Annotated in this window: 55 protein-coding genes, 1 tRNA gene and 3 pseudogenes; 30 read left to right on the forward strand and 29 right to left on the reverse strand. The window is 56.2% G+C overall.

From position 1 onward, the window contains the following. Positions 1–3: 3 nt before the first annotated feature. Positions 4–88 (forward strand) — tRNA-Leu (locus U4E84_RS03775). Positions 89–295: 207 nt separating this feature from the next. Here the strand turns inward: U4E84_RS03775 and U4E84_RS03780 are convergent. Continuing rightward, a complete protein-coding gene (locus U4E84_RS03780) occupies positions 296–1027 on the reverse strand; it encodes a winged helix-turn-helix domain-containing protein (RefSeq protein ID WP_322530767.1) in 732 nt (243 codons plus the stop codon). Between the two features lie 35 nt (positions 1028–1062). On the opposite strand from U4E84_RS03780, the gene U4E84_RS03785 reads away from it, so the two are divergent. The 6 genes from U4E84_RS03785 to U4E84_RS03815 all read left to right on the forward strand — a co-directional run bounded on the left by U4E84_RS03785 (position 1063) and on the right by U4E84_RS03815 (position 5789). Continuing rightward, positions 1063–2442 (forward strand): response regulator, encoded by a 1380-nt coding sequence (locus U4E84_RS03785; RefSeq protein WP_322530768.1) that lies wholly within the window; start codon positions 1063–1065, stop codon positions 2440–2442. Beyond that, the gene (locus U4E84_RS03790) at positions 2439–2654 is read left to right on the forward strand and encodes a HalOD1 output domain-containing protein (protein WP_322530769.1); all 216 of its coding nucleotides are present in this window, start codon (positions 2439–2441) and stop codon (positions 2652–2654) included. The genes U4E84_RS03785 and U4E84_RS03790 overlap by 4 nt, the downstream gene beginning before the upstream one ends. Before the next feature lie 615 nt (positions 2655–3269). Further along, positions 3270–4418, forward strand: coding sequence for a dimethylsulfone monooxygenase SfnG (gene sfnG, locus U4E84_RS03800; RefSeq protein ID WP_322530771.1), 1149 nt, complete (start codon positions 3270–3272; stop codon positions 4416–4418). Continuing rightward, a complete protein-coding gene (locus U4E84_RS03805) occupies positions 4419–5015 on the forward strand; it encodes an NAD(P)H-dependent oxidoreductase (RefSeq protein ID WP_322530772.1) in 597 nt (198 codons plus the stop codon). Between the two features lie 94 nt (positions 5016–5109). Continuing rightward, positions 5110–5358 carry an AbrB/MazE/SpoVT family DNA-binding domain-containing protein gene (locus U4E84_RS03810; RefSeq protein ID WP_322530773.1) on the forward strand — a complete coding sequence of 83 codons (249 nt, stop codon included), beginning with the start codon at positions 5110–5112 and terminating at the stop codon, positions 5356–5358. Further along, positions 5358–5789 (forward strand): PIN domain-containing protein, encoded by a 432-nt coding sequence (locus U4E84_RS03815; protein WP_322530774.1) that lies wholly within the window; start codon positions 5358–5360, stop codon positions 5787–5789. The genes U4E84_RS03810 and U4E84_RS03815 overlap by 1 nt, the downstream gene beginning before the upstream one ends. A gap of 12 nt (positions 5790–5801) precedes the next feature. On the opposite strand, the gene U4E84_RS03820 is transcribed toward U4E84_RS03815, so the two are convergent. Beyond that, positions 5802–6821: an NADP-dependent oxidoreductase gene (locus tag U4E84_RS03820; RefSeq protein ID WP_322530775.1), complete on the reverse strand. Its 1020-nt coding sequence runs from the start codon at positions 6819–6821 to the stop codon at positions 5802–5804. Positions 6822–7013: 192 nt separating this feature from the next. On the opposite strand from U4E84_RS03820, the gene U4E84_RS03825 reads away from it, so the two are divergent. Further along, positions 7014–7931, forward strand: coding sequence for an acyltransferase (locus U4E84_RS03825; protein ID WP_322530776.1), 918 nt, complete (start codon positions 7014–7016; stop codon positions 7929–7931). 108 nt (positions 7932–8039) lie between these two features. On the opposite strand, the gene U4E84_RS03830 is transcribed toward U4E84_RS03825, so the two are convergent. The 3 genes from U4E84_RS03830 to U4E84_RS03840 form a co-directional block, all read right to left on the reverse strand. Next, positions 8040–9161: a CapA family protein gene (locus U4E84_RS03830; RefSeq protein WP_322530777.1), complete on the reverse strand. Its 1122-nt coding sequence runs from the start codon at positions 9159–9161 to the stop codon at positions 8040–8042. Between the two features lie 66 nt (positions 9162–9227). Further along, on the reverse strand, positions 9228–10172 hold the full coding sequence (locus U4E84_RS03835) for a DUF368 domain-containing protein (RefSeq protein ID WP_322530778.1): 945 nt from the start codon (positions 10170–10172) through the stop codon (positions 9228–9230). Positions 10173–10177: 5 nt separating this feature from the next. Further along, positions 10178–13321, reverse strand: a complete 3144-nt coding sequence (locus U4E84_RS03840; protein WP_322530779.1) for an oligosaccharyl transferase, archaeosortase A system-associated — start codon at positions 13319–13321, stop codon at positions 10178–10180. A gap of 94 nt (positions 13322–13415) precedes the next feature. Between U4E84_RS03840 and U4E84_RS03845 the strand changes: the two genes are divergently transcribed. Further along, complete coding sequence (locus tag U4E84_RS03845; protein WP_322530829.1) at positions 13416–14552, forward strand: glycosyltransferase family 2 protein; 1137 nt, start codon at positions 13416–13418, stop codon at positions 14550–14552. Positions 14553–14637: 85 nt separating this feature from the next. Further along, a complete protein-coding gene (locus U4E84_RS03850; protein ID WP_322530780.1) occupies positions 14638–15624 on the forward strand; it encodes an SDR family oxidoreductase in 987 nt (328 codons plus the stop codon). A 147-nt stretch (positions 15625–15771) separates the two neighbouring features. Here the strand turns inward: U4E84_RS03850 and U4E84_RS03855 are convergent, their stop codons facing one another. Together U4E84_RS03855 and U4E84_RS03860 are read right to left on the reverse strand one after the other, a co-directional pair. Beyond that, entirely contained in the window at positions 15772–15990 is a 219-nt protein-coding gene (locus U4E84_RS03855; protein ID WP_322530781.1) for a sugar phosphate nucleotidyltransferase, read from the reverse strand. A 258-nt stretch (positions 15991–16248) separates the two neighbouring features. Beyond that, on the reverse strand, positions 16249–16425 hold the full coding sequence (locus U4E84_RS03860; RefSeq protein ID WP_322530782.1) for a sugar phosphate nucleotidyltransferase: 177 nt from the start codon (positions 16423–16425) through the stop codon (positions 16249–16251). A gap of 487 nt (positions 16426–16912) precedes the next feature. On the opposite strand from U4E84_RS03860, the gene U4E84_RS03865 reads away from it, so the two are divergent. Then, entirely contained in the window at positions 16913–17215 is a 303-nt protein-coding gene (locus U4E84_RS03865) for a hypothetical protein (RefSeq protein WP_322530783.1), read from the forward strand. Here U4E84_RS03865 and U4E84_RS03870 read toward each other — a convergent pair. Both U4E84_RS03870 and U4E84_RS03875 read right to left on the reverse strand, forming a co-directional pair. Continuing rightward, complete coding sequence (locus U4E84_RS03870) at positions 17167–17958, reverse strand: class I SAM-dependent methyltransferase (RefSeq protein ID WP_322530784.1); 792 nt, start codon at positions 17956–17958, stop codon at positions 17167–17169. The genes U4E84_RS03865 and U4E84_RS03870 overlap by 49 nt on opposite strands. A gap of 508 nt (positions 17959–18466) precedes the next feature. Beyond that, positions 18467–18787, reverse strand: a complete 321-nt coding sequence (locus U4E84_RS03875; RefSeq protein ID WP_322530785.1) for a hypothetical protein — start codon at positions 18785–18787, stop codon at positions 18467–18469. Positions 18788–19509: 722 nt separating this feature from the next. On the opposite strand from U4E84_RS03875, the gene U4E84_RS03880 reads away from it, so the two are divergent. Continuing rightward, a complete protein-coding gene (locus U4E84_RS03880) occupies positions 19510–20460 on the forward strand; it encodes a glycosyltransferase (RefSeq protein WP_322530786.1) in 951 nt (316 codons plus the stop codon). A gap of 16 nt (positions 20461–20476) precedes the next feature. On the opposite strand, the gene U4E84_RS03885 is transcribed toward U4E84_RS03880, so the two are convergent. Further along, positions 20477–21604, reverse strand: a complete 1128-nt coding sequence (locus tag U4E84_RS03885; RefSeq protein ID WP_322530787.1) for a glycosyltransferase family 4 protein — start codon at positions 21602–21604, stop codon at positions 20477–20479. Between the two features lie 594 nt (positions 21605–22198). On the opposite strand from U4E84_RS03885, the gene U4E84_RS03890 reads away from it, so the two are divergent. Both U4E84_RS03890 and U4E84_RS03895 read left to right on the forward strand, forming a co-directional pair. Then, the gene (locus U4E84_RS03890; protein ID WP_322530788.1) at positions 22199–23131 is read left to right on the forward strand and encodes a hypothetical protein; all 933 of its coding nucleotides are present in this window, start codon (positions 22199–22201) and stop codon (positions 23129–23131) included. A 78-nt stretch (positions 23132–23209) separates the two neighbouring features. Then, complete coding sequence (locus U4E84_RS03895; protein ID WP_322530789.1) at positions 23210–23878, forward strand: FkbM family methyltransferase; 669 nt, start codon at positions 23210–23212, stop codon at positions 23876–23878. A gap of 24 nt (positions 23879–23902) precedes the next feature. Here the strand turns inward: U4E84_RS03895 and U4E84_RS03900 are convergent, their stop codons facing one another. Further along, on the reverse strand, positions 23903–24499 hold the full coding sequence (locus tag U4E84_RS03900; protein WP_322530790.1) for a hypothetical protein: 597 nt from the start codon (positions 24497–24499) through the stop codon (positions 23903–23905). A 372-nt stretch (positions 24500–24871) separates the two neighbouring features. On the opposite strand from U4E84_RS03900, the gene U4E84_RS03905 reads away from it, so the two are divergent. The 3 genes from U4E84_RS03905 to U4E84_RS03915 all read left to right on the forward strand — a co-directional run bounded on the left by U4E84_RS03905 (position 24872) and on the right by U4E84_RS03915 (position 27148). Continuing rightward, a complete protein-coding gene (locus U4E84_RS03905) occupies positions 24872–25426 on the forward strand; it encodes a hypothetical protein (protein WP_322530791.1) in 555 nt (184 codons plus the stop codon). After that, positions 25423–25773: a hypothetical protein gene (locus U4E84_RS03910; RefSeq protein ID WP_322530792.1), complete on the forward strand. Its 351-nt coding sequence runs from the start codon at positions 25423–25425 to the stop codon at positions 25771–25773. The genes U4E84_RS03905 and U4E84_RS03910 overlap by 4 nt, the downstream gene beginning before the upstream one ends. Positions 25774–25927: 154 nt before the next feature. After that, on the forward strand, positions 25928–27148 hold the full coding sequence (locus tag U4E84_RS03915; RefSeq protein ID WP_322530793.1) for a glycosyltransferase family 61 protein: 1221 nt from the start codon (positions 25928–25930) through the stop codon (positions 27146–27148). Between the two features lie 79 nt (positions 27149–27227). Here U4E84_RS03915 and U4E84_RS03920 read toward each other — a convergent pair. Then, a pseudogene (locus U4E84_RS03920) lies at positions 27228–27550 on the reverse strand (IS6 family transposase); the annotation flags it as partial. Positions 27551–27700: 150 nt separating this feature from the next. Here U4E84_RS03920 and U4E84_RS03925 point away from each other — a divergent pair. The 3 genes and pseudogenes from U4E84_RS03925 to aglF all read left to right on the forward strand — a co-directional run bounded on the left by U4E84_RS03925 (position 27701) and on the right by aglF (position 30654). Then, complete coding sequence (locus U4E84_RS03925) at positions 27701–29140, forward strand: flippase (protein WP_322530794.1); 1440 nt, start codon at positions 27701–27703, stop codon at positions 29138–29140. A gap of 53 nt (positions 29141–29193) precedes the next feature. Beyond that, positions 29194–29794: pseudogene (locus tag U4E84_RS03930) on the forward strand (IS6 family transposase). 89 nt (positions 29795–29883) lie between these two features. After that, positions 29884–30654 carry a UTP--glucose-1-phosphate uridylyltransferase AglF gene (gene aglF / locus U4E84_RS03935; RefSeq protein WP_322530795.1) on the forward strand — a complete coding sequence of 257 codons (771 nt, stop codon included), beginning with the start codon at positions 29884–29886 and terminating at the stop codon, positions 30652–30654. Positions 30655–30771: 117 nt separating this feature from the next. Here aglF and U4E84_RS03940 read toward each other — a convergent pair whose 3' ends face one another. The 3 genes from U4E84_RS03940 to U4E84_RS03950 all read right to left on the reverse strand — a co-directional run bounded on the left by U4E84_RS03940 (position 30772) and on the right by U4E84_RS03950 (position 34912). Further along, on the reverse strand, positions 30772–31599 hold the full coding sequence (locus tag U4E84_RS03940) for an undecaprenyl-diphosphate phosphatase (protein ID WP_322530796.1): 828 nt from the start codon (positions 31597–31599) through the stop codon (positions 30772–30774). Between the two features lie 111 nt (positions 31600–31710). Beyond that, entirely contained in the window at positions 31711–32889 is a 1179-nt protein-coding gene (locus U4E84_RS03945) for a tubulin/FtsZ family protein (RefSeq protein ID WP_322530797.1), read from the reverse strand. A gap of 922 nt (positions 32890–33811) precedes the next feature. After that, positions 33812–34912 (reverse strand): DUF4330 domain-containing protein, encoded by a 1101-nt coding sequence (locus U4E84_RS03950; protein WP_322530798.1) that lies wholly within the window; start codon positions 34910–34912, stop codon positions 33812–33814. A gap of 326 nt (positions 34913–35238) precedes the next feature. On the opposite strand from U4E84_RS03950, the gene U4E84_RS03955 reads away from it, so the two are divergent. Then, positions 35239–35550, forward strand: coding sequence for a VanZ family protein (locus U4E84_RS03955; protein ID WP_322530830.1), 312 nt, complete (start codon positions 35239–35241; stop codon positions 35548–35550). Between the two features lie 65 nt (positions 35551–35615). Beyond that, positions 35616–36320: a nucleotidyltransferase family protein gene (locus U4E84_RS03960; protein ID WP_322530799.1), complete on the forward strand. Its 705-nt coding sequence runs from the start codon at positions 35616–35618 to the stop codon at positions 36318–36320. Positions 36321–36450: 130 nt separating this feature from the next. Here U4E84_RS03960 and U4E84_RS03965 read toward each other — a convergent pair whose 3' ends face one another. Beyond that, on the reverse strand, positions 36451–36912 hold the full coding sequence (locus U4E84_RS03965) for an ArsR family transcriptional regulator (RefSeq protein ID WP_322530800.1): 462 nt from the start codon (positions 36910–36912) through the stop codon (positions 36451–36453). Between the two features lie 115 nt (positions 36913–37027). Here U4E84_RS03965 and U4E84_RS03970 point away from each other — a divergent pair, with 115 nt between their 5' ends. Together U4E84_RS03970 and U4E84_RS03975 are read left to right on the forward strand one after the other, a co-directional pair. Continuing rightward, positions 37028–37669: an aminopeptidase gene (locus U4E84_RS03970; RefSeq protein WP_322530801.1), complete on the forward strand. Its 642-nt coding sequence runs from the start codon at positions 37028–37030 to the stop codon at positions 37667–37669. A 426-nt stretch (positions 37670–38095) separates the two neighbouring features. Continuing rightward, a complete protein-coding gene (locus U4E84_RS03975) occupies positions 38096–39082 on the forward strand; it encodes an SDR family oxidoreductase (protein WP_322530802.1) in 987 nt (328 codons plus the stop codon). A 33-nt stretch (positions 39083–39115) separates the two neighbouring features. On the opposite strand, the gene U4E84_RS03980 is transcribed toward U4E84_RS03975, so the two are convergent. The 5 genes from U4E84_RS03980 to U4E84_RS04000 form a co-directional block, all read right to left on the reverse strand. Next, on the reverse strand, positions 39116–39724 hold the full coding sequence (locus U4E84_RS03980) for a hypothetical protein (protein WP_322530803.1): 609 nt from the start codon (positions 39722–39724) through the stop codon (positions 39116–39118). 2 nt (positions 39725–39726) lie between these two features. Continuing rightward, positions 39727–40035, reverse strand: coding sequence for a hypothetical protein (locus U4E84_RS03985; RefSeq protein ID WP_322530804.1), 309 nt, complete (start codon positions 40033–40035; stop codon positions 39727–39729). A 195-nt stretch (positions 40036–40230) separates the two neighbouring features. After that, the gene (locus U4E84_RS03990) at positions 40231–40641 is read right to left on the reverse strand and encodes a hypothetical protein (RefSeq protein ID WP_322530805.1); all 411 of its coding nucleotides are present in this window, start codon (positions 40639–40641) and stop codon (positions 40231–40233) included. Between the two features lie 231 nt (positions 40642–40872). After that, positions 40873–41286, reverse strand: coding sequence for a type II toxin-antitoxin system VapC family toxin (locus U4E84_RS03995; protein ID WP_322530806.1), 414 nt, complete (start codon positions 41284–41286; stop codon positions 40873–40875). Continuing rightward, on the reverse strand, positions 41273–41500 hold the full coding sequence (locus U4E84_RS04000) for an antitoxin VapB family protein (RefSeq protein WP_322530807.1): 228 nt from the start codon (positions 41498–41500) through the stop codon (positions 41273–41275). Before U4E84_RS04000 ends, U4E84_RS03995 begins: the two co-directional genes overlap by 14 nt. Positions 41501–42018: 518 nt before the next feature. On the opposite strand from U4E84_RS04000, the pseudogene U4E84_RS04005 reads away from it, so the two are divergent. The 4 genes and pseudogenes from U4E84_RS04005 to U4E84_RS04020 all read left to right on the forward strand — a co-directional run. Beyond that, positions 42019–42429, forward strand: a pseudogene (locus U4E84_RS04005) (cell division control protein Cdc6); the annotation flags it as partial. A 328-nt stretch (positions 42430–42757) separates the two neighbouring features. Next, positions 42758–44179 carry a sulfatase-like hydrolase/transferase gene (locus U4E84_RS04010; RefSeq protein ID WP_322530809.1) on the forward strand — a complete coding sequence of 474 codons (1422 nt, stop codon included), beginning with the start codon at positions 42758–42760 and terminating at the stop codon, positions 44177–44179. Positions 44180–44192: 13 nt separating this feature from the next. Beyond that, complete coding sequence (locus U4E84_RS04015; RefSeq protein ID WP_322530810.1) at positions 44193–45695, forward strand: flippase; 1503 nt, start codon at positions 44193–44195, stop codon at positions 45693–45695. Between the two features lie 536 nt (positions 45696–46231). Next, positions 46232–46444: a hypothetical protein gene (locus tag U4E84_RS04020; RefSeq protein WP_322530811.1), complete on the forward strand. Its 213-nt coding sequence runs from the start codon at positions 46232–46234 to the stop codon at positions 46442–46444. Between the two features lie 248 nt (positions 46445–46692). Here the strand turns inward: U4E84_RS04020 and rfbB are convergent, their stop codons facing one another. Next, entirely contained in the window at positions 46693–47619 is a 927-nt protein-coding gene (gene rfbB, locus U4E84_RS04025) for a dTDP-glucose 4,6-dehydratase (RefSeq protein WP_322530812.1), read from the reverse strand. Positions 47620–47670: 51 nt separating this feature from the next. On the opposite strand from rfbB, the gene U4E84_RS04030 reads away from it, so the two are divergent. Continuing rightward, positions 47671–48561, forward strand: a complete 891-nt coding sequence (locus tag U4E84_RS04030; RefSeq protein ID WP_322530813.1) for an NAD(P)-dependent oxidoreductase — start codon at positions 47671–47673, stop codon at positions 48559–48561. A gap of 1 nt (position 48562) precedes the next feature. Here U4E84_RS04030 and U4E84_RS18950 read toward each other — a convergent pair whose 3' ends face one another. The 3 genes from U4E84_RS18950 to U4E84_RS04040 are packed head-to-tail and all read right to left on the reverse strand — an operon-like array spanning position 48563 to position 50279. Continuing rightward, the gene (locus U4E84_RS18950) at positions 48563–48742 is read right to left on the reverse strand and encodes a hypothetical protein (protein WP_345785493.1); all 180 of its coding nucleotides are present in this window, start codon (positions 48740–48742) and stop codon (positions 48563–48565) included. A gap of 2 nt (positions 48743–48744) precedes the next feature. After that, positions 48745–49818, reverse strand: coding sequence for a glucose-1-phosphate thymidylyltransferase (locus U4E84_RS04035; RefSeq protein WP_322530814.1), 1074 nt, complete (start codon positions 49816–49818; stop codon positions 48745–48747). Continuing rightward, a complete protein-coding gene (locus U4E84_RS04040) occupies positions 49815–50279 on the reverse strand; it encodes a dTDP-4-dehydrorhamnose 3,5-epimerase family protein (RefSeq protein WP_322530815.1) in 465 nt (154 codons plus the stop codon). The genes U4E84_RS04035 and U4E84_RS04040 overlap by 4 nt, the downstream gene beginning before the upstream one ends. A 583-nt stretch (positions 50280–50862) precedes the next feature. Here U4E84_RS04040 and U4E84_RS04045 point away from each other — a divergent pair. Beyond that, a complete protein-coding gene (locus tag U4E84_RS04045; RefSeq protein WP_322530816.1) occupies positions 50863–52149 on the forward strand; it encodes a hypothetical protein in 1287 nt (428 codons plus the stop codon). Between the two features lie 272 nt (positions 52150–52421). On the opposite strand, the gene U4E84_RS04050 is transcribed toward U4E84_RS04045, so the two are convergent. The 4 genes from U4E84_RS04050 to U4E84_RS04065 form a co-directional block, all read right to left on the reverse strand. Continuing rightward, the gene (locus U4E84_RS04050; RefSeq protein ID WP_322530817.1) at positions 52422–53528 is read right to left on the reverse strand and encodes an O-antigen ligase family protein; all 1107 of its coding nucleotides are present in this window, start codon (positions 53526–53528) and stop codon (positions 52422–52424) included. Positions 53529–53662: 134 nt separating this feature from the next. Further along, on the reverse strand, positions 53663–54568 hold the full coding sequence (locus tag U4E84_RS04055; RefSeq protein ID WP_322530818.1) for a glycosyltransferase family 2 protein: 906 nt from the start codon (positions 54566–54568) through the stop codon (positions 53663–53665). 141 nt (positions 54569–54709) lie between these two features. Further along, complete coding sequence (locus U4E84_RS04060; protein WP_322530819.1) at positions 54710–55846, reverse strand: glycosyltransferase; 1137 nt, start codon at positions 55844–55846, stop codon at positions 54710–54712. After that, on the reverse strand, positions 55836–56615 hold the full coding sequence (locus tag U4E84_RS04065; RefSeq protein ID WP_322530820.1) for a hypothetical protein: 780 nt from the start codon (positions 56613–56615) through the stop codon (positions 55836–55838). The genes U4E84_RS04060 and U4E84_RS04065 overlap by 11 nt, the downstream gene beginning before the upstream one ends. Between the last annotated feature and the right edge of the window lie 1056 nt (positions 56616–57671).

A 57671-nucleotide genomic window follows, 5' to 3' on the forward strand; every position in this document is an offset into this window, starting at 1 on the left:
CGCGCGCGGGTTGCCGAGCCAGGCCAAAGGCGTAGCGCTTAGGACGCTATCCCGTAGGGGTCCGCCGGTTCGAATCCGGTCCCGCGCATGAGCGAACGAAGTGAGCGAAGAACAGGAGCGGATTTGCAGCCCAGAGGACGAGCGAAGCGAGTCCTCGCGGTTCGAATCCGGTCCCGCGCATACCGCGACGAACACGTCGTGAGCCGCAGCGTCGCGTTGCGGATGAACCCTGCAAGACGCAGCGCGAACGAAGTGAGTGACCGTCTTGCTCCGGTTCGAATCCGGTCCCGCGCACTTACGATTCAAAGATCGACACAACGGACTCTGCGAATTCCGGAACGCTGACGTTTTCCCCCCTATCGAATGAGACTGACACTCTGGAACCGTCCGAAATCCGAACCCTGAAAACGGAGAACTCGGTGAAATGCAGTACTTCTGACCAGCACTCATCGCTTTGAATATTGATCTCGTCGAGAGAATGGTCGAAAACGAGGGTGCGTAAAGCCTCCTCGAACTGTTCGTCGGTGTAATTTGATAGAACCTCTGGATCAGCATACAAAATGGACACCGTGCCCTCGTCGTACACCCCGACGAACCGCAACCGGTCATCGAATTCGCCCCTCGCTAACTCTACTAGCGAGCGTTCCGTTGGTGTTGAGGGCTCCGCGAGAGTCCAATCGACACGCTGAATCTCCCTTTTTATCTCGGGCCATACCTCTTTACCCCTGTCAGTGAGACCGTAGTAGCGACCGACGGTTCGACCCTCCGGCACCCGGAGTTCTACCACGTCGTGCTCCCGTAACTCCGACAGCGCACGGGAGACGTGTGGACGGCGAATATCCACGCTATCTGCAATCTCTTTCGGGGTGGCTCGGACCGTTTCAGCAAGATGTTCGAGCACGTGCGATCGGTACGTAGAACTAAGGATGTAGGATTCCACGTCCTCGATATCACTGTGGTCCGCCATCTCGTAGAATACGTGGTAGAACCGAATTGAAAGTGATGCTCCGTACCAATCTTGTACCAAATTTATAACTGGGATGGACAAAGACATATCCGTGTATGGCGACGACGGCCCAAACCGACTCCATCCACGTCCTCCACGTGGACGATGACCAGAGGTTCGGCGATCTGGTGAAAACATACTTAGAGACAATCGATGGGGAACTCACCGTTCACACGGAACCGAACCCCCAGAACGGAGTCGAATACATTGAGGCCGAGATGATCGACTGCGTTGTCAGTGACTATCAAATGTCTGATATGGATGGTCTCGAATTTCTCGAAGTCGTCCGAGACGAGTACCCGAATCTACCGTTCATCCTGTTCACCGGAAAGGGGAGCGAAGAAATCGCTTCCGAGGCCATTCAAGCCGGTGTCACTGATTACCTACAGAAAGGTGGGCCCGAAGAGTACGAACTCCTGGCGAACCGTGTCCAGAACGCGGTCACTCAGTACCGCACCAAACGATGGTCGAAAGTGACCCAGGAGCGCCTCCTCCAGCTATACGAGCTGACTGACGGGTTTTACAGCCTTGACGCGGACTGGACGATCACATATTGGAACCGGCAAATGGAGAACCGGACGGGCCTCACATCGGACGACGTCGTTGGCGAGAACTACTGGGAGGTCTTTCCCGAAGCCGTCGATACGGACGTTAGCGGCTACTTTTACACGGCGATGGACTTGCAAGAAGAGATCGAGACGGAGCTATACTACGAACCACACGAGTACTGGACGGAACTCCGAATATACCCCGTCGACGGAGGCCTGTTCGTCCACTCTCGAGACATCACCGAGAAGCGTGAACGCGAACAGGAGGTTCAGTACCGAAACGAGTTGCTCGAATCCTTTGCGGGAACCGTCTCGCACGACTTGCGGAATCCGCTCAATGTCGCTGAGGGAAAACTCCAGTTAGCACAAGAGACGGGCGACTTTGAGCATCTCGAGGAAGTCGCTCAAGCACACAATCGCATGCGTAACCTCATCGATGAGCTTCTACACGTCGCTCGTGGCAATGAGTTAGATCTCTCGGCGATCTCGTTACAGGGCGCCTCCGAGCACGCTTGGAACACGGTCACCTCGGGCGACGCGGACCTCGTCGTCGAAGATGACGTAGCGTTCGAAGCGTACGAGAGTCAACTACGCCGCTTGTTCGAGAATCTCTTCTGGAACGCGCTTGACCACGGGGACGCCACAGTCCTCAGAGTCGGTGCACTCGACGATGGGTTCTACGTCGAAGATGATGGGAGCGGTATCCCGCCCGATCATCGAGAACGAGTGTTCGAGTCGGGCTTCTCGACGGGTACCGAGAGTCCCGGATACGGATTATCCATCGTGAACGGAATCGTTGACATGCACGACTGGGAGATCGCGGTCGTCGACGGTACTGACGGGGGAGCCAGATTCGAGATCACCGACGTCGAACTCACATCAACATGACGACCGAAGACACACTTCATCGAATCGTATCGGCCATCGATGAACTAGACGATCGTGACGTGAGAGACCTACCTCTGCTCTACGACTCAGTAGACCCACAGGCGTTGGAATCATTAGTTGCGTCAGGGGTGACACGCATCGAGTTCGAGCACGCGGAGTACCGGATCGTGATTACGAACGGTGAGGTTACCGTTCACGAGCAGAACGGCTAGCGGCAGCAACACAGACGAGGTAGACAGACGCTCAGCCGGCGCTGACTGTACGGCCGCCACCGAGTGTGACGACGGCCTAGTAGCCGCGGACGATCAAACTCACTTCCACGGACTCGGCACGAGGTCGGCCTGTATCTCGGGACCCACCGTGATCCGGAAGCCGGAGCGCGGTTCCGCCACGCAGAGCAGGACCTACCCTTCCGTCTCTTCGGGATTGTGGGGATCTCTGGACTTCCAGCGGGAACAGCCTCTCTCGCCAGAGGGACTGCTGGTGCACCTTCGTGTCTCAGGCCCAGATGTAGCTGTTGTCACCGTACGTTCCGGCCTCCACTTGACATCCTCCTCGAGCTGAAGCGCGAGGCGTTCTCCTTGATTCTCCGTAAACTAGGTCGAAGCCGGGGGAGTACGTCCCGGGGCGGTCCGCTCGCTGGAGATCATCACTCCGTGCCGGGACCGATACCAGGAGTCGTAGTTCATCTCCTTGTCGCCGTAAGTGGGCTCCCGTCAACCTTTGCCGACGACCGGGTCCGTCCGCAAACCCGGCCGCTACCGCGGAACGCCGACAGCGTTCGCCGTGGTGAACCGGATTAAGCCGACAGGGACTGATGCGGGGGTATGGACACCGAATTCGCGTACTGGGTCCCCAACGTCAGCGGCGGGCTGGTCGTGTCGGACTGGGAGACGGAGACGGACTGGACGTACGACTACAACCTCGACCTGGCTCGGACGGCCGAGGACGTCGGCTTCGACTACGCGCTCGCGCAGGCGCGCTTCTTCGGCAGCTACGGCGCGGACAAGCAGCTCGAGGCGCTGTCGATCGCCAACGCGCTCGCGGCGCAGACCGACGAGCTCCACGTCATCGGCGCGGTCCACCCCGGGCTGTGGGAGCCGGGCCCGCTCGCGAACTTCATCGCCACCGCCGACCGCATCAGCGACGGGCGGTTCTCGATCAACGTCGTCTCCGGCTGGTTCAAAGGGGAGTTCACGGGGTTCGGCCAGCCGTGGCTCGAACACGACGAACGGTACGCCCGCTCGGCGGAGTTCATCGAGGTGCTGAAGGCGCTGTGGACCGAGGAACGGGCGACGTACGACGGTCGGTTCTACACAATCGGCAGGGGCATCGACGGCTTCGAGGGCGCCCCGCTGGAGCCCAAGCCGATACAGGACCCGTACCCGCAGGTGTTCCAGGGCGGGAACTCGCAGGCGGCCCGGAAGATGGCCGCGAAACACGCCGACGTTCTCTTCATCAACGGCGGGAGCCTCCAGGACATTCGCGCCGTCATCGAGGACGTCGAGGAGTACGCCGCAGCGTTCGACACGGAGGCGCCGCGGTTCGCCGCGAACGCGTTCGTCATCCAGCGCGACACCGAAGCCGAGGCCAAGGCGGTCCTGGAGGGGATCATCGAGAACGCCACCGACGACGCCGTCGACGCGTTCAGAGAGCAGGTAAAACAGGCCGGCCAGGCGTCGGCCGAGGGCGAGGGGATGTGGGCCGACTCCGACGTCGAGGACCTCGTCCAGTACAACGACGGGTTCAAGACCGGGCTCATCGGGACCGACGAGCAGATAATCGAGCGGATCCGGAAGCTCGACGCCGTCGGCGTCGACGTCGTCCTCGCCGGATTCCTCGACTTCGAAGCCGAGCTCGAGCGCTTCGGGGAGACGATCATCCCGGCGGTCGAGGCGGCCGACCCGCTCGATCCGGCCGACGTCGACGCGGTTGACGAGATCGAGACGGTCGCCGGCGCGGAGGTGGCTCGGTAGATGGCCGACCGAACGCTCCTCGGGATCGTCGGCAGCGTCTCCGCTGACTCCCGCACGCGGACCGCCGTGGAGGTCGCGCTGGAGGCGGCCGCCGACACGCACGGCGTCGACACCGACGTCCTCCACCTGGCCGACTACGACCTCGCAGTCGCGGACGGTCGCGGTATCGACAACCACGAGGGCGACACCGCCGACGCGCTCGCGCAGATCGTCGAGGCCGACGCGTACGTCGTCGGGACGCCCGTGTACCGCGGGTCGTACTCGGGCGCGCTCAAGAACCTCCTCGACATGGTTCCCCGCGGGGAGTGGCAGGGCGACGTCGCGCCGTTCGAGAACGCCGCGGTTGGGCTCGTCGCGACGGGCGCGAGCGACCACCACTTCCTCGCGGTCGACCAGGAGCTCCGCCCGGCGTTCGCCTTCTTCGGCGCGCACGCCGTCGGCGGCGCGACGTACGCGAGCGGTGACGACTTCGACGGCCGCGAGCTCGTCGACGAGACGGTCCGCGAGCGCCTCGCGACGCTCGGCGAGGCGACGGTCGAGCTGGCGGCGGCGATCGACGAGTCGGCGGCGCTCGCCGACCTCGGGCCGGCGATCTGAACGAGACGAACGTCTCGACACCGCCACGGCGAGAGAGCGTCTCCAGGCAAATTTGAAGGCAAATTATTTCTGATCGCCCCGTGTATGTGTACATATGTCTCCAGAGATCGAAGACGAAACGACGGTAAACGACAGCTACTCCGTGACGGTCCCGGCGGCGGTACGGCGCGAGGCCGGCGTCGAAGCCGGTGACAAGATCCGCTGGCACGTCGACGACGAGGGGTCGCTTTCGATCGGGCTCGTCAAGCAACACTACGGCGCGTTTTCCCAGCTGGAACCGGTCGACGTGGGTGAACCGACCGATGCCGCAGAAGATCACGACCTGATTGCCGGCGAGTACTGATGGCTGCTGTCGTCGTTGACGCGAACGTGCTCATCGCAGCCCGTCTCTCTCGCGATCAGAATCACGAGCGCGGAGTAGCGATCGCACAGGCGATCGATCACGGAACGCTTCCGACGGGGTACGTACTGAGTGACGTTCTCGAAGAGATTATCAACTATCTCCAAGCGAGAGCCGGGCACGGTGTCGCCACAGAAACGCTCGATGCCGTGATCGAGAGTAGCGGATTCTCCCTCAAACGGACACCGAAGTCCGATTTCGATGCGGGTCGTTCGCTGTTCCGACGCTACGAGGAGCTCTCACTGACCGATGCGATCATCGTCGCGGCGATGCAGCGAGAAGAGATCGAATACCTCTACAGTTTCGACGACGGATTCGACAGCGTTTCTGCGGTTACCCGTCTCACCACACCGACGAATCCGTTCGAGCAGTAGCGTCTCTGGTGGTTAGTCGTTCGACGCCGACACCCGCACCACCTGCTTGCCGATGTTGTCGCCCGAGAAGAGCCCGAGGAAGGCGTCGGGGGCGTGCGCTAGCCCCTCGACGACCGTCTCGCGATGTTCGAGGTCGCCGCTCGCCACCCAGCGACTGAGCCGCTCGCTCGCCTCGCCGAACCGGGTCGCGAAGTCGCTCACGAGCAGTCCCTCCACCCGCGCGCGGGCCGGGATCAGCCCCGGGAGCTTCCGCGGCCCGGTGGGCGTCTCCTCGTCGTTGTAGTGGGCGATCTGCCCGCAGACGGCGACGCGGGCGTCGAGGTTCAGCCGCGGGAACACGGCGTCGGTGATCGGTCCGCCGACGTTGTCGAAGTACACGTCGACGCCGTCGGGCGCGGCCGACTCGAGGGCGGCGCCGTAGTCGTCGGTCGCCTTGTAGTTGATCGCGGCGTCGAAGCCGAGGTCGTCGGTGAGCCACGCGGTCTTCTCGTCGGAGCCGGCGAAGCCGACCACGCGACAACCGGCCCGCTTCGCGATCTGGCCGACGACCGAGCCGACCGCGCCCGCGGCGCCGGAGACGACGACCGTGTCGCCGGGCTTCGGCTCGCCGACCTCCAACAGCCCGAAGTAGGCGGTCCGTCCCGGCATCCCGAGCACGCCGAGGTACGCCTCGGGGTCGGCGACCGCCGGGTCGACCGGCGCGACGTCGTCGGCGTCGAGCGTCGCGTAGTCGGCCCACCGCCCCTCGCCGGTGACGAGGTTGCCCGCGGCGTACGCGTCGGCCTCGCTCTCGATCACCTCGCCGACGATCCCGCCCCTGAGCGGGTCGCCGACGGCCCACGGCTCGGCGTACGACTCCGCGTCGCGCATCCGACCGCGCATGTACGGGTCGACCGAGAGGAACCGAGTGCGGACGAGGAGCTCGCCCGGCGCGGGGGAGGGAACGTCGGTCTCGCGCAGTTCGAAGCAGTCCGGCTCGGGCTCGCCGGTCGGTCGCTCGGCGAGCAGCCACTCGCGGTTGGTTCGTGTCACGGTTGCCGTTGCGCTTCGTGACTCAATAGAGTTCGGTCGTCAGCGGGGCCGACGTCGCGGGAACGCGATCGACGTCGGCGTCGACACGATCGGTCGACTCTCGCAACGGCGTTACCCTCTGCGGGAGGCCGAGCGGCGGGTTCGCGTTGTTTGCCCGAAATAGTTAATGGTCATTATTGACATTTGAATCGTATGACAAAACGGTCAGTCACCGTCTCGCCAGAGGTCCGGGCGCGGATCGACCGTTACGTCGACTCCGTCGACGACCGGCTCGCAGGCGCGGAGCCGACGGCCGAAGTGGTACAGGAAGTCCTCGCCGAACTGCACGGCGACGGCGACGCGTACGAGCGATGGCAGGCCGGCGAGTCGATCGGCCCCGCCGAGCGAATCCGTCTCGATCGGTACGATCCGCGGAACGTGCTCGTGAAGGCAGACGAGTGGGCCGAGACGGACGAAGCGGCGTTCCGTGAGGCGAAGTCGATCAAGTGGTTGTGGGCCGGATTCGACGCGTCCCCGGCGGCGAACGACCTCGCGTTCGCGCTCCCGTTCCGACAGATGCTGGCGACCCACCTCTTCGCCGACGCCGGCGATGACCTCTTCTTGGAGCGCGGGATCACCTTCCCGTGCGGGCACAACATCGAGATGGGCGATCGCACGGTCGTCCACCGGAACGTGCTGTTGGACGACAGGGGGGCGCTCTCGATCGGCGACCGCGTCTCGATCGCCGACGGCGCGACGATCCACAGCCACGGCCACGACGTCGTCGACCAGACCGACGTTTCCATTTATCTGACCGAAATCGAAGACGACGTCCGGATCGCCTCGGACGCGATGGTGGCCGCCGGCTGCAGCGTCGGCGAGAACGCGATGGTCGGAGCGAAGGGGATCGTCCGCGGCGACGTGCCCGCACACCACATCGCCGTGGGGGCGCCGGCGAAGAGCGTGCGGGTCAAACCGGGGTGGGCGTCCGTCGCCACCGACCCCGGACCGCTGACCGATCGCCGCGAACAGCGGCGCATCGAGTACGACGTTCCAGACGACCTCGAACTCGTCGACGAGTTCCGGAGAGACCTCTCACCGCCGGACAGCGGGGACACCGCCGGAGATTAGCCGCGGCCGATTCACCGTGGTGATCGAGGGCGGTCCTGGAGCCGTTCGCGTTCCGGACCGGAGACTCGCGGGACGGGTCGCACTGGCTGGACTTCGACGCGAGTCCGTTCAGTCCTCGCCCAGCGGGATCGTCAGTCGACCGTCGCTCCGGTCGACCTCGGTTCCGAACGCCGCGGAGCGCTCGGCGACGGTGTCTCGCACCCACGCGGCGACCTCGGAGTCCGCGAGCGTCGCCGCCTCGTCGGCGATCGCGGTCGGCTCGACGCGGACCTCGTCGAGGTCGCCGTCGCGGACGACCAGCTCGAAGAGCGCGCTGCGCTTGTTGTGGACGCCCTCGCGGTCGACGTAGGAGACGTAGTCGTCCACGAAGTCGCCGGCGTCGTAGATGATCGGGCGCTCCCGGTACACCTCGACGCCCTGGAGGACGTGCGCGCTGTGCCCGTGGACGACGTCCACCCCCTGGTCGACGAGCCACCGGCCGAACCGCTCGTGGACCCGCCGCGGTTCGGTCTCCCAGTTCGGTCCCCAGTGCAGCGAGGCGACGACGAGGTCGGGGTCGTGCGCGCGGGCGTCCTCCAGTATCCCCTCGACGAGCGTGCGGGTCGCGGCCGCGGTCGGGTCGAGCGTCGCGAAGGCGGTCCCGGGTCCGGCCGGCGTCGCGGCGAACGCCTGAGACTGGTCCGTGAGCCCGAACGCCGCGACCGTCACGTCGCCCGCCTCGAACGTCGCGGGCTTGAGCGCGGCCGCCTGATCGCTGCCGGCGCCGGCGTGAGCGACGTCGGCGTCCGTCAGGTGCGTTCGCGTGTCCCGCAGCGCGGGCTCGGAGTAGTCCAGCACGTGGTTGTTCGCGAGCGAGACGAACGAGGCGTCCGCCGCCTCCAGGGCCGGCACGGCGAACGCGGGGTCCGCCCGGAAGCGGTAGGTCTTGTCCGGCCACTCCGCGCCGCGGTCGGAGACGCAACACTCCAGGTTGCCGACGAGCCCGTCGAGCGTCTCCAGGCGCGGCAGCGTCGACCCCCAGACGTCGGTCGGGTCGGCGTCGGCCCACCGCTCGTTGACGCTCCGGCCGAGCATGAGGTCGCCGACGAACCCGAGCCGCGCGTCGACGTCGGCGGCGTTCGGGTCGCCGCGCTCGTCTCCGACGCGACGGCCCGGCGAGAGCGACGCACAGCCGGCGACGCCGGCGAGTCCGGCGACGCCTGACGCCAACAGGGTTCGGCGCGTCCGCATCGCTTCGTGGCTTCGACGAGCGTCGATTTCAAGCCTCCGGCTACGAGGTCTCGGGTCCCGTCGACGTCAGTACTCGATCGCCGCCGAGTACCGGTCCAACACGAGCACGAGCGCCGCGCCGCCGAGCGCCGCGAGCGCGAACCGGGGGGCCGCGGCCCGCCACGGCTCGCCGCTCTCGGCCAGCCGGAGCGACACCTCGGCGACGGGCGCCCGGAGCGCGCCGACGATCAGGCTGACGAGGAACGCGAGCGTCGCGGCCCGGGCGCGGGCGAGCGCGTACCGCACGGCGTGAGCGATCGTGAACAGCCCGACGACGCCGCCGAGGAGGAACGTCGCGACCGGCGGGAGCGTCTCGACGAGCGCGTCGCTCCCGTTTCCCGTCGCGAGGGCGGCGAGTCCGTCGACCGCGCGGCTCACCGTCCCCGACATGTACTCGTACTGGCCGAGCACGACCAGCAGGAGCGAGCCGGAGACGCCCGGGAGGATCATCGCGCTGACCGCGACCGCGCCCGCGAGGAACACGACCGGCAGCGAGCTGGGCAGCCCCGTCGAGGCGTACCCCGAGGCGAGAAAGGCGAGCAGGAAGCCGGCGACGGCGGCCCCCTTCCGACGCGGCGTGTCGAGCTCGACGCCGCCGAGCAACACCGCGGCCGACGCCGCGATCAGCCCGAAGAAGAAGCCGTACGTCGCCACCGGGCGGGTCGCGAGCAGATAGTCGACGCCGCTCAACACGACGACGACGGCCGTGCCGATGCCCGCACCGAGCACGAGCAGGAAGGCGCCGTCGACCTCGTGGAACGCGGCGCGAGCGTCCGGGAGGTTGGCGGGGCGAACGCCCGACAGGACGCGCCGAACCTTCCCGGGGTCGATCGCGGTCACGGCCGCGATCAGTCGCTCGTAGATGCCGACGATCAGCGCGATGGTGCCGCCGGAGACGCCGGGGACCGCGTCCGCGCTCCCCATCGCGACGCCCTTCAGGTAGAGCGTCACCCAGTCCCGGAGGCCGACCATGGGCGTTACGCGCTCGCTCCGCCCAGGACGGCCGTGAGCGCGCTCACCGTCGCGGACGTCGCGGTCGCGCCTGCCGGCGCGAGCGCGGCCGACTCGTTGCCGCCGTCGGTGGTGTTGCCGTCGTCGCCCTCGTCGTCACCGACCGGGCAGTCGGGGTCGCCGCTGGGGCAGTCGACGACCTCCTCGTCGAGCTCGACGGTCGCCGGCGCGTCGTCCTCGCCGATCACCTGTCCTTCGGTCACCTCGACCTGCCCGGCATCCCGGGTGGTGTACATATCGTCGTCGGTCGTCTCCTGGGTGGTGACGTTGTACGGGCCGGTCGCCTGGACGCTGGTGTTCGTGTACCCCTCCTCGGGGCCGAACTCGTCGTAGCCGGTCGTCGAGTACGGCACCGTCAGCTCGAACTCGCCGTCCTCGTCGGCCTCGGCGTACTGCGTGTACTCGAACGTCTGGCCCGAGGGCTTCTCCATCTCGACGGTCGCGCGCACCTCCTCGCCCGGCTCGGCGCCCGATCCCTCGATCGTCGCGCCGGGGACGCGCTCGAACGTCTTCACGAAGTCGTCCTGGAACGCCTGGAGCGCGGACACGCCGAGGAGCTCCTCGACGTCGATCCCGAGCTGCTGGAGCGTCTGCACCTGCAGCGCCGAGGGCGACTGTCCCGGCGCCTCGGTGGCGTGGACGAGCCGGTGGTGCTCGAGCGCGTCGACGCGCTCGGACGGGAGGTCGCCCACCCCGCCGATCTGGGCGCTGCCGTCCTCCTCGACGTACTCGCGGGCCGCGCTCATGTTGTCGAACTGCCGAACGGTGGTCTCGGGGTCGCTCGGGAGCGTGTCCACGTCCACCTGCTCGCCGCCCTGCGTCTGAGCGGTCTGGGTCTCCCAGTCGACGACGACCGGCTCGGGCTCGACCGCGCTGCCGTAGTGCTCGTACAGGCGGATCATCTGGCTCTCGTGGTAGCGCTGCTTGTTAACCTGCATCGCTGTCCGGAACCCGCCCTGCTCGGTCTGTTGGTAGAGCACGCGGTTGAAGTCCTCGCGCGTCTCGTTGCCAGAGTAGAACGTGACGGGCGCGCCGAACTTCGAGTTCGGCGAGGCCATCTGCCAGTCGACCATCACGTAGCGGGTGTGCTCGCCTTCCTCGCTCTGGCTCGCGAGCACGTCGCGGGCGTCCGCTTCGCTGGGTGCGAGGAGATAGTCGGCCGCGGCGCCCGCATTTTGTTGGAACGGATTCGCGTTCGGGATGCGCTCCGCGCGGGTGGTGATCCAGTGGCCGTAGTCCCACCACGACTGCACGCCGTAGGCGCCCTCGGGATACTCGAAGTCGCCGTCTTCGGGGGGCTCGTAGGTGTCGTACGGGTCCATCGCGTTGTCCGCGCCCTCGAGCTCGCCCGGCTGGGGCGTCTCGTCGTTCATCCACTGGAGGCTCTCGTCCCACTCGACGACGCTGCCGGGCCCGCTGTTCGCGCCCGCGGCCCACACCGGCGTGGCGACCGCGACGAGCGGGACGACGAGGAGTACGACAAGCACGATCGCGCCCATCGCCTGCCACCCCTCGATCTCGCGGGCGTTCTCGAGCGACGGGAGCGAGAGGACGTTGATCGCGAGCTGCAGGAAGTACGCCGCGCCGACCGCGATGATCACCGCCAGGTAGTAGTTGAAGCGGGTCTGCGTGAACGCGGCGCTCCCGATGAACGCCGCCCACACGACGAAGTAGAGCTCTTCGGCGTCGTACTCGACGAGGAACGTCGCGCCGACGAGAAAGGCGGCGGCGATGACAAGCCCGACCACCTGCCAGTCGAGGCCGACGACACCGCCGACCGCGTCGTAGAGCTGGGGAGCCGCGTAGACGGAGCCGACCACGGCGAGCGCGGCCGGGATGTAGAGGGTGTGAGTGGAGTCGTCGGAGCGGTAGAGGGGACGGGCGAGGACGTAGAGGACCGCGACGAGCGCGAGGAAGAAGGCGAGCCCGTACTGGCCGAGGACGAAGTCGGCGAAGGAGGCGTCCTGGAGGGGGGGAGCGCCCTCGCCGATCGTCTGGAAGCTGGCGTTTGCACTGAAGCCAACGAAGTTGAGGAGGTTATCGGTGAGCGTCGACCACAGCGAGGGAATCGCGAGCCAAACGACGCCCGCAGACGCGAGGATAAGCCCGCCCACAGCGGGTGGGTAGGTCGACGTGTCGAGGTCGCGCCACTCCCACTGGCGGGCGAGCCACGCGAGGAAGACCGCACCGAGGGCGACGCCGAGCGGGAGGACGACCTGGAGCAGCGAGTAGTCGGTCGGATCGAACGAGAACGTCTCAAGGGCGATCACCTGCATCAACCCCGCGACGGCCATCCCCACCGCGCCCGCGAAGGCGACCGGCTCGGGAGTCCGCCCGTGAGAGACGTCGCTCGTGATCTTGATCGCGAGGTATACGCCAGTGAACCCGACCATGAGGACGCCAGGCTGCCACGTCCACATGTAGAGACCGAGCGCGACGCCGGCGGCGGCCGCGTACGCGCTTGGGCGCTTCAGGGCGTCCCAGTCGCGGTCGACGACGAGCTCCCACACCGGCGCCTCGCGCTCGGCGACCGCGAAGGCGACGAAGAAGGCGAGGACTGCGAGACTCTGGAAGAGGACCTCGGCCGCGCTGTGGTCGGGGAAGCCGACGAGCGAGTAGTTGAAGAAGGTGCCCGGGAGCAGTGCGAGAACGACGACGGCGCCGACCGCGGCGAAGCGGTCGACGAACCGACGCGCGATGAAGAACGTGGGAATCGCGACGAGCGTACCAGCGATGGGGGCCATGACGAGCATAACCTCCTCAGGGCTCCCCATGAGCGGGCTGGCGATCCAGATGCCGACCGCCATGATGTGGTCCCACAGGGTACCGAACTGGCCAGCATCTCGCCCGAACGGGAAGCCGGTCCACGGGTCGAACGGGAGCGTGTTCGGCCAGTTCTCCATGAGGTAGCTCGTCGATCGGAGGTGGTACCAGGGGTCGTTACCGCGGAAGTACACCTCGCCGTCCCGGATGAAGTTTCCGTACGACCGAAGGCGGGTCCACAGCATGAACACCATCGCCCCGAGGAGGACCGGGACGTGGTACCACCGTCGGAGGACGTCGAGGGGGGACTCCCCGCCGTCCCCGGCGGTGTCAGTTTGCGCGCTCATTACACGTGGTGTGTACCAAACCGTCAATAAGGCTTGTTATATACCGGCCGCGGGTTCAGAATCCTTATTGATCCCGGCGGGAAAGTCGACGGCAATGAAGGTCTCCGTCGTCGTCTGTACCTACTCGATGGAGCGCTACGACGTCTTCTCGGCGTGCGTCGAGAGCGTCCTCGCCCAGACGCACGCCCCGCTCGAAGTCGTCCTCGTCGTCGACGGTAACGAGCACATGTTCGAACGCGTACGCGAGGACTTCGCCGATCGCGCCGCGGCCGGAGATGCAGAGGATTCGGTCGAGGTTCGTGTAGACGACGTCGGTGACGCTCAGGGTGACGCTGAGAGTGACGACGTAGATTATGTAGATCGCGGTGACAACAGCCGAGCTCCCGCGCTGGGCACCAACGGCAGCGCCGTCGCGGCGGACGCCGACCGCGGAACGGTCGAGGAGATCGTCCTCCACTGCAACGACGAGAACCGCGGCATCTCCTACAGCCGCACGGAGGGCGCGAAGCTCGCCTCGGGCGAGGTCGTCGCGTTCATCGACGATGACGCAATCGCCGAGCCAGACTGGATCGAACAACTGGTGGCGGTCTACAAGGAGACCGACGCGATCGCGGTCGGCGGGCACGTCGCCGCCGACTGGGTCACCGAAAAGCCCGACTTCTTTCCCGAGGAGTTCTACTGGCTCGTCGGCTGCGACGAACGCGGTTTCGGCGAGCACATGGAGGAACTGCGCAACACCTACGGCTCCAACATCTCCTTTCGCCGCGAGGTCTTCCTGTCCGTCGGCGGCTACGACGAGAACACGGGGAGACAGGGCGACCGCCACGTCCAGGCCCACGAAGCGCCGGTGTGTATCCGGATGGCCGACAAGTATGGAAAAGGCGTAATCTACACCACGGATGCCGTGGTCCACCATCAGCTGTTCGACTACCGCGGGGAGTTCCGGTGGCTCGTGTTCCGCTCGTTCTGGCAGGGGTATTCCAAGCGGATCATGGACATTCTGCTGCCCGAGGCGAAAGGCGATAAGAACGATTACCTGGGGCAGCTCATGGGGACGTTCGTTCCCTCGCGGGTGAAAGCGTTGATTCGGCAGCCGTCGATCGCCAAGGTCCAGCAGCTGGTAGCAATCTTCGTGTTTACGGCGGCCGTAGGATTCGGGTACCTGTATGGGCTGGTAAATGTGGATCGGTCGCGGTTGGCCGCACAGCGAGACGTTGCGGCGAGCAAGTGAGACGGGACTCCGGCGGGAACCATCCCGAACCGCCCGCAAGGCCGTTCCGAGAACCTTTTCACCCGGACGACCACCAGTGTGAGCAATGAGGATCCTGGTAACGGGTGGCGCTGGCTTCATCGGCGGCCACCTCGCCGAGCAGTTTGTGGGTGACGGCCACGATGTCGTCGTCCTCGACACGCTCGAACCGTTCTACGACGTGGGGATCAAGGAACAGAATATCAAGGCCGCGCGGAGCGCCGCGGCAGACGGCGATGGGTCGTACGAATTCGTCGAGGGAAGCATCACTGACGCTGACCTCGTGGGCGAGCTCGTCGAAGACGTCCAGTTCGTCTTCCACCAGGCGGCGCAGGCGGGTGTGCGGGCGAGCGTCGACGATCCAGAGAAGACGACGCGGATCAACGTCCAAGGGACGTTCACGCTCCTCGAAGCGGCTCGCGAGCACGGCGTCGAACGGCTGGTGAACGCAAGTTCCTCGTCGGTGTACGGCAAACCGGAGTACCTTCCCTACGACGAAGCACATTCAACGACACCCGTGAGTCCGTACGGGGCGTCGAAAGTCGCCGCTGAACACTACGTTCGGGTGTATCACGAAGTCTACGGTCTTCCGACAGTCTCGTTGCGGTACTTCACCGTGTACGGGCCGCGAATGCGTCCGAACATGGCCTTCACCAACTTCGTCTCCAGGTGTCTCAATGGGGAGTCGCCGGTAATCTTCGGCGACGGCTCGCAGACGCGTGACTTCACCTTCGTCGACGACGTGGTGGACGCGAATCGCCGACTGCTTGAGACGGACGCCGCCGACGGCGAGGTGATTAACGTCGGTTCGACGGGCCGAATCACCATCGACGAACTTGCCCGGGTGATCAGAGACGAGATCGATCCGTCGATCGACATTGAGTACGACAACCAGCGGGAAGGCGATGTGAAGCACACCCACTCCGACGCGTCGAAAGCCCGGGAAATAATCGGGTACGAGCCCGCCGTTTCGATCGAGGCGGGTGCGAAACGGTTCGTCGAGTGGTACCGGGAGAATGAGGACTGGTACGATCCGCTGGTCCGGCGCTCTTGAAAACTCCAAGAGCTCGAATCCGCACCGTTCGACTAACGCTTTCCCGACGTCGACGAGTCAAGTCGCATTACGGGTCGGACGCGTTCTCGCAAGACGCGAGCTGGTCTTAGACGGTACCACGTCCGCGACGGTGTTGACGTTCACCCGTCAGCCGTCGAGTTCGGCCGCACGTACGGTCGACTCGCGGCGGAGTGATCGACGGAGGGCGTCGGCGAGTTCGTACTCGCCCCGCTCCGACGTTGAAATCCGACGACAATTATCGAAGATTGTCCGCGGAAGCACGTAGAGGCCCGTTGTCACCAGCGACGACGGTGGGTCGTCGGTCTTCTCGACGACGTCGACGATGTGGCCCGAAGGATCCGTCACCACCTAGCCGGTTTCGTGGGCGGTCTCCGCCGTGGCCCGTACGACCAAGAGCGCGGCGTCGACCGATGGGCGACTGTGCGCGGCCAGCACCGGCCCGAGCGAACAGCAGAGAACATTGTCCCCGTTGAGGACGACGAATGCTTCGTCATCAATCTCCGACTCGGCCGCGGCCACGGCGTGTGCCAGCCCCAGCCGGGTCTGCTGGCGGACGTATCAGAGCGGGAGGGATCGATAGCGGCCGCCGTAGTACGCTTCGATCTACTCTTCGCGATAGCCGACCACGATGACGCTCCGGTTGACGTCGGTCCCGACGAGGCGATCGAAGCCGTACGAGAGAAGCAGCCGACCGGCGACTTCGACCAGCCCCTTCGTTCGTTTCTCAGTGAGCGGCCGCAATCTGATCCCCACTCCCGCTGCCGGCACGACTGCCTGCATAGAGGGATCGTGGAACGCCTGGGGCTTGGCTGTTGGATCGGTGGTTCGGTACCGGTTGATACGCTATGAGTGATCAGCTACCGGCGCGGACACCACGAAAGCCTTTGGTCCGCTTGGGTCGGTGGGGCTTGCTGCCTTCCTCGACGTCGCTTGCGGTGCTTTCATCACCCCCCTTCCCCGAGCGGGCCGGGGGCTTTGATTCCCGCCTGCAGTAGCTGGCCAGGGAGCCGACATGGGTGGGAATAAGCGGACCAGAGGCGTTTTGGTAATGTCTATCGGTTCGGAGCAGCGAGCGTATGATCTGAACACTGCCGGTGGGTCAGTCGACGGCGATGTTCGGGATCGACGGCGAAGGACTGCGCGCCAATATATGGACATCAGAGCGATACTAGCTGAACGACGACAGCCGGATTACCACAGCCGGACTACCGTGTGCTCAGACCACAATACGTGTAATCGTTCCCGCTTGAATGACGGGACGAAACGTATGGTAGACGCCACCGACCTTCGGGTGTTACATCTGGTGACTGCAGAAGAGGTGTTTTTCACCCAGCAGATCGACGTCCTGCAGTCGAAAGGCGTCGACTGCACCGTGCTTGTCGTCCCCGGACAGGAACAGGTTGACGGTGACATAGGCGTGCGTCTATATCCAAGGCAACGACGAGAACGCCGCGAACGAAATCCGCTCGAAACACCGGTAGGGTCCGACCTGTTCGGTGTTATACCTATCCAACGAGTCAATCATCTGGTCGGATCGTCGTATGGGAATATCGCAGTTATTGGCGCGTGATCGGAATCCGAAACTATTTCAACGGACCACTCTCCCGACTCCACGATCTTTTCCACGGCAAGCGTTACACCTGGGAACGGGTCTTTTTCCAATGTGAATTTCCGGAGGATCTTAATCAACCCGCGGATTTTTGGGATAGATTCAAACTGCCGAAGTTGGGTTGGAGTGAGGACTTTCCACTCCGATTCGGAAGAGTATAGATAACAATCATCAAAGACGTGTATTGGGTTTGTGCCCTTGAGGGAGTTGATATGATCCACGTCATTGGTGACATAGCCATATGTGTGGCTTGCATCATGGAATGCGAGGTCGGGTTTTTTACCCTCCCAATCGGCCAAAATCTCACTTGAGTCTCCGGTATGGTGTCGAATAGGCACAGACTCGGACTCTGGATCGAGGAAAAGTCCGATAAACTCTCGCACCGATCGTGTCCGGTCGGATGTTTCGTGATCTCCAGTGGGGAGTTGGGTATCAGGGTCACGGTTATCAATCGTGTCAACGGCCCCCTCACGGCCTTCGTCGCGGAGGGCTTTCGCAGCACAGACTGCAGAATAACCCCGAGCGGTACCGATATTCAGGACCCGATTGATACTCTCATCTTCGCGAATGAGATGATAAAGATACAGACCGAATCGTCCGCGATCTTTGGAACGCCGCAACTCTCTGATGGCATTTGTATGCCAGTCTGGAGTCGATTGATCAGGAAACCGTTCGAAAAGATCGTCGTATATCGTCGCTACCATAAGAAGCAGACAACAGGGATGATTAATAAAACCCCGTTTGTCACTCCAACCACGCTTATTTTCAGCGACTTCGAAGCTGGCTTGTGTCCTTAGTCTGGTTTGACAAATACCGACACACTGACTCTATCAGTGATGCTGACCCCGTCGTATTAATATTCGAGTGTGGACGGAAACGTTCGCGTACCATCCGACGACACTTTCGTCCGAGTGTGTCTCGTCGTTATCAATGACGAAAGCGATTTACGATTCTGATTGATCTTCGCAGACACAGATGATGTCGTCACTCTCCTGCCAATCATCTTCGACGCGCATCCATTCGTCTTCGAGGAGTGACATACTGTCGCTATCCAGACATGTGGAGGAGCCTTCGTCCCAGCGCAGCAATCGGGATAGCTCGTCGTCGTCAACGGTTGGGTAGCATATCCCGAGAGATCGGTGTCGCCAGTCGCGGATCCAACGCGGAAAATCATAAACTGTTGCTGCCTGTCCGGTCCAGTTGAGTCGAGCTCTATATACGGAACTCGAACGTGTCGCCGCGGGAAGAATAGTCGTTCAGCCCGCTGGTTGACAAAATAACTCCCGCTGAGGAATCATTGGTCCCGACGAGTAGCTCGTAGTCGCCGTCTATCGTGCGGGCGGTCAACCGTTTGAATTGGGATGTCTCGCCAGCGTAGTCCGAGATATCTTCGCCGGACCCGTAGACGCCTGCTAGAAAGGCGTCCGCAGCCTCGAAGTTATCGACTGTCCCGTCGAGTTCACCTAGGAGCCGATGAGTGCCGGGGGTATCGCCACGGCCGTCTTCGAGGACATCTGCGGGAACCTCATCCAAAACATCACGAGTGAATATACGCGGTGAACGAAGCTAGCCGCCCATCGACAATCGCAGCAAGTGGCAACTGAGATTTTCGACGAGGCACTCGTATCGTTTCCCATCCAAGCGGTACATAATAGAGGGTGCGCTCCTGTACGATTGGAATCGTACGAGATCGCACTACAGTCGTGCGATCAAATCGGTCGGCGGATACCGCTGTTATCCACCCAGCCTGTAGATACCGTCCTACCGCGTACACCCCTATTTATCGATTAGAGTGATCGGTAAAGGTTGTAATTGAGGCGATATGGTGGTGGAGTACGTATCGCTATTTCGAGAATTTCAAAGACTGATTAGCCGCAGTTCGCCGGCAGAATGAACCTGTCCGTTCCCAAACCCGAGTATTCGTGACTTCTGGAGGCTGCATCTAATCGCGCTATTGACCGAACAGGCAACTCTTCGAGGATTAACGGAGCCAAAAGGCGAGTACCCGGCTACCGGTGCGGACACCACGAAACTCGCTGGTCCAATCGGTTCCAGCCGCTGTGGCTTGCCGGGCGGCCGACACGGATGGGACTGAAAGGGCTGACGTCCCCAAGCGAGACGATGTCCTCGCGAGCAAAGAGCGACGAGCTTTCGCTTGTCTATGGTACCGGATCCACGAGCGTTTTATCCGGATACTGTCAGTACCAGATGATAATACGTATAATCGTTCCCGCTTGAATGACGGGACGAAACGTATGGTAGACGCCACCGACCTTCGGGTGTTACATCTGGTGACTGCAGAAGAGGTGTTTTTCACCCAGCAGATCGACGTCCTGCAGTCGAAAGGCGTCGACTGCACCGTGCTTGTCGTCCCCGGACAGGAACAGGTTGACGGTGATATGGGCGCGCGTCGGGGGCCGGGCGAGTATCTCAAGTTCCTTCCGCGCGTTCGTCGCGAATTGCGTCGCGGGGACTATGACCTGATCCACGCGAACTACGGACTGACCGCGCCGTACGCCGTGACCCAGTTCCGGCTGCCCGTCGTGATGACGTTGTGGGGATCCGATGTCGTCGGCTTTGATGGCCTCGTGACTAAAGCCTGCGCGTGGCGCGCCGACGCTGTAACGGTCCGCAGCGAGGAGATGCGCGAGTTACTGGGACGGGCGGACGTACACATCGTCCCCAGCGGGGTTGATATGGATAAGTTCCGGCCGATCGATCAGACGGACGCGCGCGAGCGGGTCGGATGGGACGTCGAGGGAACGCACGTGCTGTTCCCGTACTCGCCGGACTACGAGCGCAAGAACTACCCGCTGGCCGAGCGGGTCGTCGAGCGTACATCGGAAACAATGGGCGAGGAGATAACCCTGCAGACGATTTCTGGTATCGACCACGACGAGGTTCCGTACTACGTAAACGCGGCGGACTGTGTGTTACTAACGTCGCGCCACGAGGGGTCGCCGAACACGGTGAAGGAGGCGATGGCGTGTAACGTGCCCGTGGTTTCTACTGATGTTGGGGATGTTCGAGAGAGGTTAGAAGGGGTTTCCCCGAGTGATGTTGGTACCACTGAGATAGAACTCGGTACGTCGTTAGCAGGTGTCGTTCGCGCCAGACAACGATCAAACGGGCGCGATGTCGTCAGGGAGGTGAGTTGGGATCGAATCGGTGACAAAATTCTGAATATATACAAGTCACTCGATTAGCGCTCTTCAGCTATAATCAAGTTGAATCGGTGAATACCGACTCAAGTGCACGTTCGTATCTATCTACTAATTGCTCCAGCGAGAAATGGTTCGCCATATACGCCCGGCCACTGTTGCCGAGCGTTTCACACAGCGATTCGTCAGTCGCGATCGATCGAACCGAGTCCACAAGAGCATCCATCGATCCCGCTTGAACGCCGACGTTTTCTTCTGTCAAGATACCATCCAGATCGTGATAGAGCGACACAACTGGCGTCGCGTATCGCCAGGCTTCAAGATACACGTTCGGGAAACCCTCGTAATCGGAGGTATTTACGAGTGCGATCGCATCACGGTAGTGGTCATGGATTTCGTCTGGGTCCACGTATCCCAAGAACTCAACGTTGTCAATCGAATTGGCTTCCGCTTCGACCGTCTCATAATATTTCGGTCGATCGTTGTCGGGCGGACCAATCATACGGAACTGGGTGTTCGGCAAGCGGCGGGCGAGTTCAAGAAATCGTAGCGGCTTCTTTTGGTCCGGGTCCATCGAACCGACCCAGAGCACGTGTCGTCGCTGGTCGTGGTCCACGAGCATCGATTCGCTTGGCAGGTCGTATCCGTTCGGAATGAGCGTCGGGTCGATTCCATGCTCTGATTTAAGGAGAGACGCCTGATGCTGGTTCTGGGCGATGACTAGGTCCGCCGAGCTCATCGCCGCGACGAATGGTCGTCGGAATATACCCTTATTCGCTAGTGTCTCGGGATCGACGTTCGTATCGTTGGCCACCGCGTAGACGAACATAGATTCTGATACCGTCGCATAGGCCGCTGTTACCATGCACAAAAAGTCGTTCCCTCGAACGTAGTAGACATCTGCATTGATTTGGGAGAGGCCAAAAATTGTCCGGAGCGCTTTGTATGGTGCACGCAGTAATCCCCGAACATCAGGAATGATTCGCCAGACGTCGATATCGTTTTTCGTAATACGCTTCGGACGATCGTACGCAAGGGTTGCTACCGAGACTTTCTTTCCTCGATCAGCTAGATTCGTCGCGAGGATGTACTGTTGGCGTTCGGCACCGCCGGTACCGGACACACCGCCGGATCCGAAATACGAATGGAGGGTGTCTGATACGAAGCAGACTGTTATCTTTTGGCCCATCAGTAATCTCGTCGTATACGGTTCGTTCCGGGATGTTCAACTGAACGTATCTTATCTCTGTCGAATTATTCGATAGGAACGATCACCCTTTTCAAACGGCTCGATAGCACTCCGTTCTATTTCCTTTTTGTGCGAAATCACCAATTAATCCATAGTTTTGGGATAATTAGCACACGTCTCCATAGGATATAATAGAAATATAATTACCCAAGCGTGTTAAACCGTTCAAAATGAGCCACCAAAAGATGCCGTTTCGGTTATCAATCAACTCACCCAAACTGAGTGATTGAAGGCTACATTCCGCGAACATATCATAAAGGATGTGTTTTCGCTCAATCTGAGAGTCACTTGAGGAGGTTGATTGGAAACATTTCGAGCCTGACAAAATTGGTAGCTAAACATGGCCAATGATTATCGAAACGAGAAGGAGTTGATATCCCAACTTGGCGAGGTTAGTTTGTGCATGTACATCGCGGTGAACTAGTCAGATTCAAAATTTGGCAACAAGGTAGCCACCGCCGATATGAAGCTATTTTGGGGTACCTCGGTCAAGAGAGAGTGTGATTTATCGTAGAGTAGTTCAAACAGCACGGTATGCTTCCGAAACGGTGGAACGTAGAGAAGTTCAAGGAGGCTCTCGAATCACCAGAGCTATTTATAAAAGAAATGAAACGCCTCCCCCTCCACACCAAAAAGGTGCTGACGCGCGAACCCCTCAGATTCGGGACCAAGCTCTTCTATCGATCAGATTTCGGCACAGGATTCGACGTGATGGCTGAGGACTGGGATAACCTCGTGATTCTAGACGCGTGCAGGTACGATTCATTCGCCGAACAAAACACTATTGACGGCGATCTATCTCGCGCCACGTCAAATGCATCCGCCACGCCGGAGTTCCTCAAGAAAACCTTCGCCGGAAAGCAATTCCACGATACAGTGTGCGTCTGTCCCAATGCGAAATACATCAAACTATTAGAAGAAGACACCTTTTATAAGCTAATCACTGACATCAGCTACGACCCTGAAGAAGTGTTTGAGGCTGGCCTGGATGCTCACTCGGCATATCCAAATAAGCGACTTATCGTCCACTTTATGACGCCACATACGCCATACATCGGACCAAATGCACAAGAAATATGGAATCGGTATCGGTCCCAGAATCCCCCGATAGACAGCAGCCTACTCAAGGCCGCAAGATTTGGCTATTTAACCGACGCTGAACTTAAAGTGGCGTACCGAGAGAATCTTGATATCGTGCTTGCACTTGCCGAGAAGTTCATTGAATCGGCAGATGGAAAAACAGTGGTCACAGCCGACCACGGTGAATTACTTGGAGATCGTATCTTTGGGATAAAGGACTATTCTCACGCCGTGAACTACTACGTCCCCGAACTCCGCCACGTTCCGTGGCTAGAGATAGATTCCGAGGATCGGAAGACCATCACTACTGAAGAATCTATAGGTGCCGATAACCTGGAAGGAGACGCAATAAACGAACGTTTGAGGGCCTTGGGATATCGGGCATGAAATCAAACTGTGGCTGTGTTGGCAGAGACGAGTTGCAGACGACAACAGCTAAGTGAGCACGATATAGCATATTTCAGCATGAGAGGAATGCAATCAATAAAACGCCTCTATGACGGATACATACGGAGTTTTGTCCCGGAATCGCGAAAGATTTGCGTTCGGAACGGTGTCGCTGTACGCGGGTTTACTAAGATGACTGATATGAATGATCACCTTCCAGATGAAGAAGGCGCAGTCGCTGAAAGTCTGCGTGAAAACGCCGCTATTGGTGACACTATTGTAATTGTCGGTGGGGGATACGGCGTGACGACAGTTATTGGATCGCGCGAGGTGGGCCGCGAAGGGATGGTTGTATCGTACGAGGGCAGTGACGAGATGATTCGCCGTATGGTCGAGACAATCGACATGAACGAAGCAGGTCATAACGTCGAAACCGTCCACGCCGTCGTTGCAGACTTTTCGGAGCATAGCGAAGCGAGCTATGGGAACTCGTCTGCTACTGTTGTCCCACCCAGAGATCTCCCCGAATGCGACATCCTCCAGATGGATTGCGAGGGAGCAGAAGTTCAAATACTCCGCGAGATGGACATCACCCCCAGACTCCTGCTCGTAGAGACGCACGGATTCCTCGGGAGCAGCGAACAAGACGTGAGGACGGCGTTGAATGCGAAGGAGTATGAAGTAACCGATCGGACCGTAGAACGTGAAGCGGATGGGGTCGTCCAGTTAGAAGCGAGGCGTCGCTGATTCGGGGTTTGAGAGGACCTACCGTCAGTGTTCAGCTTGTGATTGCTCACGAGTCAATTGGAGATCTGGATGGGAAATTTCCTCATACGATTCCGGGCGGTGGGCCACCATCGATCGGACACGCTGCCAGTCTTCATGTCGAACCAACACCGAGACAGGTATCTTGTCTAAGTCAAGTAACTTCGCGATAGCAAGCCTATGACGTCCGTCTTCAAAAATTAACTCGCCATCTCTTCCAATATCGACGACTATTTCGTAGGCCTCTGGCTCATCCCACGACTCACCTAGTGGTGAGAGTGCTGTATCGTCGTCTGTTTGCATAAGGTCACGTTGCGTCCTATATCCATTATTTTTTATCTGCTCATAGAGACGGTCAAGTTCACGGTAACGCTCGTCGATCTCTTCGACTGTGCTGCAACCTCCCCATGTCTTCCCCACATTGAGGAGACGTTCGACGAACGCAGGCATCGATGTCTCGTCCCAAGGAACCCCACGATCGAAATGATCCTCAAAGGCATCGTACGGAAATATGTCCTCGAACTTTGGTAGATTCTTGTCCCATCCCCCTCCCAACACAGGCGAAACAGTGTCGTGCATCTGCCGAAATCCTGGATCGTTCACGTGTGTAATGTCGTGGGGATTTACCCACAATAGGTCCGTCTTGGAAAGAGCGATTGAGTCGTCGAATTCACCAGTTCGCCAATGAAGCCACGCAATGTACAGGCGGTGATACCGATTATAAATTCTATGGGCGATCGGTCTGCTCGCAGGTACTACACGGAATAGGTGTTTCGAAATGCGGCGTACTGGTTCTGGAATTCCTGTTGTCATCTATACTGAATTCTATTTGTTCTCTATCTATGGTTTGTGCCACATCGTGATAATAAGTGTGCTGGTTATTCAGTCAGTCGACTCGGCGGCCCACTCACACGGCCAGAATTTCAGCCGATAGTCGATTCGTCGTTCGGAGCTTTAGCTCGTGCATCCAAGGAAGTGATAGCGATCATCTCGCAAGCGTCACCGCTGTGGATCGGCCTCGCCATCGTCTCATACGCGACGTCGTTCGCGTTCCGGACGTGGCGCTGGTGCGTCCTCCGGACGACAGGGTACGTATCCAGTCGCGGTGGAACCGTCAGGTGTCTCCTGTTTGACTGGTTTCTGATCTTCATCCTGCCCGCTAGAGTCGAGGATATCGGACGCCGCGCTCAAGACGATCGAGGACGTCCCGTTCAGTATCGGCGCTGGAACAGTCGTGATGAAACGGGCCCTCGACCTGTTCGTCTTGGCATCGGCGCTTTTCCTGATGACGACGGCGGTCCTTTGCAGCGGGAAGCCGTCTACCTCGTCGCCGGCGTCCTCGGTATCGCGATCGCACTCGTTGTGGTACTATTCGTCGTTTACACGGCTCCGGATTCGCTGTTGTCGTGGATCGGATCGTACTTCGATCGATTGTCGAGCGGCCTCGCGGTGTTCTCCGACGGATCACGCCAGACGGCACATAATCTGTTCAGCCTTGCGCTCGCGTTACTTGTCACTGTGCCGGTGTGATATTCGAGGCCAGCACCATTTTCTCCAGTGTGCGGGTAGTCGGGATATCGATCCATTCGGTAGCCATGACCGTCACGGCGATAAGGGCGTTCATCGCGCAGTCGCTTCTCCTGACGCTGGCGGACCTGGGATCGTACGAGGCGGATATCTTCGGCACAATCGCGCTATTCGGAGTCCCAGAGGATCCCGCGACGGCACTTGCGCTCGTCGATCACTTTGGACGAATCCTGTTAGTTCTCATCGTCGGCATCTGCACGGCTCACATCGGATTTCAATTGCGGGCGTACTTTCGAAATTCTGTAAATAACAGAATGCTCGCCAAATCTGAATCAGATGATGAATCTTGATACAAATTATATGTGAATATGTCCCTCGATCGTACCTATGGGTTATCAGCGACTGCCTGCGTTCATCAACGTTGATTTCGATTAGCCCTGATTCCAAAAGCGCCACCTTCATACTCGCACCTAATTTATCTTTCGCGTCATGAGTGGTCGAGAAATGAGCGCACGCGCAGCCAGTAAGGTCCGCGAAGACGGCCTGCAGGCGTTGCTGCGCGAAGGGTGCAAACAGATGCTTTCGATCCGGCCGCTAGCCGCAAAATTCGTCGTTCCGGCGGCAGTTCCGATTGTCACGCGAGACGACGTTCCCGCATCGATAGCCGCATTTCCATATTCACAGGCAATGGAACTCGTCCTTCCCGATAGCTACGACTCAAACGAAGCGTTGTTTGAGTACGACCGGTTACCGGATCGGTTCGAGTTCCCGCAACCAGTCGTCCACGAGTTCGACGAAGCGACTATCATAGAAGAGGCCGGTTTTGCGGTCGTCGAGTCGGGTCTCATCTTGGAGTCCGTTCTAGCTCGTCGTGACCTCGTCGATAAGCACGTAATCGATGATCCGCGACTCATCAGGAAGGTACGGTCAGCGCAGTCCAGAACCATTGAAGGACAACGATACAGCACCCTATGTCCGATGTTACATACGAGTTCGTTCTCCAAGTGGTTGACGAAAGAACTCCCACGACTTCAGGGAGTCCACCACTACGCCGAGGAAACTGGCACCGACCCTCACCTGTTGCTCCCGCAGGACCCGCCATCATACGTCGTCGAATCGATGCCAATCTTCGGTTTCGACGACGACCAGTGGAGTACGTGGTCCGGCGATCGCGTCTACGCAGACCAACTGATCGTTCCACAACACCCCTGCCTCGAACATCCGCTCTCGCTGTACGACCATCGACTACAATACGACCTCTCCTACAAAGCCATCTCGCCACCAGCCTGCGAGTGGGTTCGCGAACGGGCGCTAGAAGGCGTCGACGGTACCGAGAGCACGGAGCGCATCTACATATCACGCGAAGACGCACACGAACGACGCGTCGTCAATGAGGAGGAGGTGATGGACGCCCTCGAACCGTACGGTTTCGAATCGTACCTGCTCACTGAGTTGTCCTTCGAACGCCAGATCGAACTGTTCGCGAACGCAGAATGTGTAGTTGGACCACACGGTGCGGGTCTTAGCAACATAATATTTGCAGATGAATGTTCCGTCCTCGAGATTTTTGGGAAAAAAGTAAAGCCGACGTACTATATGCTCGCGAACAGCGCGGGGTTGGACTACGCGACGCTCCGTCAAGCCATTGTCGGTGACGACATTTCGGTCACCGTGGGTGAGTTGCTCGAACATCGCTGCATAACCGGGTTAGATGACGAAAAGTGAGATCGTCCCGACGGCCGAGGAACGGTGAATTACACTCGCATCGTAGTGAGACCGGTACGATTTCTTCTTGCTGGGTTGAAAGACGGCACAAGGAGGAGGGTCGTTCGTATCTGAGATTGAGGTCGTGTTTCCGACAGGCACGGTGAAGTGGAACCGCGCCATCAACGAGAACGATCGCGTCATCGACATCCTGTTTGTCGCGAAGCTCTGCGAAAAACTGATTTGTGATCACGTTCTTACTTGTCAGTTCAAGCGTTCTATGTAGCAAATCGTCTGATGTGATAATCTAGCCAAATGAAGCTGAATACTAAGCTTCATCAATAGCTTCGGTGTCGCTTCACGCTCCACAAAGTCTACGTTGATCTTGTCTAAACAGCCGCTGAGGCGGTGGTTTTCCGGCACAAATCACTTTGAAAATGCTCTGCTTCACCTCTCAATCCTTATCTAAACACCGCTGGAGATAATCACATTGGGAGTATTTGATATTGGTATCAGATTGCGCGGCCTTATTATGATTCGGCTTTGAATGCATCTCAGCGGGTAACCGAAACGATGCGAATTGGCCAGACATCGTTCATTGTCTTCGTTTCAAAATTAGTAGCGAACGCTCTCGGCTTTCTAGGAACAGTGTATTTTGCCCGAGAACTCGGTGCTAGCGTATTGGGATACTACGCAGTTATCCTTGCGCTCGTCTCCTGGCTCGGTCTTGCCGCCAATATTGGTTTCTCCCAGGCGATTACCAAACGGCTCAGCGAAGGAGTTGAAAAATCAGCATATTTCACAGCGGGCACGATCATCGTCACCGGTCTGGGCATCGTCCTCTCGATTTTTGTCCTCGTCTTTCGCGATCTCGTAAATTCGTACGTGGGCGTACAAGCAGCCGTATTTGTCATCTGTCTGTTATTCGTCAGCATATCGAAGGGGATCGTCGATTCAACGTTAAGTGGAGAACATCTGGTTCACATCTCCGGTATATTGACAACACTCCGTATCGGCGGACGGAGTCTGATTCAGATTGTGCTGGTTTTTGGTGGATTTGGACTCGTTGGAATGATCGGTGGCTACGCAATCGGGACGATGCTGGCGGCGCTCGTCGGATTTGTATTCATTTCGGTTCGATTTACCAGACCGCGGAAACGCCACTTTCGAGAGTTGTACAATTATGCCAAGTTCTCGTGGCTCGGCAGCCTAGAGTCGAGAACGTTTAACGACGTCGATATTCTCGTCCTTGGGGCCTTGGTTCCTTCCTCCCTCGTCGGTATCTACTCCGTCGCTTGGAGCATCGCCAAGTTCTTGTCGCTTTTTAGTGATTCTATCTACTCGACGTTATTTCCCGAACTGAGTTTCGCTGACGCTGAAGGCCGAAACACGCTTGTGACAGACCTAGTCACCAAGTCCATCGCATATGGCGGCCTTATCGCCATTCCGGGCTTGTTTGGCGGTATTATCCTCGGTGACCAACTCCTGCTGGTGTATGACGAAGAATTCGTCCGAGGAGCGGTTGTGCTGCCGCTGTTAATCCTCGCGACACTTGTCTACGGCTATCAGAAACTACTCATGAACGCAATGAACGCTCTGGACAGGCCAGATCTCTCGTTTCGAGTCAACGGTATTTTTATTGCAACAAACGTCGCGTTGAATGTGATGTTAGTCCTCTGGATCGGATGGGTTGGTGCCGCCATCGCCACCGTAGTTTCCGCGGTGGTCGGCGTGCTTCTCTCCTCGTGGATGCTCGGCCAGATCGTTGACTACGCTATCCCGCTCGGCCAGATCGGGCGGCAATTGGTTGCTGCAGTTCTGATGAGCATTGTCGTCTACGGGATAAAATATGTGCTTGAATTTACCCCGCTTACCGACCACAATACCGTGTTTGTCGTCTTGTTAGTAATCCTCGGTGCGGGCGTCTACTTCCTGTCTCTCCTCTCTATTTCGCGGGAGTTCCGAACGACAGTGGTAGCGAACAGTCCGGTGACGATTCCGTTTCTCTCGTGAGACGGTGTTCAGATACGGATGAAGAATGAAGCGGAGCAATCTTCTACTGGCTCATGCCAGAAATCTCCCGTCTCAACGGAGGTAGAGATTGTTTAAATTAGCTTTTGTGGAGCGAGAGGCGCCATCTGCGTCGACGATGAATCTCGCTATCCGACTCCACTTAGGTTGACTATTACTTTCGAATACTGTCTCAATTCGTGATAGCTTGGGTGTCAATCGGTGTCGATTCACCGTTCATAATGGGTTCAAAAGACCGATCTACATCCACGTGCGGGTGTTGACCCGTGGTCACATCTCTGTTGATGAGACCGTGATCCAGATCATCAACGAGCGATACTGGCTATATGATACTGTGATTCCCAAACGAATCGCTTGCTCCACGTAGGGCTGTATTCGGCGGAAAATCCCGCTATCTCTTCGATGTTTCTCTCCGAACTATACGAGAAATCTCAGATAGACAATGCCGTTTTTCTCGTCGACGGTGCTCTTTGTCTCCACGCGGCCTATCATTGTCACGGGCTGTGATTCCAACAAGTCACGCATGGGATTCGGAATACTGTTGAATGTATCTTCTGCGAAGTAAAACGACACACAAGCCAGTTCTCAAACTGCTTCAGTAACGCCAGAGCAACTACCGTCGAAAATTGGCTTTAGGCGGTTGGCTTCGCATGAATCCAGCGTAGCTGAACACTACCAACTGTCGCTCACAAAGTATATACGGTCCCGTTTGATAAATCGGGCATATGCAAGCAGTCGTACTCGCCGCCGGGAAGGGCACGCGTCTCCGACCCCTCACCGACGACAAGCCGAAAGTGCTTGTCGAGGTGAACGACAAACCCCTTATCGAGGACGTCTTCGATAATCTCCTCGACGCCGGCGCCACCGAACTCGTCGTCGTCGTCGGCTACAAGGCCGAACAGATCATCGATCGCTTCGGCGACGAGTACGAGGGCGTTCCGATCACCTACACCCACCAGCGCGAGCAGCTCGGACTCGCCCACGCCATCCTCCAGGCCGAGCCCCACGTCGACGGCGACTTCATGCTGATGCTCGGCGACAACATCTTCCGCGGAAATCTCGGGGACGTCACTAATCGACAGCAAGAGGAGCGCGCCGACGCCGCGTTCCTCGTCGAGGAGGTTCCCTACGAGGAGGCATCCAGATATGGCGTCCTCGACACCAACGAGTACGGTGAGATCACCGAAGTCGTCGAGAAACCCGACGACCCGCCGAGCAACCTCGTGATGACAGGATTCTACACGTTTACGCCCGCCATCTTCCACGCGTGTCACCTCGTCCAGCCGTCCGATCGCGGCGAGTACGAGCTCCCCGATGCGATCGATCTCCTCATCCAGTCCGGCCGCACGATCGACGCGATCCGCCTCGACGGATGGCGGATCGACGTGGGATATCCCGAGGATCGTGATCGTGCCACTGAACGGCTGGAGGAAGAAACGGGTGCAGTCGAGACGTCCGACGACACGGACGCCGAAGAGGCGATCGTCGACAACTGAAGGTATTGAGGCGGTTTTCAGCGCTGCAGGTGCTATCTGAGTTCAACAAGGGGAATCGACAGCTTGGTGAATTAGACTTTGAGAAAATCAGCAAGAAATCGGTCACACCGCTTCCGCTCACACGACAAGTGATACGATTCCGCCGCCGACAATTGCGAGCCCACCGAGACCAAAACAGACGGCCCAGAAGGGGACCCGCTCGACGACGCGCATGAGCGCATCGATAGTGAAGTACCCAACGATGGCGCTGACGGCGAGTGCGACGGTCGCCGCTACGGGGCTGATCCCGGGAAGGCCACCCGCGCTCAACAGTGTGAGTACTGCGGCACCGAGACTGGCTGGAATCGATAGCAGAAACGAGAGTCGAAACGCAGCTGGCGGCTCGTAGCTACGGAACAAGAACGCACTTGTTGTCATCCCGGATCGCGAGATACCGGGCAAAATCGCAAGGCCTTGAACAGCACCGACAAGGATCGAGTCAGCAAATGTAGGATCTGTGTGTCCGCCCATCGAGACGGATTCGGAGACGCGTTGGAGGACACCAGTTGCAATGAGGAGGAGCCCAATTATGGCGATGAAGAGGCCGCCGGTGAGTTGGCCGGCCAGATCAACGACAAAAATGTAGAGCGGAATGCCAACGAGACCAGTCATCAGCGAGGCAATCACGATGTACGACACAATCGCGTTCTCTCCGTCATAGGCCGCATCCGGTCGCCAGCCCGGCATTGCAGTCAGTGCGGTGCTGATCTCGTCTCGGTAGTACGTCGCTGCCGATAGCGTGGTACCCACTTGCAAGAAGAGTGCGAGCTGCAGTGCCACGTCGGGTTCGGTCCCGACGAGCGTCAACACGAGCGAGAGGTTCCCCTGACTGGAGACGGGCAGCCACTCAACAATCCCTTGGACAATGCCGGCGAGGATCGCAATCAACAGATCCGAAACGGTCACTACACTGAGTCGGTTGGGCTGACTACTTAATAGATACAGATTCACGGATGGGTGTCAGGAGCGAGCCACCCATCTGGCTATCGTCAGTGGACAGAGAGTGCTTGTGGCAGGCTAGAAGAGTGAGTCAAGGTCGTTATCCTCACCGAGCAACTCCCGGGTCTTTCCCTCACTTTCGTCTTCGATCGTATCCAGATTGTGTTGGGCTTCAATCGCGACCTGCTGGAGTTCCTTGACCCGGGGCACATTCGTGACGCCGGCAAGCAAGACGACGGTGGCGACGACGCCACTGCCACGTCGTGGGAAGTCCCCACCTCGAACCTCCATCGACCCGGTTTGCTCTTCGAGCCACTTGCGACTGCGTTCAATCCCTTTCCGATTGAGCAGTGGCCCGGCGCCAGCGACCACAAGCAGTGCGCGTTCGGTACCCTCCACCTCACAGGGAAGCGTGAGACGGCCGAGCGTCGCCTTTCTGACGAGACTCGTAATTCGGTTCGTGGTGTCAGTGCTGTCAAAGTCATTTCTCCCTTCCCCACCACTCGAAAGCCGAGAGAGGAGGCCCTCCCGTGCGGGCTCCTCGACTGCAGATTCGGCATAGCCGAGCGTCGAAATCCCCCCACCGGCAAGCGTGTTAATGATCTCTGAAGAGTCGACGACACTCTCGGCGATATCATTGTCAGCCTGGATTTCACCGGCGCTAAACAACAGCCCGAATCGTTGGACAATGTGCTCGTTGATGGCATCGAATCCTTCGGTGACAGATTCCGACGTTTGTCGCCACGCGTCGTTGTCGAACACCAGCAGGTTGTCGACTTCGCGTACAAACGTCTGTAACGAGCGAGCCGCGTTCAGTGTGTAGATGCCTCCCTCATCAGTCCCGGGCAAAATCCCAAGCCCGTAGACGGGCTCAGTGTAGATCCGCTTGAGGTATTTTGCAATGACGGGCGCACCCCCAGAGCCGGTGCCACCGCCGAGCCCAGCAACCACGAGAAAAGCGTCGATCTCGTGTGAAGGAACGCTATCAAGCGTTCCCTGTATCTCTCCTAGATCGCGTTCGATGACCTCCGCGCCGAGTTCGTTGTCTGCACCGACGCCGTGGCCTTTCACTTCTGCTTGGCCGACAAGGATGCGATTCTCTTCGGAGATGTGGGTGAGACCGCGTAGATCGGCCGTTGCCGTGTTGACGGCGACCGCGCCGCGGACGATGTGTGCACTGTGCGCTTTGTCGTACTCGATGAATTTGTCGACGATTTTGCCGCCTGCTTGGCCGACGCCGATGAGTGCGAGTTTCATTGGAGGGCTCGTTGAGACAGGTCTTTTCGCCCGAATGAAATAAAGTTGTAGGCATGAGTGGCTATCGATGGTAGCCCTTCGCTGATCGAAGCCTACCCGCAGATCTCCTCAAAAAGAGTACCTCCTTAGTGGCAGCCATGTGGTCCGACTGTAGACGTGTTAGTTTGGATCTGGTTGGTCTCCATCGTCGGATGCAGCCGCCACCGATGACTCGGACTCGTTCGATGCAGTAGGTCGATGATCCTCGCTGTGTGCGTTCGGATTCGTCTGAGACTCACCAGCCATGTCGTTACAACCTGGAGTGTTTGGCGGAGTCGGTGGCTCCAACGCGGCAATCGTGAGTGTGACGGGCCGCGTCTCTCGAAGTGTCGCCCACCCCCGATCGTCTTGCATTGCGATCACTCCCACAACGGCGAGGCCAATTCCTACTACGACCCGTGTCATCGACCCGCCGCCAAGAAGCCCGCTGCCAGCGATGGTAAGAGCAAGTAGTGCGGTCACGAATCCGGCCACTCGCAATGGTGCCGCACGTGTCTTGGTGACGCCACGCTGCGCGACGTTGACAAGACGAGAGCTCTCTGCCGCCCGCATACCGTGATCAATCATCCAGTCAAGCACGCGCAAGAACGGCCCAACCGTCCACGTCTCTCGCAAGTCGATGACGATCACCTCCGGGTCGGGTTCAGCGGTCAGCCACTGATACAGCGCCGAGTTGCGCACCCACGACCCCACGCGAGTGCTGACGTTTTGAAGCGTCACGACGACCCGCGACCCAGACAGCGTGGCTGGTACGTCGGCTTCATCCGACGACGTGTGCGTGGCGTCAGACTCGTCAGGTGTGTGAGTCGTCACTGGGGCCACCTCTTGGGTGACACGGCCTGGATGGATTGCTGTTCACCGCGTTTCGGGTTCCCGTGAATCATTAGGTAACGCCCACCACCTCTGCCTCAATGACGCGTGTTCCCAGATCGAGCGTAATGGTGGTACCACCACGGAGTGGCTCACCCTTGAACTGAACGCCAGTCGGCGTCTCCCGAACCTGGACCTCAGCTGTGATCGTCACGTCCCGGTCGACTGGGTGATCAACAACGTTGACGCTTCCATCTTCGCCGGTCGCAATGATGAGTGATGGCTCGGTCTCGACGTCAGTGATCTCTGCAACGGGATCGTCGGTCGGGCCTTCTGTCATCCCCGGACGGATTGCGTCTGCAGTGTCTTCACGGACCTCGGTCATCCGGAGGGTGACCTCTCGTGTCGATGTCTCCCCCAGCTGCAGGTCGCCGTTCACCCGTTCGATCTCGCCGTCAATCGTGTACTCATCAGTCGGCAGTGTGAGCGACTGCCCGCGTTGGAGTGGCACGCCACCAAAGCGAGCTTGCCCACCCTCCTCATGGGTCGAGAGGTTCGTTTCGATGAGCACGCGCGTTTGGCCGGAGTTGTTCGTCGCGTAGGTGGCGACATCTTCGATCGTTGCGATCGTGCGATCGGCAAGCCGAATTTCGTCGCCTGCTGTGACGTCGGTGGCGGTTTCAGCATCAAGCGTGTCACGGACGATCACCTGTTCGGTGTCGCCAGCGAGTGCATCATCGTCTCCAACCTCGCGAATCTGGCCGTCTACCTCATACTGTGATGTCTCGATGCCGAGTGTCCGACCGAGTCGTGGGGGCGCGTCCGCGTACGTGATCGACTCATCATTGGCTTCGCCTTCGAGTGCCACACGGAGTGTGACACCGATCTCGTCTCCACGTGGAGTCAAGTGAACATCCGTAATTGTGAGCGCCGAGTTATCATCGGGCGCATAGGTGTCACCCTCATTGATCGCATCGACGACGTAGTCAGGTTGGGTGCCAAGATCGAGGGTCGCATACGTGGTGTCGGTCTCGGGTTCTGGCTCCGGTTCCGGCTCATCCATGAAGACGAATGCAGCCCCGGCGACACCGACCGCAACCACCAGCAGGACGACTAACGCATCAACGACATTGACTGCCCCCAAGAGGTTACCCTCATCGTCGATCAGTTCCATCGTTGATCCCTCGAATATCCCATTAGCGTGTGCGTGTCAGCGGGGGAGTAAAACGATACCGTTCGCAAATTGGATCCATAACAATAGCGAGGTCACTGTTTTGTAACTAATTGCCTATCTCTGTTGTTAGGGGGAAACCACAGCTCTCACCGATCATTTTTTGAGAGCGTATTGTCTTAGCTGAGGCACAACTCGTGGCAGTTCGTCTTCCACTTCTTCCGCGATGGCTTCGGTTTGGAGGAGTCATCGCCGTTGCGGCCGTCATTTTCTACTATTCAGTTGTGCCAGCGCCGGGAAGCGGCACGGTTCGCACGGGTCCATTTGGGGTGATTGCGTATTCGGATTGGCTTCATCTGTTCGCGTATGGGGGGCTAGCGATGTCACTGGCGTATGCGTTTCAGCATTCGAACCGTCCCGAGTGGCAGATTCTTGTTGCAGTCGGGCTTATCACGGTTGGGTACGGCGTCAGCATCGAGCTGCTCCAGTCGGGGCTTGCAGAGCGAACCTTTGCAATCAAGGATATGCTCGTGAACGCCGTCGGTGCGGTTGTTGCGGTCGCGGTGTGGCGCGGCCTCTGTCGGTACGCGCGGTTCTATCAAGCGCGACGAATAGCGGATCTCGAATTACCAGTCGAATAGTTGAGAGACTAGTTTCGAGAACTTCGGTCGATGGGTACACTTTGGTGGCGGGTCAACGCGAGGGTATGAAGGCAGTCATCCCCGCTGCGGGCCGCGGGTCGCGTCTTGGCGCCCTTACTGACGATCAACCCAAAGGGCTTGTCGAGATTGCTGGACGGCCGCTGCTCGCGTACGTATTCGATCGAGCGATCGAGGCTGGAGCTGAGGAACTCGTTGTTGTCATCGGCTACGAAGGCGCTCAAATTGTCGACCGCTTCGGTGATTCATTTTGTGAGACGCCGATCACGTATGTCCACCAGCGTGAGCGGCTTGGTCTCGCTCACGCAGTGCTTCAAGCAGAGCCACACGTGACAGGCGCGTTCCTCGTCGTCAACGGGGACAATGTTTTCATCGACTCGCTTCAGCCGGCTGTCGCAGCACTGGAAGATGATGGCGTGGATGGTGTGATCGCTGTCGAGGACGTGTCACGCAACACTGCGAGCCGGACCGGCGTTGTCGAACTTGCGAATGAAACAGTCGCACGGATCATCGAGAAGCCCACCGATCCACCATCAACGCTCGTCACGACTGGGTGTTATGTATTGCCCGAAGACGCCTTTGAGGCATGTAAGCTCGTTCAACCGTCTGCAGACGGCGAGTACCAACTAAGTGAGGCGGTTAGTCTACTGGCGCACGCTGGATACACAATTGCGACCGCTCGAGTCGGCGATCGGGTGAACGTGAATCACCCGGCAGATCTCGACCAAGCGGAAGCGTTGCTTCAGGAGTGATACATAATGCGAGCGCATACCCGCGTCTTCAGGCGCGGAAGGAGGGCAATACAGATACTCGTCTGGCTGGAACTTAATTTATTACCAGAGGAGCAAGGAGAAGACCTCGCCGTTCAGGGTGAGGGGGACGTCAATCAGGGCGTGGCATCTCCTCAAGTTCGGTGATCTCGCCGGACTTTTCAACGCGTGCGTACTGTCTGCGCCACGCGTCGACTGGGAAGAGATCGTTCCGGTCGAACAGCGCCCGCGCGTGGTCAGTGAGCAAATAGAACTTGTACGGATAGCCTCGCACACGGTTCCCCGGTTTGACCACTGTCTCCTCGATTACGCCGACGTCTTGTAACACACTGAGGTGACGGCGAATCGCGTCCTCTCCGAGATCCGGGTTCATATAGTCGAGCTCACGCACGCTTGGGGCGCCTTTCGGATGGCCGACAATGTCCGCGATCAGGTTTGCCCGGGTCCGGTCAGTCGCCTTCCGGAGCGCTAGCCACGTGTCGAACTCGTCGGACGTCGTTGCGTTCTCCTCAGCGGCCGATGGGCCATCTCCGACACCGCTTCTCGTGTCGGTCTCCACAGACTGAGGTTTCATACGCCACGATACGAACTGAGAGCGCATAAACACTTGGTCGCTCAGTAAGACTAGTTGCTAAACTAGTCTACTAATCGGTACTACTACCAGATTCCAGTATGAACGGTCGAACGAGATGGCAGACGACGATACCGGCGAGAGGGAGCCTGAAGATGCCGGGGACGAGAACACGGGCGAGCGAGCTACCGGACCGTTCCTCGAGGCTGTCGATCCCGCGGCCGTGACCGATGGTGAGGCGTTGTCGCTCTCACCCGAGCAACACCAGCGATTGAAAGACGGGCTCCACGGGACGCGGTTCGACGACGTGCGTCGAGCGGACCGTCGGTATCTCGTGGTCGGCAGTGGGTCAGATGAGCAGGGACAGCGTCGGCAACGGGTCTGCTCTCGGCTGGACGACCGACGAGACGCCATCGCGTTCAGGCTCGAAGAGTTCGGATTTGACGCCGCGGATCTCGACCTGTGGGTCCCGGCGTTCGAGGTGTTATCGGTACAGGCGACGTGGATCGTTGGCGTGATCGAAGACTTCGACGGGGGACACGTCTGGGAGCTCGGCTACCTTTACAGACAGCAGACGACCGTCCGTGATGCCCTGTGGCTCCTCAAGCGCGTATACGACGACCCAGCCGACGAGCGGGCGCGTTATGATAACGGAATGGCCGCATCCCACCTAGCGGCGCTAGAGGCGGCGGTGGCCGACCGCGTGCTCGAGTGGGCAACCGTCGACGAACTCGACCGCGTCACCGACCGGATACCGTGACCTCCGACGCTGACCTAGAGAGTAACTGTTCTTCGAGACTGTGCGTGCCAAGTGTCACCGGAGCCGCACGCTCCGTGTCGTCTGTCCCGAGATACTGTTAGCGTTCGACTCCAAGAGAATCTGGCTCCGACGACCGCTCTCATTAAGGCGGAGAAAAGTCAGGTCGTCTCCCATAGTCCCAGAAGTTTCACAGATCAGGTTCTGGTTCGATGTGACAGTAAGAGGATACCGAACCAAACGGTGTGGGGGGCATCGACTTTCGTCCAACGTCCTCGGTGACGCCGTCCTGCTAGACAACGTCAGTGACTTGGAAGCGTAGAGTGTAATCAAGACCTACTGAGTCCCTCCGTTGAGCCGTATCACAGACGTACTCTCGTCTGTCGACGAATCAGGAGACATATGCGGAAGCGGCGAGGTCATCTTGACATGCACGTCCTCGTCACCGGCGGCGCCGGCTTCATCGGCGGCCATCTCGCGGAGGCATTCCTCGACGACGGCCACGACGTGACCGTCCTCGACAACCTCGAACCGTTCTACGCCGAGGGGATCAAACACCATACGCTTGAGGTCCACCGGGAGGTGGCCGACGAGGGAGACGCCGAGTACCGGTTCGTCGAGGGGGACGTCCGCGACCCGGAGACGGTCTGGGAAGTTCTCGACGGGGTCGACGTCGTCGTCCACCAGGCCGCGCAGGCGGGCGTGCGCGAGAGCGTGGACAACCCCCGAAAGGTGGTCGACATCAACGTGGACGGGACGGTGAACCTGTTGGAGGCGGCGAAAGACGCGGCCGTCGAGCGCGTGATCCTCGCGAGTTCGTCGTCGGTGTACGGGAAGCCGGAGTCACTCCCCTACGAGGAGGACCATCCGACCGAGCCGGTGAGTCCGTACGGGGTGACGAAGCTCGCCCAAGAGCACATGGCGCGGGTGTACACGGAGTTACACGGGTTGCCGACCGTCGCGTTGCGCTACTTCACGGTGTACGGGCCGCGGATGCGCCCGAACATGGCGATCTCGAACTTCGTCTCGCGGTGCGTGAACGGGGAGCCGCCCGTGATTTACGGCGACGGCCAGCAGACGCGCGACTTCACCTACGTCGACGACGTGGTAGACGCGAACCGGACACTGTTGACGGATGGGTCTGTTGATGGGGACGTGGTGAACATCGGGAGTTCAGACAACATCTCGATCCAGGAGTTGGCTGAAGTGGTTCGGGATCAGCTCGCGCCAGAGTTGGCGATCGAGTACGAGTCAGCGCGGGAGGCCGACGCGGAGCACACGCACGCGTCCGTGGCGAAGGCGGGCGAGTTGATCGGGTACGAGCCCTCGCGGACGATCTCCGAGGGGGTCAGTGAGTTCATCGAGTGGTACGAGCAGAATCGAGAGTGGTACGAGCCGTTGGTGCGGGCGTCGTAAGCGGCGGGACACGTCTGTCGGGCAGTTTTCGACTCACGGAAGCAGATCGCTCTGAAGATACTGCGAGCAATCGACCGGGATCGCCGCCCATGCTGCCTCAATCGCTTGGTACCCTGTCCAGCCTTCTCCGCGAAGCATCTCGCCACAGGCTTGACAGAATTCCGCTACAGTACACTTCCCCTCGTCTAGTAGCAGATACAGCAGAAACGTGGGAGCAACCGCTTTCCCAGTCGTCTCTTCTGTGTCAGCGAACACTCGATTAATCGCCCGACGGCCGTGTTTGTCCATCGAGATAGCGAACCGATACAGCTTCGTATGCTGTTCGATTTCAGTTTGTACGGATTTCTCCCCAGCATCCTCTCCATGCGGTCGAGGAACACACGGAACCGTGGTGAACGACGTATCCTCGTCGTCGAACGGCTCAAGCGCCCGCTTGCTCCCATCGTGAACCCACCGCTCTCTCGTCTCTTCAGGCGAGTACTCAGACAGCTCCCGAACGTGGCGTTGGAGTTCGTGATAACAGACGTTAGTCGTCGTTAGCTGTAGATTGTCCATAATCCGAGACCAGAGTCCCGTGTTCGCTACAGCGATCAGTGCGTCCGTATCAACGATGACTGGATGACGAACAGCATCGTCCACCATCTTCACTCTTGGAACACGCCACTCATATCAAGCTCCGCAGCCTCCCCAAAGGCCTCCCGCTCCCGCTCAATTTCGTCCAAGGAATCACCAAGAAGGATCTCTGCCACTTCTTCAGAGAGTTCTCCCGCCTTGTATCGCTGGTGGAGCGTGATTTTCTCCTCGTCCGAGAGGACTTCTCTGAGTTTCTCTTGAAGCCCCTGTCGAGCAAGTTCACTAACGTTGATCCCCCCAAGGCGCATCTGATCGACGACTTGTGTCGCCTCCTTTTCAGTCTCCCCCCGGAACTGGATTTTATCGTTGTTTGTGGCCATCTTACCCCATTTTCTCTCCCCCAACATAATAGATGTTGTGACGTGCCATCCGTGTCATTACACCTTTTCATAGCAGGAGCCGAGATACTGTTTCGGAAATATTCTTGAATCAACACCTGCCCGAACGACTTCCGTGCCACCATCCCAGTGATTTCAGACCCATCCCGCTGAATCCGCTTTCGTCCGGAGCGGCTATTAGAACTCGACGCAGACAGGCGCTTCGGGCCTGTATTCCTCTGGGGAACCGTCACCCCGCTCACCGAGAAAGACGATAGCGTCGAGTTCTCCACGCGTGAACCGGGCTTCATACGACCAGTGGAATCCGTCTTCGATGTCGTCGCTCCGCCCATGGAACTCGAAACTGCCGTGCATATTGTGATCGAGCCAGAACTCCTCGTCGACGGTCTGGGGATTCGGCGCTCCGAGTCCGATCCCACGTTGGATGCGGCTATCCGGGTCCGCGTCTTCACAAAAAGAGACGTACTCGTCCCATGATTCGAAGCCGTGATCGGCGGCCACTGCCTGCTTTTCCTCGGCCGTTTTCTCACGGAACTCTCGCTCGCGTCGCAGAAGGCGTCCGTCTGCGGTCAGCTTGTACGCACCCATAGCTGGCCGACCGATCTCTTTCGTCTGCTACCCGATATCGGACGGACTGGCGTCAGCCGGAAACTTCGGCAGCCTAACGCCCGCTGCGACCAGCACGTCGTCGTACAGGCCCATACCAAGACGTCGTTGAACGCCGACGGACAAAACACCTCCCACGTCGATAGTGGCCGTCTCGACACGGATACGCCGCTCACTCAACTCACTCCGCCGGTGGCCGAAATCGAAATGCCGTCAGAACGTCTCCCAATCGACGACGCGAAGGTCGTCGATCCGGTCGAAGTGATCGACGTTCGCGGTCAACACCGGGAGATCCCGTGTTCGGGCAGTCGCGGCGATATACACGTCGTGGAGGTCATCGAGCCGCCGACCGGCTCGTCGCAGGGTCGCGATGATCGTCGCGGCCGTCGTCGCGACCGGTCGCGATATCGGGAGCACGTCGAACCGCGAGAGGAGGCGATCGAGGTCGTCGATTGCCTGTTGATGTCGGTCCGTCCCCCGTTCGTACTGGAGGTCCACGCCGAGCCGGAGTTCGGTCACCGTCACGATGCTGATCGCGTGTCGGCCCGCTTCGTCGAGGGCCGCTACCTTTTCGTCGACCCCGCCACGGTCGATATCGACGAGGACGGACGTGTCACAGATCTTCATCGGTGACTCGATCCATCGTTCCCTCGCTCAACCGCTCAATCTCGTCGGCGACCTTATCAGGCGTTTCGGCGTCGAAGACCCCCTGGCCGGTGACGTCCGAGATCTCACCGCCGCCGTCGAGTTTTTCCGCGATCACCTCGCTGAAACTCCGGTCTCCCTTCTCGCGTTTCAGTCGACGGTACACGTCGTCGCTGATGGAGATGTTCTTGCTCATACGTTACGTATGGGTACGCATACATAAATTGATAGCGACGCGGAAGACGTCGCCGAACGGCTCGCCGTGAGGACTCACCTGAGAGACGACCGGGGACGATCTCTTACGAACGATCACGGAAGGGGTCGGCGAGTTCATCGAGTGGTACGAGGCGAATCGGGAGTGGGACGAGCCGTTGGTGCGGGCGTCGTGAAGGAGGGTCGGGGGAGACCTGGTTTCGTTTGTCTTCGGAGGTGCTAGAGTAGTGTACTCTCAAGCGAGTCCCTTACGAAATTCGCTTCGCGATCGCTGGGGCTAGCCGACAGTGAGAGAGTACGTTTCGTCTGTCTTTCCGGTCGTGTGTCACCCGGTGCGTTCCGTTTCGATCTCGTCTCTAATCGCGAGGACGATGTCGGGATCGAGGTCGATTCCGTCCGTTTCCTGCAACCAACGCGCCGAATCCGAAGTGACACGGAACACTCACCACCGCGGAGGCCACAGTTCGCGGCCGAGACAGACGAATCGTCCGCTGTCTCAGCGCGGAGCTGGCCGAGCAGAACGGCGAGACGCCAGTCACCGACGAACACATCGACACCGCACGGGAACGCGTCCAACGTGGTCGAGTGGCGAACACGATCCGGGACCAGACCGAACACGCCCAGTACATCCTGGAAGAGATCGCAAACCTACAGGTTGACGGGGAGGTCCCGGCGCGGTCGAAAGAGATTCAACGTACGTACGAGCAGGTGGCGGAGTCGCACGCCGCCTCGCCGCTGTCGACACTGAAGAGTATTCAGGACCACCTCTCAGACCGCCACATGCTGGGGTTCCTTCGACCCCACGAGCAGAACAATGGGCTGAGTGGCGGTCAGTATTACGAATACGCGTTGGATCTCGATCCGGAAATTGTGTTAGAGGTCCGTGCAGAGATCGCTGAAAATACCGAATGAAAGCACACGAAATCTACTCTCCGTGTGATGGAGCGGAGAAGCACACGAAACGCACTCTCTTAGTCTCGTCGTTTAGTTCGCGCGAGCCTCTCAGAACCGCAGACCGTGATCGATATCAAGTTGGAGATGGTTGTGATGCTGGCGGCCAAAACGGAGGGCGAGGATGAGTATGCGTCCATAAGGAAGGTGTATGAGCTGATCAGGTCTGAGCATTAGTTTAGAAATGCATGTATCTATGGTGAATAAAAGCTCACTTCCTTTTAACGTACGACGGCGGAAGTAGGATGATAATCAACAGGTTCATACAGTCTATCGAGTGAGCTTATATATGAGTGGAGAACAACCAAATATTCTCCTCGTCGTTTTAGATAGTCTCAGAGCAAAGAATACCAGTCTCCATGACTATCCTATCGAAACGACGCCTAATCTGACTTCTTTTGCGGAAAATGCGACCAAATATACACAAGCTCGAGCACCGGGGATCCACAGTATCGCAAGCCATACAAGTATCTTTTCAGGGTATCATGTAGAAGAGCATAAATTGTTTGAACACGAATCCAAATTAAATGAAGATAACAGCATTTGGTCGCAGTTAGCACGCGAATATGGGTATTCTACAGGTCTTTTTTCGCCGAACGTCGTTGTTACCGAGGCGTCGAACTTGGCGGATCACTTCCAGCACACTGTCGGTCCGAAGCGCTTCACTCACCCAGAATCGGGGCTTACGTTACGAGATCTTGAAGATGAAGTATCAACGTCGAAATTCATTAAGAATGCTCTCAAACATCAGAAGCCAGTTCGATCCTTACTCAATGGTATCCAATATAAATTAAAACAGAACAGCTCGCAAAATCCAGAAGCTGAACGGGGCGAAGTATACATATCAGAGTTTTTCAAGTGGCAAGAAGCTCAGAAAGGGCCGTGGGCGGCATGTATCAATTTGATGGATGCTCATTATCCGTACGTCGCACAACCGGAATTCAGACTTTATGAGGACGAACAGCTCCGATCCCTTGGAGGATATTTTGAATCACCAATGTCTCGGCAGGTATTATCCGAAGGAGGATGGTGGGCGCTTACCACACTAGAGAATCTGTACGATGAGTGTATTAGACAGGTCGACGCGGCAATCAACACGCTCCTCGAAACGCTAAAAAAGAACGATCAATACGACGACACGCTTATCGTCGTTACGAGTGATCACGGAGAAGCGTTCGGAGAGTTCAGTCAAGTGTCGCCATCGGTTCGACTGTGTGATCACAGTTGGGGAATTCACGAAGTACAGACTCATGTGCCGTTAGTGGTGAAACATCCGAGTCAAACGGAAAACGAACGAATCGATGAACCGGCGTCCCTTACGGAATTTCCTACCGTCGTTCGTGAATCGATAGCCGACAACGACTCTCCGTCGTTTGTTCCTGAATCTCAGCAAGTACTTACCTCAACGTATCGCGTTCCAGAACCGGGAGACACACTTCCAGAGACGGTGAACAAGGAGGATTATCTCGGTCCCTGGAGAGCAGTGTATGAAGCTAAGGACACGAGCGTTACTAAATATTCGACACATAGAGAGGACGGCGCGATAGTTACGATCGACTCCGCTCGGGAGTACCACACTACCTCGCGAGAATATCCGTCACAAGTCGATGAGACCTTCGCTAAATTGAATGATTCGGGGGTTAAATCCGGTCTCAACGATCCTGACGACGATATCGAAGATCGGTTAGAGGCCCTAGGATATATGCGGTGAAGTCGAATCATACATGAGTGAAGAACGTACCTCACTCGGTATTGTCTCCGGTGGGGCAATGTTATTTTTCGTCGGAATCACGGTCTCGAAAGTATCGAAGTTCCTGTTACAGATCCTTCTGACTCGTACTCTCGGCGCAGCATCGTACGGGGTGTACTCGTATGCCCAGACGATCCTATCGGTCGTCGGTGTGTTTGCTCGACTCGGCGTGACAGAGTCGATCATGCGGTTCGTCCCAGAGTTCGAAGACGAGAAGAGTACGCAGGGGAGCTACATCACGATCGCATTCTGTACGTCGATCGTCGGAGCGACTGTTGTCTCCATACTATTATTCATTTTTGCCGGAAAGATAAATCAGCTTACTCTCGAAAACCCACTGTTCGCCGATGTCCTACGTATTTTTGCGTTGTTCCTTCCGCTCCAAGTGAGTATACAGGCGATAGCCAATACGTTTCGAGCCTTCGAAGACGCGAAGAATCAGATATTCATTAGAGATGTCCTCGTTCCAGTCCTGAATGTCGTGTCGGTCGCGATCGCGCTCGTACTTGGCGCGACGATCATTGGAGTAAGCGCAGCGGTCGCGTTCGCTGGTCTTCTTGCGATGGCGGTCTCCCTCAGCTTACTTATCAAACGAACCGACATCGACGTGAATCTCGATATAAATCGGTCAGAACTATATCAGTATTACCAATTTTCAATTCCGCTCACACTTACTGCCGCAGGTTCTCTGTTGTATACAAATGTTGACCGGTTGATGGTTGGGTACTTCATCGGAGATGTGGAAGTCGGTATTTATGCAGTGGCGATAGGGCTCGCGAATGTAACCGGATTGGCTCTTTCAGGGCTGAATCAGTTGTTTCCGCCTATCGCATCGAAACTACACTCCCGAGACGAACGCGAAGAATTACAGAGAGTGTTCCAGACTGTCACGAGGTGGAGCTTTACGCTGTGTTTGTTGCCCGCAGTACTGCTCTACACGTTTCGATTCGAAGTGTTGGGACTCTTTGGATCCGAATTCACTCGTGGATCGGTCGTGCTGTCGTTATTCGTCGTAGGTCAGGTAACGCGCAACGCAGTCGGGCCGAGTGGGTATCTGCTCATGATGAGCAACCACCAGTATGTCGTACTGTTCAACCGTTGGTTCCTCGGAGTCGCAAATGTGGTCGCGAACTACATATTGATTACCAGATACGGCTTCGTGGGAGCAGCTGTAGCATCCGCCCTCACACTCGCCCTAGTCAATCTATTTCGTCTTCTTGAGCTATGGAGTTTGGAGCAGTACTACCCGTATACACGGAGATATCTAAAACCGATAGTAGCTGGCTTGGTGGTAGCGGTATCGATAGGTTCGATACGAGGCGAGTTGCTCAGATACGGGTTCGCTCAGATGCCACTGCTCGTATTTGGGGGCATCTTTGGAACTGTGAGTTACGTCGCGATCATCTACCTCCTCGGGATCGATCAGATCGATTATGAGATGTATCGAGAGTTGAGAAGAGGTAACGAAAAAGAGTGATCACAGCGGAGTATATTAACAATGTGATAAACACTAGATCTACATCGTTATGAATCTCGCGGCAAGCACTTTTCGATTTGATTTGGAAACACGAGGATATATCTGGTGTGTCATCAACTAGCTTACAGTTCCTCGAAACGAGAAGTAGATAATGACACTGTTTGATCTCGACACGAGAACACCTGGATCCTTATTAGCGATAGATCCATTCTTTGGATGGAGTGTACCATCTGCCAGAAATGAAGACCGTCGTCTTGACGTTCGGCGAAGTTCTAGAACGAGGGCGTTCGGCTCTTGATCCCGGATGATCGCGTGATCCCTGTCGGATATCCGTATCTTGAGGGACGGCTCGACTCCTAAGACGTCGAGTGTTTGGATCAGTTCATTCATATCACAGGGAACGATCGGCTACAAGCTCTCATGGTTCGTCCCGACCTTCACGAGGATGAGCGGAGCGATTACGAGGTCGTCTACAAGCTTTATCTGAGGGAGTAGGACCGTTGAGACGAGTTTATCTGCGGTTCACCACGTCGAGCGTGCGCGTAATTGACCGATCGAAATCGCCGCTCTATCGACTCTTCGCGGAGTCGAGTGCGCGAATCGGTGTCGCCTTAACGGCCGTCTACGAGGGACATTGTTTCAACCTGAACAAGTTTGTATTCGAGACCCACGGTGCGGACATGCTTCAGCCGCTCGTGGAGGACGGCATCGCGTTGTTCGTCGAGGACGTTGACGAATTAACGACATGATTGGGTTTGGGAGCGGAGAAACGGTCAATCGGGAGCAGTAGAGAACATTCCGGAAGAATTAGGACGGGTTAGTGGGGACGGTTGAGACGAACTACGTAAAACCGGAATTCGAACCACGAGCGGTCTCGTAAGCTATCACGGTTTCGACGAAGTACTGGTACTGTTGATCGAGGAAGGCGTCGTTAGTACGAAAAGAATGAGGGTAGTGGGAACCAGTTGTACAGGCGTTCTAAGATAGAAGTCGAATCTCAACCGAGATTGTACTCGACTGTACGTTCCAGCCCTTCCTCAAACGTGTACTTGGGTTCCCATCCGAGTGCTTCGATCTTCTCTGTTTTAAGCGCATAGCGCTGATCGTGGCCGGCTCGATCGTCGACGAATTCGATCTGCTCATTATCGACCCCAACCATATCGAGAATCGCTTCGGTGACTTCGAGGTTCGTTTTCTCCGCGTGAGAACCAATATTGTATATCTCACCGATTTCTCCCTCTCGGAGCACTATATCGAGGGCCCGGCAATTATCCTCGACGTAGATCCACTCGCGCACGTTCGAACCATCTCCGTATACCGGCAGTGTCTCGCCAGCAGCGGCGTTTCGTATGAACTTTGGAATGAGCTTTTCTGGATGCTGGCGGGGGCCATAATTGTTACACGTCCGTGTAATGACAACGGGGAGATCGTGGGTCGTTCGATAACTCTTCGCGAGTAGGTCAGCACCGGCTTTGGTGGCCGCGTAGGGATTCCGCGGATCGAGTCGGTCATCCTCCGAGAATTTCCCGTCGAGTATCTGTCCGTAGACTTCGTCGGTCGATATCTGGAGGAACCTGTCGAGGTTCGCGTCATTAGCAGCATCGAGCAGCGTCTGTGTGCCCCGAACGTTGGTCGAGACGAACGGTTCTGCGCCCGCTATCGAACGATCGACGTGTGACTCCGCGGCGAAGTTGACGACTGCGTCGACGTCCTCGATGAGTTCGTTGACGAGTTTTCGATCGCAAATATCCCCTTCCACGAACGTGTGTCGTGGATCGTCGAGAACGCCATCGAGGTTGTCCCGGGAGCCTGCGTACGTCAACGCATCGAGCGTAACGACTTGGTCGTCGTCGTGTTCGTTGAGAACATGGTATACAAAGTTCGACCCAATGAATCCGGCCCCACCAGTTACGAGAATGCGCATACATGAATTTCTTAGCGGCACCTATTTACAGTTCTGTTGGCACGCTCCAGTATGCGGTTGCTCGTCGTCGGATCAAACGGATTGCTCGGGAGTAATGTGGTCCACGCGGCATGCGATCGGGAGTGGGAAGTACACGGCACGTATCATTCGTCTCAACCTTCTTTCGACATCCCACTCTCACAGTATTCTCTCAAATCGTTCGAGGCGTTCGACCAACTGCTCGTGAAACACGAACCCGATGTCGTTATCAACTGTGCCGCGATGACGGACGTGGACTCGTGTGAACAGAATCCGGATCAAGCTCTCGTTCTCAACGGCGAAGCGCCGGGTGAGCTCGCAGCTCGATGCGAGCGAGATAATATTGACTTTGTCCACGTCTCGACCGACTACATCTTCGATGGAGACAGTCAAAATCCGTATGATGAATCGGCGGAACCGAACCCTCTCCAAGAATACGGTAAATCGAAGATGGTTGGTGAACAGTCTGTTCGGGAGAATCACTCTTCGGCGCTGATTCCAAGACTATCCTTCGTGTGGGGAGTCCATCGCAGTACTGAGGAGTTGACGGGATTCCCGTCGTGGGTTCACGAACAGCTGCGAAGTGGGGAGACACTTCCGTTGTTCACGGATCAGTGGATCACGCCGTCCCGAGCAGGGCAGGCTGCCGAAACAATCCTTGACCTGATAGCTGATGGTGCGTCCGGGATCCATCACGTGGCGTGTCGCTCTTGTGTTACACCCTACGAATTTGGGGGATTACTCGCGGAGCGCGCTGGTGTCACTCAAGATCGATTGTTCGAAGGTTCGACAGAGGACTTGGAGCGCGGTGCGGAACGACCCTCGCACAGTTGTTTGTCCGTCACCAAGGTTGAAGGAGTGCTTGATCGCCCACAACCGACGTTATCTGCGGACGTTGACGCCGTTTGGAGTCTCGTGGAGTAGTTTAGATCTGATACTGCTCTCTGTTTTCCAGGAAGTAGCTACGCGCGTCTTCGGAGAGATCTCTGAACCGAAGTACCTCCTCACAGCCGAGTCCTGGGCATTTCACCACTCGATTGTCTTCGAGTTCGTTCGCTGCGACGATTGTCCCACAGGCTGAACAGGTGTGTGTGATGATTCGCATCGTTAGAGTTTGAGCTGTGAGTTTTCACCGACGACGAGCCGTCTTCCTTCCGGGAGGAGTTCGTCAGCACTCTCGACGTCCGCGTTCCGGCCGAGCAGGCTATCGACGATTCGACCGTACGCCGTGAGTTCCGACTCGCCGATGACCACGCTGTTCTCGATATGGATGTTTTCGAGCGTGGAATCCGGGCCGATCGACGTATACGGACCGACGTAGGCCCCGGCTTTGATCGTCACGTTCGCCGCGATGGAAACGGGCCCTCGAACGACGGCACCGTCCTCGATGGTCGCGGATTCCGCTAGCTCGATACGCCCGTCGACCTCTGCGCCGTCTTCAATGATACCCGCAGTGTCGAGGTCGGTGTCTTCGAGGACGAGTCGGTTCGCTTCGAGGATGTCCTCCGGCTTACCGGTGTCTTTCCACCAGCCTGTGACCACGTGCGAGTCGATCTCATGGTCATTTTCGAGGAGCGACTGGATGGCGTCGGTGATTTCCAACTCCCCTCGCCAGGAAGGTTCGAGGTCGTCGATCGCGTCGAACACGGTAGGTGAAAAAACGTACATTCCAATGAGCGCAAGGTTCGTTGGAGGGTCGTCGGGTTTTTCGATGAGTCTCATGACGTTGCCCGCCTCGTCGACATCGACGATACCGAATTCCTTCGGGTTGTCGACTTCTTGGAGCGCGATTCCCGCCCCGTACTCGCCGTTTCGGAAGCTCTCGACAAGGTCGGTGATCCCAGAGTTGAGGATGTTGTCCCCGAGATACATCACGAAGTCGTCGTCGCCGACGAAGTCACGGGCGCAGCCCGCAGCGTGTGCCAGTCCGAGCGGTTCGCCCTGGACGATGTAGGTGATGTCAACGCCGTACTCAGAGCCGTCGCCGAGGAGTTCCTGTATCTCCATGCGGCCCTTGTTCCCGAGAACTACCCCGATCTCGGTGATGCCTGCTTCTTTGTAGTCCTCGATTGCATATTCGAGGACCGGCTTGTTTGCGACAGGGACGAGTTGTTTTGGACCTGTGTGTGTGATCGGCCGCAGTCGGGAGCCGGTGCCGCCTGCGAGGATCACTCCTTTCATGCGTGTGGATCGGCATCCCAATCGAATGGGATCTCGTCAGTGTCGTGTGGCAGACGGTCTTCATCCGGATCCCCGTAGTCATAAAGGTTTGTCGGGAAGTTCACGAGGAAGACCCGATCGTCGCCGATGACTTTAAACCCGTGCCAGCAATCGCCTGGAATTCGAATCATCTGTTGGTTGTGTTCGCCGATGACGAAGGAATTCACTTCATCTTTAGTTGGCGAGTCGTCTCGATCATCGTAGACTGCGACCTTGATCCGACCCTGCGGACAGACGAAGTAATCGATCTGTCCACGTGTGTGACGATGCCACGCCCGAATTACGCCCGGATAGCTCATTGAGTAGTAGGACATCGATGGTTTGGGATCGTACTCGTCCCAATCCTCGCGGAACATTTCGACGAGGTGGCCGCGTTCGTCAGTGTTTACCTGGAGATCACGTAAGTCGACACCTTTGATCATCGTTCTACTACTGTTTCGGACGCTACTAAAAAGGTCACCAATCTCGTCCAAATGTTCAGGGACAGGTTCGGAGCAACAGGCTCTGCGTCCTTAAAAGCGTGTGTGTATCATAAGATTTAAGGGCCAAACTGGTTTCAGTCAGATTTGGTAGTACCATTTTCAATTTCTCGCAATCGTATACTTTGAAAATGCCATTGGCCTTTCTAATCTCGGTATTTCATTTTATTCCAGGCGATAATCAGAATACTGGCAGTCCCGGCAGATCTCGGGCTTCGCGGGGCCGTTGCAAAACAGGTCAGTGAAGGAAGCGATACGCCGAATAGACGAAAATCTTTTGTGTTTCTCTGAGAAAACATTCGTCCGATCACGCTCTCAACATTCAATATTTGCCGTCTAAAGCGTCTCAGTGTGCAGCTCTTGGTTGAGCAAAGACACCTAAAACCACGAACTGGGCACTTCTCAAACTTGCTTACCGTGACGGTTCCTCGTACAACGATATATCTAATTCATCACTATCACAATATCTTTGGCTATGACACCTCTATGTAGAGAGTATAAGTGCTTGAATATCTGACTGTTAAATATGAATACTAGCAAGGTTGGGTACCTAACATTAAACGAAAACCCTTGGTCTAATCTGTTAAGACGGCAAGTCATTGATGTCATCTCTGAATCCAATAAGCTTACAGACAGAGATATAATTTTCATATCGTTTCTACCGTTCTATGAGTTTGTTAGGAATAGGCAAAATATATCAAATTTAAGTAAAGAGCTTAAAAGAAGCAATATAAAATTTGTACCTATACCTCTCCCGTTCCCAATTCCGATCTACTCTATAAAAGAGGGTTGGAAAAACAACTGGAAATACGATTGGATACGCATGTCACTCGTTATTATATATACTGTCCCTATTCTGATAATCGTGAAACATATATATACTATCGGAACGTATCACTGTCGATCATATCCCATTTCTGTGTCTACGCTAATTACAAAGTATATTTGGAAAGATATTGAACTAATATTTGATCCTCGATCTGATTTTCCAGAGGAGAACATAACACGAGGAGACTGGTCTCGTACATCATGGAGTTATCAGATGTGGAAGACGTTTGAAAAAGAACTTTGCATTCATTCTGACTACGTTATTGCAATCTCTGATACGTATGTCCGTCATTTCAAGAAAATATATCCAGATGTAAATGTGAAAATAATACCCAATAATGTTAATACAGATGACTTTTCTCCCGACCAAGTTGATACTCTGTCTTTCAGGAAGGAGCATAATATCTGCGAGTCCACTACAATAATTTGCTATTCTGGGTCCATGTCTGAGAATTTATGGAATAACCCTGATGAATATGGTTGTGCAATCGAGAAGTTGTTACAATTAGAGCTTGAACTAAAATTTTTGTTTTTGATTCCCGCAAAATCAAACACTCTTTTACAAAGTACGCTGGAGAATTATGACATTTCAGACGGAGACTATCTAATTAAAAATCCGGACTTTGATCAAGTTCCTACAATGCTATCGTATGCAGACCTAGGTATATATATACTAGACAATAATTCAATAAGGATCGGTACTAAGTTCGTAGAGTATTGTTCAGTTGGACTTCCAACAGTTGTAAATCAGAACGTCAAGGGAGCTGCAGAGATTATTCGTAAACATGACCTCGGTGCTGAAATATCGATTGAATTTAATAGTACTGGAAAGTATTGCCCTGACAGGGAGCTATCAAATATTCATTCAGACCGAATCCATGACTTAATATCTAATAAATCTGAAATAGCCCAAAATTGTCAAGATTTTGCTGAAGAAAACTTTGACACATCTGTTGTAGCAGGAAAATACGTGGAAATATACTAGTAAAGTTCTTATGTAGAGGATTGTTGATGAACTTCCAGTAGTGTGCGCAAGCCACACCAGGCAAGGGCGACGCGATAGCTCGCGCTGCGAACAATTTCCCTGGCTTATATCCGTCGCGAACATCACATCAGAAAACATGTTGGAGCAGGTCTGAGTTGACCTTCCGCTGCGATCTATTACAACCCATACACATTGAGCAGAATCAGTCGTGTCGGAAACCTCTTTTACGATGTAGTTGTCATCTTGGACTCGACAGCGACAACTCAGTAGCATTAACGATCTTCGACAGAAGAGAATATAATGAAGAATAGAATATATGACCACACAACATGTGGAAACCCATGTCTGGAAATAGCTGTTTCTACTAATCCATAGATACACACTCCAACGAAAATAGCAAGTGCTATAGAAACTTGGTGACGTTTTACTCGAGAACCATTTGACATACCCTTGATTCCTGAAAATACTGAGACTACTATAACTATTATAAATAATATTAACCCTACTAATCCAAGCTCAGACATGACCGTTATATAATCGTTATGAGGACTAGATGCGGTTCGACTACTGTCATTTAATATTGCCTCACTGGCGATTCCTTGGCCGATCCCACTAATAGGATTCTGCTGGAAAGCCTCAAATAACACTACCCAAGTCACACCCCTGTGATTTAGGGATAGGGAACTGAGACGACTTATATCAAAGAAATAATAGACAATAATAACGGCCGAAGATAAGATAACAATAAAGTACATTAAATATAGAGATTTAGATTCTTTTTGTGAAACCAGGTACAGGACGATCACAGTTATGCTTGTGAACGTAGCTACCAGTCCTCCTCTGGAAAGAGTTAAAAATAAAGCAATCCACTGGAATACGATTCCTAAGACGACAATAAATTTATATCGATTGGTATTCCAGTATACATATATACTGGATGGCAGGGATACAAGTATTATTCTAGCAAGAATATTTGGATTGTAGAATAGTGAACCGATTCTTTGATTTGAACTCATAGTATTCTGTTGGAGTTCAAAAGATCCGATTGTTAGCGTGTGCCCATAGGAGCCCTGAATAGTTGTCCACTCTCCAAATATATACAGGATAACCCCATAAAGACAAATTAGAGTAGACAAAATAAACATAGTAAGAAGAAAATACCAGAATGTTTGACGTGGATTTTCATCTACAGAAATAACAACAAACATAATTAATGGAGTACTAAATGTGATCAAGGATCTTTGAATGCTCAATCCAGGAAAAGGCGACCAGGTGCTGCTAATTATGCTGTATATGAGTAATAAAAATAATATCAAAAATACGTAAATAGATTTGTGTGAAAACTGTAGTCTACCTTTATATACTGCTATCGCTGCCATTGGTAATAAAAGTAATACTGAAAATACATTTCTGAGAGGAATAATGTATTCGCCGGTGGTATATCTCATCATAGAAAATACAAATATTAGCATCACGGATGGTAACAATAATGAATATTTTCTGGCTCTGAGACTCACGAATATTTATCCTCCAGAAGATACATTCGCTTTGGAGAGGATCCTCTGATATAATCAAAGACCGCCAGCATGGTAGATGTTATTAGCTCCGAATTAAATGTAATTAACCATTGTATGAATCTGAAAATTCTAGAAAAAGTAAAGAATAGAATAAAGCAAATGTATTGATGTATCAGCAAATTATCACTCGCGAATATCAACCGATTACGAGTACTGTGATAGTAGCGAAATTTCCCGGCTCCTCCACTAGCTCCCTTCTCGTGGTATCCAATTGCATCTGGATTTATTAGCACATTCCATCCATTTTGTCTAGCTTTCCACGTGATCTCTATATCTTCCATGCCAAAAAAATAATTTTCATTTAGTAATCCATGAGATAATAAAAAATCACGAGAAAGAAGCATCATCGCTCCAGTAACAAATTCCGTTTGATATAAACCGTCTTCAGGTTTTGTATTATTACTGAACTTAACTAAGGTAGAACGAAAATCTCCGCCAGCTGTATATATTTTTCCATTTCTTTTGTACCTCAAAACGCCACCTACAATAGCAACGCGTTTACTACTTTCGGCAGCTCTAACAAGTTCTATAATTGTATTCTCCAATAATGTAGCATCATTATTTAAAATAAGAACATATTCCACCCCATCATTTAGTGCTTTTTTTATTCCCTTATTATTTCCCGCGGAAAATCCTACGTTTTCACTGTTGTATATAAATGTATGATTTTTAAACTCTTGCTCCAATTTATACGACGAGTCATCAGACGAGTTATTATCAACAACATATACTTCATAATTATCATACGATTGGTTTTTTAAAGAATTGAGACACTCTTTAGTGTCAGCGTAATTATTCCAATTAAGTATTATAATACCGACAGGGGGGGAGTCCGTTTTCATAGGATTATATGTACTATTGAAAACTAGCCACATAGAACCACTTAATTGTGTCGTTAGTTTCAAGAGAGAATTTGGTGTGGATGATCTGTAACTTTCCAATATATCACCATTTATAAAATTTTATGGCATAGAATATGCAGATTATCTAGCATCTGCATATAAGTATTCAAATTCTCTTACCATTTTCTCGGTTGTAAACTCTTTTTGAGCGTATATACTTGCTTCCTTACCAAGATTCCTACACAGATATGTGTTATCAAGTAAGTTTGTAATTTTTTGTGCTATATCCTTACTATCACGCGGACGCACAAACAGTCCTGTGACACAGTTCTCAATGAGTTCAGCGTTCCCATCAACAGGTGTCGCTACTATCGGGAGGCCAGCGATCATCGCTTCTATTAGTGCGCCGGGCAACCCTTCGAAGTGAGACGGGAAGACGAACACGTCCATCAAATCAAGCATATTCGGGACATCATCACGTTGACCTGCGAAGATCACGGATTCGCGACAATCAAGCTCCCTTGCTCTCGCTTCGAGACCTTCTTGTTCAGGCCCGTCACCGACGAGTAGTAGTTGCGCGTCGGGATGTGCATCAAGAACTGACGGCCACGCATCGAGAAGGTCATAATGACCCTTTCGCTCAACCAGCCTACCGACTGTTCCAATAACAGGGCGATTCCGATCGACTTGTAGCTCTTGACACACCTCCTCCGACGCTGATCCGGATAAGTAATTGTTTATTTGTCTCCCATTTCGGATGACCACCACTTTTTCCGGCTCTGCTCCTCGACTGACTACATATTCCCTCCCAGCCTGTGAATTTGAAACGATGTAATCTGAGAGTCTAAATGTGTATCTCTCGCTTACCCTTCGAAGTAGTGGCGGATCATTTGGAATAGCGCGTACCCCCGTTATTATGTTCGTCTTCGGTGTAACCAGTCCACTGAATCTCGCAAGCAAGTTGTCGTAATATAAAAACGATTGAACGATATGCGGTTCATGTCTTCTTACTTCTCTAACGAATCGTAACAGTGCTAGTAGATCGACTTTGCTGGACGCATTGAGTGTTCGATATTGAATTGGATCGGTGATCTCCTCAATCAATTCACCCTCGTTTTTGATAGTCCAAATTGTGATTGAGTAATCGGTCTCATCGAGATTACTAGCTAGGTCGAGCAGCGTTCTCTCGGCTCCTCCGACAGGAAGTTGGCCAATAAGAAACCAGATCTCAGTCCGTCCTTGTGGGTCCGTGTTGTGACCCGTTGTTTCACTCGACATTACTCACGACCGCTCTGAACTTACCGGCATCCGTTCGTGGGATCGAGTCAAGGGTTTGTACTTCTACATTAACATCCTTACCGACACGATCCCTAAGTTTTTTAATAGCGATCTGTGCCTGTTCGTCAGTGTATCCGTCGGCTGGAACGATCTGTAACACGAACTCGTCCACTGCCTCTTGGACGATTCGCGACTCGTCGACATTCTCCGTATATTTAAATATATTATAACTTAGCATCGGTACGCGTCGTCCGTCCTCCGTGACGACGACTTCATCCTGACGACCAATTATTTCCTTAATGATCTGCATCTCTCTCCCACACTCACACTCACGGTACGATGGCGGTCCACGAGCCATGTCTCCTATCCGATACCTAATAAGGGGCATCGCCCGATTGTTTAACGCGGTAAGCACGAGCTCACCAACTTCGCCTTCGGATACGGTCTCGCCGTTCTCGTCTAGTACCTCAACTATCCCGATCTCCGGGTTGACGTGCATTTGACCACTCGAACACTCCGTGACGATCGCGGCACTCTCAGTCGAACCATATTGATTGTACACCTTCGTTGAGAGTCCCTCTTCGATGATTTCCCTGTCTTCCTCGCGAAGCATTTCGGCCGTCGGGAAACAGGCCGGGATCTCAATATCCCGTCCGGTCTCGATCGCCCGTTGTGCACAGTACCGGATCGAGGAGGGATATCCGTCAATGAACTCCGGTTCGAACTCTTTGATCTGATCTAGATACTCGTCAACCGTTTCGTCGCCCAAGTGATAACTCGATAATAAGAGGCGGCTGTTCGCCCAGTCATGTCGTCCATACGGAGGTTCGGACTGATCAGCAGGAACGATCTTGTTGCCTGTGAACGATGCTCGCCTGTCCCCGTACCGGCAGCCGCCCCAACTCCAGAAGCGGTTCATTACCGCCCAGTATTTGATGTGTGACAGTTCGTCGTGATACGTCGTCTTCGGCGTTCCAGTCGTTCCGCTAGTGCTCAATGCGATACAATCGTCGGTTTCCACCTCAGACGAAATGAGCGAGTCGGGCTCTTGACGAAGCGTTTCGCTCTCCAATAACGGGAGGTGTTTCAACGCTTGTCGTGGGCTCGTCGCCGATCGTATCGGTTCAAGATTGAGATCACCGTAGTGCTCGGTCGTTTGCTTCGCATGGGTTGTGATGTCTTGGAGTTTGGTAAGTTGATCCTGTCTCCACTCCTCTGCGTTTTTCCATTGGTGTTGTCGGTACCGTCTACTGGTGGTTTCGAACCGTCGGTCATAGCGTGTTTGCCGGATATTGAGACCCAGCACAGAGATAGCAAGTGATTGTAAACGCGGCGGGAAAGTGTTGTAGATCTTACGATAAAACCAGTTGTTCTGGACCGACATCTACCCCTTAATGGGTCACTGGCCCTTATTATGGTTGCGACTTATCGAACCGCAGACAGCAGAATCGTTGGTTTAACACCTCGTAGTCACCATAACTCAAGCAAACTTAACGTGATCGCCTGTCTACATAACAATCTCCTAGTCATTATTAATGAACAGCCCTTTGTGAAAGCGTTGTAACTCTCAGGCATGAATGCGATTTAATTAGAGAATTCGGATTCAGTACAGTCCGACTTTTCGCATTTAGAAAATATGTATTCTGGACTGATCTCAAGATATTATTACAAGACGTTCGATATGGCACTATAGCATACTGAGATATCCAATCAGCTCCGTTTGTAGCCTCGGTGGCGGAACGAGTGTGTTTACCTCTCGCTGATCCGAATATGCAGGAAGGACTCATCTTATCGATATTCAGCAGGAAATTGATTCGTTCCAGAC

This window comes from Halorubrum sp. AD140, from assembly GCF_034497445.1.
GTDB lineage: Archaea > Halobacteriota > Halobacteria > Halobacteriales > Haloferacaceae > Halorubrum.

Bases quoted from the DNA above. Each gene is read 5' to 3' on its own strand.
- U4E84_RS03785 (WP_322530768.1), top strand. From the start codon at position 1,063: ATGGCGACGACGGCCCAAACCGACTCCATCCACGTCCTCCACGTGGAC.
- U4E84_RS03790 (WP_322530769.1), top strand. From the start codon at position 2,439: ATGACGACCGAAGACACACTTCATCGAATCGTATCGGCCATCGATGAA.
- sfnG (WP_322530771.1), top strand. From the start codon at position 3,270: ATGGACACCGAATTCGCGTACTGGGTCCCCAACGTCAGCGGCGGGCTG.
- U4E84_RS03805 (WP_322530772.1), top strand. From the start codon at position 4,419: ATGGCCGACCGAACGCTCCTCGGGATCGTCGGCAGCGTCTCCGCTGAC.
- U4E84_RS03810 (WP_322530773.1), top strand. From the start codon at position 5,110: ATGTCTCCAGAGATCGAAGACGAAACGACGGTAAACGACAGCTACTCC.
- U4E84_RS03815 (WP_322530774.1), top strand. From the start codon at position 5,358: ATGGCTGCTGTCGTCGTTGACGCGAACGTGCTCATCGCAGCCCGTCTC.
- U4E84_RS03825 (WP_322530776.1), top strand. From the start codon at position 7,014: ATGACAAAACGGTCAGTCACCGTCTCGCCAGAGGTCCGGGCGCGGATC.
- U4E84_RS03830 (WP_322530777.1), bottom strand. From the start codon at position 9,161: ATGCGGACGCGCCGAACCCTGTTGGCGTCAGGCGTCGCCGGACTCGCC.
- U4E84_RS03835 (WP_322530778.1), bottom strand. From the start codon at position 10,172: ATGGTCGGCCTCCGGGACTGGGTGACGCTCTACCTGAAGGGCGTCGCG.
- U4E84_RS03840 (WP_322530779.1), bottom strand. From the start codon at position 13,321: ATGAGCGCGCAAACTGACACCGCCGGGGACGGCGGGGAGTCCCCCCTC.
- U4E84_RS03845 (WP_322530829.1), top strand. From the start codon at position 13,416: ATGAAGGTCTCCGTCGTCGTCTGTACCTACTCGATGGAGCGCTACGAC.
- U4E84_RS03850 (WP_322530780.1), top strand. From the start codon at position 14,638: ATGAGGATCCTGGTAACGGGTGGCGCTGGCTTCATCGGCGGCCACCTC.
- U4E84_RS03860 (WP_322530782.1), bottom strand. From the start codon at position 16,425: ATGCAGGCAGTCGTGCCGGCAGCGGGAGTGGGGATCAGATTGCGGCCG.
- U4E84_RS03865 (WP_322530783.1), top strand. From the start codon at position 16,913: ATGGTAGACGCCACCGACCTTCGGGTGTTACATCTGGTGACTGCAGAA.
- U4E84_RS03870 (WP_322530784.1), bottom strand. From the start codon at position 17,958: ATGGTAGCGACGATATACGACGATCTTTTCGAACGGTTTCCTGATCAA.
- U4E84_RS03880 (WP_322530786.1), top strand. From the start codon at position 19,510: ATGGTAGACGCCACCGACCTTCGGGTGTTACATCTGGTGACTGCAGAA.
- U4E84_RS03885 (WP_322530787.1), bottom strand. From the start codon at position 21,604: ATGGGCCAAAAGATAACAGTCTGCTTCGTATCAGACACCCTCCATTCG.
- U4E84_RS03890 (WP_322530788.1), top strand. From the start codon at position 22,199: ATGCTTCCGAAACGGTGGAACGTAGAGAAGTTCAAGGAGGCTCTCGAA.
- U4E84_RS03895 (WP_322530789.1), top strand. From the start codon at position 23,210: ATGAGAGGAATGCAATCAATAAAACGCCTCTATGACGGATACATACGG.
- U4E84_RS03915 (WP_322530793.1), top strand. From the start codon at position 25,928: ATGAGCGCACGCGCAGCCAGTAAGGTCCGCGAAGACGGCCTGCAGGCG.
- U4E84_RS03925 (WP_322530794.1), top strand. From the start codon at position 27,701: ATGCGAATTGGCCAGACATCGTTCATTGTCTTCGTTTCAAAATTAGTA.
- aglF (WP_322530795.1), top strand. From the start codon at position 29,884: ATGCAAGCAGTCGTACTCGCCGCCGGGAAGGGCACGCGTCTCCGACCC.
- U4E84_RS03945 (WP_322530797.1), bottom strand. From the start codon at position 32,889: ATGAAACTCGCACTCATCGGCGTCGGCCAAGCAGGCGGCAAAATCGTC.
- U4E84_RS03950 (WP_322530798.1), bottom strand. From the start codon at position 34,912: ATGGAACTGATCGACGATGAGGGTAACCTCTTGGGGGCAGTCAATGTC.
- U4E84_RS03960 (WP_322530799.1), top strand. From the start codon at position 35,616: ATGAAGGCAGTCATCCCCGCTGCGGGCCGCGGGTCGCGTCTTGGCGCC.
- U4E84_RS03965 (WP_322530800.1), bottom strand. From the start codon at position 36,912: ATGAAACCTCAGTCTGTGGAGACCGACACGAGAAGCGGTGTCGGAGAT.
- U4E84_RS03970 (WP_322530801.1), top strand. From the start codon at position 37,028: ATGGCAGACGACGATACCGGCGAGAGGGAGCCTGAAGATGCCGGGGAC.
- U4E84_RS03975 (WP_322530802.1), top strand. From the start codon at position 38,096: ATGCACGTCCTCGTCACCGGCGGCGCCGGCTTCATCGGCGGCCATCTC.
- U4E84_RS03980 (WP_322530803.1), bottom strand. From the start codon at position 39,724: ATGGTGGACGATGCTGTTCGTCATCCAGTCATCGTTGATACGGACGCA.
- U4E84_RS03985 (WP_322530804.1), bottom strand. From the start codon at position 40,035: ATGGCCACAAACAACGATAAAATCCAGTTCCGGGGGGAGACTGAAAAG.
- U4E84_RS03990 (WP_322530805.1), bottom strand. From the start codon at position 40,641: ATGGGTGCGTACAAGCTGACCGCAGACGGACGCCTTCTGCGACGCGAG.
- U4E84_RS03995 (WP_322530806.1), bottom strand. From the start codon at position 41,286: ATGAAGATCTGTGACACGTCCGTCCTCGTCGATATCGACCGTGGCGGG.
- U4E84_RS04000 (WP_322530807.1), bottom strand. From the start codon at position 41,500: ATGAGCAAGAACATCTCCATCAGCGACGACGTGTACCGTCGACTGAAA.
- U4E84_RS04010 (WP_322530809.1), top strand. From the start codon at position 42,758: ATGAGTGGAGAACAACCAAATATTCTCCTCGTCGTTTTAGATAGTCTC.
- U4E84_RS04015 (WP_322530810.1), top strand. From the start codon at position 44,193: ATGAGTGAAGAACGTACCTCACTCGGTATTGTCTCCGGTGGGGCAATG.
- rfbB (WP_322530812.1), bottom strand. From the start codon at position 47,619: ATGCGCATTCTCGTAACTGGTGGGGCCGGATTCATTGGGTCGAACTTT.
- U4E84_RS04030 (WP_322530813.1), top strand. From the start codon at position 47,671: ATGCGGTTGCTCGTCGTCGGATCAAACGGATTGCTCGGGAGTAATGTG.
- U4E84_RS18950 (WP_345785493.1), bottom strand. From the start codon at position 48,742: ATGCGAATCATCACACACACCTGTTCAGCCTGTGGGACAATCGTCGCA.
- U4E84_RS04035 (WP_322530814.1), bottom strand. From the start codon at position 49,818: ATGAAAGGAGTGATCCTCGCAGGCGGCACCGGCTCCCGACTGCGGCCG.
- U4E84_RS04040 (WP_322530815.1), bottom strand. From the start codon at position 50,279: ATGATCAAAGGTGTCGACTTACGTGATCTCCAGGTAAACACTGACGAA.
- U4E84_RS04045 (WP_322530816.1), top strand. From the start codon at position 50,863: ATGAATACTAGCAAGGTTGGGTACCTAACATTAAACGAAAACCCTTGG.
- U4E84_RS04050 (WP_322530817.1), bottom strand. From the start codon at position 53,528: ATGGCAGCGATAGCAGTATATAAAGGTAGACTACAGTTTTCACACAAA.
- U4E84_RS04055 (WP_322530818.1), bottom strand. From the start codon at position 54,568: ATGAAAACGGACTCCCCCCCTGTCGGTATTATAATACTTAATTGGAAT.
- U4E84_RS04060 (WP_322530819.1), bottom strand. From the start codon at position 55,846: ATGTCGAGTGAAACAACGGGTCACAACACGGACCCACAAGGACGGACT.